The sequence below is a fragment of the Myxococcus sp. CA040A genome (assembly GCF_013336725.1).
Classification (GTDB): Bacteria; Myxococcota; Myxococcia; order Myxococcales; family Myxococcaceae; genus Myxococcus; species Myxococcus llanfairpwllgwyngyllgogerychwyrndrobwllllantysiliogogogochensis.
Genome location: NZ_JABUMR010000010.1, coordinates 57,672 through 115,103 on the forward strand (window position 1 = coordinate 57,672; position 57,432 = coordinate 115,103).

The 57,432-nt window shown below is 70.1% G+C and carries 49 protein-coding genes (2 of these 49 running past the window's edge); 21 read left to right on the plus strand and 28 right to left on the minus strand.

The genetic code is table 11. The features are described 5' to 3' along the window. The 9 genes from HUA75_RS37315 to HUA75_RS37355 form a co-directional block, all read right to left on the minus strand. A protein-coding gene (locus HUA75_RS37315; protein ID WP_141642621.1) for a sigma-54 dependent transcriptional regulator crosses the window boundary here: on the minus strand, positions 1–554 show its 5' portion. 886 nt of this gene lie to the left of the window's left edge; the window shows 554 of its 1,440 coding nt (coding positions 1–554); its start codon is at positions 552–554; the stop codon falls past the left edge of the window. Between the two features lie 32 nt (positions 555–586). Next, positions 587–2,992 carry an ABC transporter permease gene (locus HUA75_RS37320; RefSeq protein ID WP_174489146.1) on the minus strand — a complete coding sequence of 802 codons (2,406 nt, stop codon included), beginning with the start codon at positions 2,990–2,992 and terminating at the stop codon, positions 587–589. Positions 2,993–3,010: 18 nt separating this feature from the next. After that, positions 3,011–3,688 (minus strand): ABC transporter ATP-binding protein, encoded by a 678-nt coding sequence (locus tag HUA75_RS37325; protein ID WP_141642619.1) that lies wholly within the window; start codon positions 3,686–3,688, stop codon positions 3,011–3,013. Positions 3,689–3,705: 17 nt separating this feature from the next. Next, the gene (locus HUA75_RS37330; RefSeq protein ID WP_174489147.1) at positions 3,706–6,114 is read right to left on the minus strand and encodes an ABC transporter permease; all 2,409 of its coding nucleotides are present in this window, start codon (positions 6,112–6,114) and stop codon (positions 3,706–3,708) included. A 12-nt stretch (positions 6,115–6,126) separates the two neighbouring features. Next, positions 6,127–8,547: an ABC transporter permease gene (locus tag HUA75_RS37335; protein ID WP_174489148.1), complete on the minus strand. Its 2,421-nt coding sequence runs from the start codon at positions 8,545–8,547 to the stop codon at positions 6,127–6,129. A 12-nt stretch (positions 8,548–8,559) separates the two neighbouring features. Further along, positions 8,560–10,980, minus strand: coding sequence for an ABC transporter permease (locus HUA75_RS37340; RefSeq protein ID WP_141642616.1), 2,421 nt, complete (start codon positions 10,978–10,980; stop codon positions 8,560–8,562). A gap of 87 nt (positions 10,981–11,067) precedes the next feature. Then, on the minus strand, positions 11,068–11,838 hold the full coding sequence (locus HUA75_RS37345) for an ABC transporter ATP-binding protein (RefSeq protein ID WP_141642615.1): 771 nt from the start codon (positions 11,836–11,838) through the stop codon (positions 11,068–11,070). After that, positions 11,835–13,079, minus strand: a complete 1,245-nt coding sequence (locus HUA75_RS37350) for an HlyD family efflux transporter periplasmic adaptor subunit (RefSeq protein WP_174489149.1) — start codon at positions 13,077–13,079, stop codon at positions 11,835–11,837. Before HUA75_RS37350 ends, HUA75_RS37345 begins: the two co-directional genes overlap by 4 nt. A 166-nt stretch (positions 13,080–13,245) precedes the next feature. Continuing rightward, positions 13,246–14,814 carry a DUF5722 domain-containing protein gene (locus HUA75_RS37355; protein WP_254627981.1) on the minus strand — a complete coding sequence of 523 codons (1,569 nt, stop codon included), beginning with the start codon at positions 14,812–14,814 and terminating at the stop codon, positions 13,246–13,248. A 168-nt stretch (positions 14,815–14,982) separates the two neighbouring features. Here HUA75_RS37355 and HUA75_RS37360 point away from each other — a divergent pair, with 168 nt between their 5' ends. Together HUA75_RS37360 and HUA75_RS37365 are read left to right on the plus strand one after the other, a co-directional pair. Next, positions 14,983–16,527: an AMP-binding protein gene (locus HUA75_RS37360; RefSeq protein WP_174489150.1), complete on the plus strand. Its 1,545-nt coding sequence runs from the start codon at positions 14,983–14,985 to the stop codon at positions 16,525–16,527. 157 nt (positions 16,528–16,684) lie between these two features. Further along, positions 16,685–17,077 carry a response regulator gene (locus tag HUA75_RS37365; protein ID WP_141642612.1) on the plus strand — a complete coding sequence of 131 codons (393 nt, stop codon included), beginning with the start codon at positions 16,685–16,687 and terminating at the stop codon, positions 17,075–17,077. Between the two features lie 21 nt (positions 17,078–17,098). Here HUA75_RS37365 and orn read toward each other — a convergent pair whose 3' ends face one another. The 4 genes from orn to HUA75_RS37385 form a co-directional block, all read right to left on the minus strand. Further along, complete coding sequence (gene orn, locus HUA75_RS37370; protein WP_141642611.1) at positions 17,099–17,650, minus strand: oligoribonuclease; 552 nt, start codon at positions 17,648–17,650, stop codon at positions 17,099–17,101. Between the two features lie 51 nt (positions 17,651–17,701). After that, a complete protein-coding gene (locus HUA75_RS37375; protein WP_174489151.1) occupies positions 17,702–18,154 on the minus strand; it encodes an archease in 453 nt (150 codons plus the stop codon). Continuing rightward, the gene (locus HUA75_RS37380) at positions 18,151–18,843 is read right to left on the minus strand and encodes a dienelactone hydrolase family protein (RefSeq protein WP_174460598.1); all 693 of its coding nucleotides are present in this window, start codon (positions 18,841–18,843) and stop codon (positions 18,151–18,153) included. The genes HUA75_RS37375 and HUA75_RS37380 overlap by 4 nt, the downstream gene beginning before the upstream one ends. 71 nt (positions 18,844–18,914) lie before the next feature. Then, the gene (locus HUA75_RS37385; protein ID WP_254627982.1) at positions 18,915–19,604 is read right to left on the minus strand and encodes a phosphoribosyltransferase; all 690 of its coding nucleotides are present in this window, start codon (positions 19,602–19,604) and stop codon (positions 18,915–18,917) included. Between the two features lie 139 nt (positions 19,605–19,743). On the opposite strand from HUA75_RS37385, the gene HUA75_RS37390 reads away from it, so the two are divergent. Both HUA75_RS37390 and HUA75_RS37395 read left to right on the plus strand, forming a co-directional pair. After that, entirely contained in the window at positions 19,744–20,640 is an 897-nt protein-coding gene (locus HUA75_RS37390) for a ribose-phosphate pyrophosphokinase (protein WP_141642608.1), read from the plus strand. Positions 20,641–20,764: 124 nt separating this feature from the next. Continuing rightward, positions 20,765–21,520, plus strand: a complete 756-nt coding sequence (locus HUA75_RS37395) for an enoyl-CoA hydratase (protein ID WP_141642607.1) — start codon at positions 20,765–20,767, stop codon at positions 21,518–21,520. Positions 21,521–21,592: 72 nt separating this feature from the next. On the opposite strand, the gene HUA75_RS37400 is transcribed toward HUA75_RS37395, so the two are convergent. After that, entirely contained in the window at positions 21,593–24,349 is a 2,757-nt protein-coding gene (locus HUA75_RS37400; RefSeq protein ID WP_174489152.1) for a M1 family metallopeptidase, read from the minus strand. 92 nt (positions 24,350–24,441) lie between these two features. Between HUA75_RS37400 and HUA75_RS37405 the strand changes: the two genes are divergently transcribed. Continuing rightward, positions 24,442–25,440 (plus strand): lysophospholipid acyltransferase family protein, encoded by a 999-nt coding sequence (locus HUA75_RS37405; RefSeq protein WP_246137162.1) that lies wholly within the window; start codon positions 24,442–24,444, stop codon positions 25,438–25,440. Positions 25,441–25,446: 6 nt separating this feature from the next. Here HUA75_RS37405 and alr read toward each other — a convergent pair whose 3' ends face one another. Further along, entirely contained in the window at positions 25,447–26,667 is a 1,221-nt protein-coding gene (alr, locus tag HUA75_RS37410) for an alanine racemase (RefSeq protein WP_174489153.1), read from the minus strand. 226 nt (positions 26,668–26,893) lie between these two features. On the opposite strand from alr, the gene HUA75_RS37415 reads away from it, so the two are divergent. Further along, a complete protein-coding gene (locus tag HUA75_RS37415; RefSeq protein ID WP_371745640.1) occupies positions 26,894–27,793 on the plus strand; it encodes a transcriptional regulator in 900 nt (299 codons plus the stop codon). Between the two features lie 67 nt (positions 27,794–27,860). Next, the gene (locus tag HUA75_RS37420) at positions 27,861–28,529 is read left to right on the plus strand and encodes a metallophosphoesterase (RefSeq protein WP_174460595.1); all 669 of its coding nucleotides are present in this window, start codon (positions 27,861–27,863) and stop codon (positions 28,527–28,529) included. A 15-nt stretch (positions 28,530–28,544) separates the two neighbouring features. Here HUA75_RS37420 and HUA75_RS37425 read toward each other — a convergent pair whose 3' ends face one another. The 6 genes from HUA75_RS37425 to HUA75_RS37450 form a co-directional block, all read right to left on the minus strand. After that, the gene (locus HUA75_RS37425; protein WP_174489154.1) at positions 28,545–29,285 is read right to left on the minus strand and encodes an SDR family oxidoreductase; all 741 of its coding nucleotides are present in this window, start codon (positions 29,283–29,285) and stop codon (positions 28,545–28,547) included. A gap of 175 nt (positions 29,286–29,460) precedes the next feature. Next, on the minus strand, positions 29,461–30,534 hold the full coding sequence (locus HUA75_RS37430) for a hypothetical protein (protein WP_174489155.1): 1,074 nt from the start codon (positions 30,532–30,534) through the stop codon (positions 29,461–29,463). Positions 30,535–30,751: 217 nt separating this feature from the next. Next, positions 30,752–32,353, minus strand: a complete 1,602-nt coding sequence (locus HUA75_RS37435) for an LVIVD repeat-containing protein (protein ID WP_141642600.1) — start codon at positions 32,351–32,353, stop codon at positions 30,752–30,754. A gap of 36 nt (positions 32,354–32,389) precedes the next feature. Next, the gene (locus tag HUA75_RS37440) at positions 32,390–32,863 is read right to left on the minus strand and encodes a DUF2809 domain-containing protein (RefSeq protein WP_217439505.1); all 474 of its coding nucleotides are present in this window, start codon (positions 32,861–32,863) and stop codon (positions 32,390–32,392) included. 33 nt (positions 32,864–32,896) lie between these two features. Beyond that, complete coding sequence (locus HUA75_RS37445; protein WP_174489156.1) at positions 32,897–33,532, minus strand: CHRD domain-containing protein; 636 nt, start codon at positions 33,530–33,532, stop codon at positions 32,897–32,899. A 108-nt stretch (positions 33,533–33,640) separates the two neighbouring features. Further along, complete coding sequence (locus tag HUA75_RS37450) at positions 33,641–34,525, minus strand: LysR family transcriptional regulator (RefSeq protein WP_174489157.1); 885 nt, start codon at positions 34,523–34,525, stop codon at positions 33,641–33,643. Positions 34,526–34,816: 291 nt separating this feature from the next. Between HUA75_RS37450 and HUA75_RS37455 the strand changes: the two genes are divergently transcribed. Then, a complete protein-coding gene (locus tag HUA75_RS37455; RefSeq protein ID WP_141642597.1) occupies positions 34,817–35,812 on the plus strand; it encodes a hypothetical protein in 996 nt (331 codons plus the stop codon). A 97-nt stretch (positions 35,813–35,909) separates the two neighbouring features. Next, complete coding sequence (locus HUA75_RS37460; protein WP_141642596.1) at positions 35,910–36,299, plus strand: hypothetical protein; 390 nt, start codon at positions 35,910–35,912, stop codon at positions 36,297–36,299. Between the two features lie 66 nt (positions 36,300–36,365). Here HUA75_RS37460 and HUA75_RS37465 read toward each other — a convergent pair whose 3' ends face one another. Then, the gene (locus HUA75_RS37465; RefSeq protein ID WP_174489158.1) at positions 36,366–36,965 is read right to left on the minus strand and encodes a hypothetical protein; all 600 of its coding nucleotides are present in this window, start codon (positions 36,963–36,965) and stop codon (positions 36,366–36,368) included. Between the two features lie 461 nt (positions 36,966–37,426). Here HUA75_RS37465 and HUA75_RS37470 point away from each other — a divergent pair, with 461 nt between their 5' ends. The 4 genes from HUA75_RS37470 to HUA75_RS37485 all read left to right on the plus strand — a co-directional run bounded on the left by HUA75_RS37470 (position 37,427) and on the right by HUA75_RS37485 (position 43,276). After that, a complete protein-coding gene (locus HUA75_RS37470; RefSeq protein WP_174489159.1) occupies positions 37,427–40,465 on the plus strand; it encodes a sensor histidine kinase in 3,039 nt (1,012 codons plus the stop codon). 117 nt (positions 40,466–40,582) lie between these two features. Beyond that, positions 40,583–41,380 carry an alpha/beta hydrolase gene (locus tag HUA75_RS37475; RefSeq protein WP_141642593.1) on the plus strand — a complete coding sequence of 266 codons (798 nt, stop codon included), beginning with the start codon at positions 40,583–40,585 and terminating at the stop codon, positions 41,378–41,380. 54 nt (positions 41,381–41,434) lie between these two features. After that, entirely contained in the window at positions 41,435–42,490 is a 1,056-nt protein-coding gene (locus HUA75_RS37480; RefSeq protein ID WP_141642592.1) for an SMP-30/gluconolactonase/LRE family protein, read from the plus strand. A 129-nt stretch (positions 42,491–42,619) separates the two neighbouring features. Then, complete coding sequence (locus HUA75_RS37485) at positions 42,620–43,276, plus strand: hypothetical protein (RefSeq protein ID WP_141642591.1); 657 nt, start codon at positions 42,620–42,622, stop codon at positions 43,274–43,276. Positions 43,277–43,344: 68 nt separating this feature from the next. On the opposite strand, the gene HUA75_RS37490 is transcribed toward HUA75_RS37485, so the two are convergent. The 4 genes from HUA75_RS37490 to HUA75_RS37505 all read right to left on the minus strand — a co-directional run bounded on the left by HUA75_RS37490 (position 43,345) and on the right by HUA75_RS37505 (position 47,274). Further along, positions 43,345–43,929, minus strand: a complete 585-nt coding sequence (locus HUA75_RS37490; RefSeq protein ID WP_174467907.1) for a superoxide dismutase — start codon at positions 43,927–43,929, stop codon at positions 43,345–43,347. A gap of 193 nt (positions 43,930–44,122) precedes the next feature. Then, complete coding sequence (locus tag HUA75_RS37495; protein ID WP_174489282.1) at positions 44,123–44,692, minus strand: imm11 family protein; 570 nt, start codon at positions 44,690–44,692, stop codon at positions 44,123–44,125. Positions 44,693–44,866: 174 nt separating this feature from the next. After that, entirely contained in the window at positions 44,867–46,156 is a 1,290-nt protein-coding gene (locus tag HUA75_RS37500) for a universal stress protein (RefSeq protein WP_174489160.1), read from the minus strand. A 104-nt stretch (positions 46,157–46,260) separates the two neighbouring features. Further along, entirely contained in the window at positions 46,261–47,274 is a 1,014-nt protein-coding gene (locus HUA75_RS37505) for a 2-hydroxyacid dehydrogenase (RefSeq protein WP_141642586.1), read from the minus strand. Positions 47,275–47,530: 256 nt separating this feature from the next. Here HUA75_RS37505 and HUA75_RS37510 point away from each other — a divergent pair, with 256 nt between their 5' ends. Both HUA75_RS37510 and HUA75_RS37515 read left to right on the plus strand, forming a co-directional pair. Beyond that, on the plus strand, positions 47,531–47,983 hold the full coding sequence (locus HUA75_RS37510) for a co-chaperone YbbN (RefSeq protein ID WP_174477117.1): 453 nt from the start codon (positions 47,531–47,533) through the stop codon (positions 47,981–47,983). A gap of 40 nt (positions 47,984–48,023) precedes the next feature. Continuing rightward, positions 48,024–49,364 carry a nicotinate phosphoribosyltransferase gene (locus HUA75_RS37515; protein WP_141642584.1) on the plus strand — a complete coding sequence of 447 codons (1,341 nt, stop codon included), beginning with the start codon at positions 48,024–48,026 and terminating at the stop codon, positions 49,362–49,364. On the opposite strand, the gene HUA75_RS37520 is transcribed toward HUA75_RS37515, so the two are convergent. Together HUA75_RS37520 and HUA75_RS37525 are read right to left on the minus strand one after the other, a co-directional pair. Next, the gene (locus HUA75_RS37520; protein ID WP_174489161.1) at positions 49,331–49,786 is read right to left on the minus strand and encodes a DoxX family protein; all 456 of its coding nucleotides are present in this window, start codon (positions 49,784–49,786) and stop codon (positions 49,331–49,333) included. The two genes, HUA75_RS37515 and HUA75_RS37520, sit on opposite strands and share 34 nt — an antisense overlap. Before the next feature lie 629 nt (positions 49,787–50,415). Further along, positions 50,416–51,324, minus strand: a complete 909-nt coding sequence (locus tag HUA75_RS37525; protein WP_174453733.1) for a LysR family transcriptional regulator — start codon at positions 51,322–51,324, stop codon at positions 50,416–50,418. 207 nt (positions 51,325–51,531) lie between these two features. Between HUA75_RS37525 and HUA75_RS37530 the strand changes: the two genes are divergently transcribed. From HUA75_RS37530 to HUA75_RS47250, 6 genes are all read left to right on the plus strand, one after another. After that, positions 51,532–52,644, plus strand: a complete 1,113-nt coding sequence (locus HUA75_RS37530) for a kelch repeat-containing protein (RefSeq protein ID WP_174489162.1) — start codon at positions 51,532–51,534, stop codon at positions 52,642–52,644. 384 nt (positions 52,645–53,028) lie between these two features. Next, complete coding sequence (locus HUA75_RS37535) at positions 53,029–53,430, plus strand: hypothetical protein (protein ID WP_174489163.1); 402 nt, start codon at positions 53,029–53,031, stop codon at positions 53,428–53,430. 415 nt (positions 53,431–53,845) lie between these two features. Then, entirely contained in the window at positions 53,846–55,105 is a 1,260-nt protein-coding gene (locus tag HUA75_RS37540) for a TIGR02270 family protein (RefSeq protein ID WP_174489164.1), read from the plus strand. A 20-nt stretch (positions 55,106–55,125) separates the two neighbouring features. Further along, complete coding sequence (locus HUA75_RS37545; protein WP_174489165.1) at positions 55,126–56,148, plus strand: DUF2169 domain-containing protein; 1,023 nt, start codon at positions 55,126–55,128, stop codon at positions 56,146–56,148. After that, entirely contained in the window at positions 56,145–57,185 is a 1,041-nt protein-coding gene (locus HUA75_RS37550) for a 3-oxoacyl-ACP synthase (protein WP_174489166.1), read from the plus strand. The genes HUA75_RS37545 and HUA75_RS37550 overlap by 4 nt, the downstream gene beginning before the upstream one ends. 12 nt (positions 57,186–57,197) lie before the next feature. Next, positions 57,198–57,432 carry the 5' end (the start) of a DUF4150 domain-containing protein gene (locus HUA75_RS47250; RefSeq protein ID WP_254627983.1) on the plus strand. The gene runs 1,103 nt beyond the window's last position, so only the first 235 of its 1,338 coding nucleotides appear in the window; it begins with the start codon at positions 57,198–57,200; its stop codon lies off the right edge, out of view.

A 57,432-nucleotide genomic window follows, 5' to 3' on the forward strand; every position in this document is an offset into this window, starting at 1 on the left:
CGCACCGGCAACATGGCGCGCGACTCGGACACCATGGTGGGCAGGCCGCCCTGGCCGCGCCGCAGGTGCTGGTTCTCCTCCTCCAGCCGGCGGCTGCGCTTGAGCGCCCGGCCCAGCTCCAACTGCGTGCGCAGCGTGGCGAGCAGGCGCGTGTTGTCCCACGGCTTCTGCACGTAGTCGCGCGCGCCACCACGCATCGCCTCCACCGCGCCCTCCACGCTGCTCCACGCCGTCATCACCACGACGGGCAACGCCGCGTCCTGCGCGCGGATGCGGCCAAGCAGGTCCATGCCCTCTCGCCCGGACGTGGTGTCCCGCGCGTAGTTCAGGTCCATCAGCACCAGGTCCACGTCCTCGGCTTCCAGCGTGGCGAGCGCTCCAGCGGGCGACTGCGCGGTGACGATGGTGTGCCCGTCCCGCTTCAACAGCAGGCGCAGGGCCTCCAGCACGTCGGCCTGGTCATCCGCGATGAGGATGCGCGAGGGACGCGTGGCGATGGGAGCGGAGACAGGGGTGACGACGGAGACAGGGAGGGGTTCGGACACGGGGAACATCCAGGAAGAAAGAGTGCCAGAAACAAAGAGGCTCAGCCGCGACGCAAGACGGCGGCGGGGTCCGCGTTGGCGGCCTTGCGCGCCGGCAGCCAGCTCGCCAGCCAGGCCGTGCCCAATAGCAGCAGCGAGACAGAAGCCAAGACCGAAACATCCAGCGCCCCCATCCCGTAGAGCAGACCTTCCATGATGCGGTGGGCCGCCAGCGCCCCGAGCAGGCCCAGCACCAACCCCAGCCCCACTCGCCGCAGCGCCTGCCCCACCACCAGTCTCAGGACATCCGCCGCGCGTGCGCCCAGCGCCATGCGCACGCTCATCTCGTGTTCGCGCTGTGACACCGAGTAGGACATCACGCCGTAGATGCCCACCGCGGCCAGCACCAGCGCCAGCAAACCAAAGGCCCCCAGCAACACCGCCCGGAAGCGCGGCTGCCCCAGGTCCGAGGACAGCCGGTCCTCCAGCGTGCCCACGCGCGCGAGCGCCACCATGGAGTCCACCGCGCGCAGCTCCTCGCGCACCACCGACTCCAGCTTCCTCGGGTCCAGGCCCGGCGCCGCCCGCACCGCGAGCTGCCCGTCCGTCGTCGGCTCCTGCGCCATGGGGACGTACGCGGTGGGCTCGTGCCCCACTTCCACGCCCGCATACGCCACGTCCGCCACCACGCCCACCACCGTCGTCCACAGCGGGTTGCCCTCCGCGTCGTCGCCACCGAAGGAGACGCGGCGGCCCAGCGCGTCCTCGCCGGCGAAGACCTCGCGCGCGAAGCGCTCGCTCACCACCATGACCCTTGGCGCGTTCGCTCCGTCCGACTCCGTCAGCAGGCGCCCCGCGAGCAGCGGCACGCGCAGCGCCTCCAGGAAGCCCGGCGTGGTGACGTTGATGAGCGCGTCGGGCCGCACCGGCGGGTCCTCGGTTCCCTCCTTCCAGTAGCCCGAGCGCGAGAGGGAACCGCCCGCCGGGAGGCTGCCGCCCACGCCCACGCCAGCGACCTCCGGACGCGCGGCGAGCCGCGCCGTCAGCTCCCGGTGGAAGGCTTCCGTCCGCTCCGGCGTGTCATAGCGGCTCTGCGGCAGCGCCAGTCGGGCCACGAAGACGCCCACGGGGTCCAGGCCCGGGTCGGCCTGGTACATCCGCCAGAAGCTCTTCAGCATCAGCCCCGCCCCGGTGACGAGCATCAGCGCGAGCGCCACCTCCGCCACGACCAGCACCGCGTGCGTGCGGCCCCGCGACTTCTCCGTCGCCCCGCGCCCCAGCACCGTCGCCGGCGAGAGCTGCGAGCGCTGGAGCGCCGGCACCAGCCCCACGCCCACGCCCGTCGTCAGCGTCACCGCCAACGCGAAGAGCAGCACGCGGCCATGCACCGCCACCTCGCCCGCCCGGGGCAGCGTGTTGGCCCCCAGCATCATCAACAAATCGGTGGCCCACAGCGCCAGCAGCACGCCGCCCACGCCACCCAGCAGCGCCAGCAGCACGCTCTCCGTGAGGAGCTGACGCACCAGCCGGCCGCGCCCAGCGCCCAGCGCCACGCGGATGCCCAGCTCACGCTGCCGCGCCGCCGCCCGCGCGAGCTGCAGGTGCGCCACGTTGGCCGCCGCCAGCAGCAACACCAGGGACACCGCGCCCAGCAGCACCCACAGGAGCAGGCTGACGCCCTCGGTGAGGGAGTCGGCGTAGCGGACCACCCCCAGCTTCAGGGTGGCGTCGTCTCGTGAGAGGAGCTCCTCGTTCAGGCTCTTCAGCTCGTGGCGGACCGACTCGAGCGTCGCGCCTGGAACAAGCCTCGCCGCGACGGCGAAGGAGCGGAAGCCCCGCTCGGTGCGCTCCTCCGACGTGGCCGCGCCGGGCAGGCTGTCGAAGGGCACCCAGACCTCGGTGGTGTGGGCGGGCACGTCGAAGGACGGCGGCATCACCCCAATCACCGTGTAGGGCTGACCGCCCAGGGTCAGCGTGCGGCCCAGCACGCCCTCGCCGCCGCCCGCCTTCATCCAGCGCGAATGCGAGATGACGGCCAGCCGCGCGTCGCGCTCCTCGGGCGCGAAGGTCCTCCCCAGCATCGGCTTCATGCCGAACGCCCCGAAGAAGTCCCCCACCACCACCGCGCCGCGAAGCTGCTCGGCGTCCCCGTGGCCGGTGAGGTTCATCAACCGTTGGCCGTACGCGGTCATCGAGCGCAGCCGCGTGGAGAGCCGCGCGACGTCCTCGTAGTTGGGCAGGCTGTAGCGCGCCAGCAGCTTCCCGGGCTTATCGGTGGACATCACCACCAGCCGGTCCGGCTCCGGAAACGGCAGCGGACGCAGCAGCACCGCGTCCACCACGCTGAACAGCGCCGTCGTCACCCCGATGCCCAGCGTCAGCACCAGCACCGCCGCCAGGGTGAAGACAGGCGACTGGCGCATCGTCCGCAGGGTGTACCGCACATCCATCGACACATCGCTCAGCATGGTGGCCTCGTGCCCTGCTCAGGTCTTCTGGAGCCAGCCGTCCGCCAGCTGGATGATGCGGTGGCCGAAGGCCGCGTTGGCCTCCGAGTGCGTCACCTGGATGATGGTGGTGCCCGCCTTGTTGAGCGTCTGGAACACCTCCATGATGTGCTTCGCCTGCTGCGAGTGGAGGTTGCCCGTCGGCTCGTCCGCCAGCAGGATTTTCGGCGTGGCGATGAGCGCTCGGGCGATTCCCACCAACTGCTGCTGTCCACCGGAGAGCTGCGCGGGGAACAGGTCCTTCTTCCCCACCAGTTGGAAGCGGTCCAGCATGTCGCCCACCAGCGCCTCGCGCTCACCGCGCTTGAGGTTGCGGTAGGACAGCGGCACCTCCAGGTTCTCCGCCACCGTCAGGTTGTCCAGCAGGTGGTACTGCTGGAAGACGAAGCCGATGGTGCGCCGGGACAACTCGCCGCGCTCCTTCGGCTTCATCGCGTGCACGGCCTGCCCGTCCAGGACGTACTCACCCTTCCACTCGGCATCGAGCATGCCGAGCACGGCCAGCAGCGTGGACTTGCCCGCGCCGGACGGGCCCATCAGGGTGACGAACTCGCCGGGCTGGATGTCCAGGTCGATGTTGCGCAGCACCCAGGTGCGGCCCCCCGCCAACGGGTAGGACTTTTCGACCTGACGCAATGAGATGAGAGGTGAGGACATGGGAGGTGCTTTCGTGCTCACTCGGAGCGCAAGGAAACGATGGGGTCCACGCGAGAGGCCCGCCGCGCCGGCAGCCACGTCGCCAGGAGCGTCACGCCGCCCAGGAGCGCCGCCACCGCGGTGAAGGTCCACGGGTCATACGCCGTCACGCCGTACAGCATGCTGCCCAAGAGGTGGGCCAGGCCCAGCGACATCACCAGCCCCACCCCCACGCCCAGCCCCGCCAGCTTCAGCCCCTGCCGCAGCACCATCACCAACACGTCGGAGCTGGCCGCGCCCAGCGCCATGCGGATGCCCATCTCCCGCGTGCGCCGCGCCACCGAGTAGCCCACGACGCCAGCGATGCCCAGCGCCGCCAGCAACAGCGCCGTGCCGGCGAACAGTCCCATCAACAGGGCGGACAGGCTGCTGGAGCTGATGGACTCATCCACCAGTCGCGCCAGCGGCGCCACGCCGAACAGCGGCACGTCCGCGTCCACCGCGCGCAGCTCCGCCTCGATGGACGCGCGCAGCGCCTCCGGCTCCCCCGCCTTCACCCGGACCACGAGGCCCAGGTACGACGCGGGCGACGTCGGCAGCGACCAGTAGGCCGCGGGCCGCGCGGGCGAGGACAGCCCCCACTCGCGCAGGTCGTCCACGATGCCCACCACCGTCGCCCACTGCTTCCTCGGCTCGATTGACAGCCGCTGTCCCAGCGCGTTGCCCTGGGGCCAGTACACGTCCGCGAAGCGCTTGTTGATGACGACCTCCGGCACCGCGCCCACCTCGCCGATGCCCTGGTGCAGGCGGCCCTGAAGCAGCTTCACCCCCAGCGTGCTCAGGTATCCCGGGCTCGCCAGCCGGAAATCCACCGCGGGCAGCAGCTCGCCCTGCACCTCCGGCCGGCTCTCGAACTCGAGGCCGCTCGTGGAGATGCCACCCAACGGCAGCATGTTGGTGAGCCCCACGGACTCCACGCCCGGCAAGGCCTCCAGGCGCTCCAGCAGCTCGCGCTGGAAGGCCAGCTTGCGGGCGGGCTCCGCGAAGCGCGCCTCAGGCAGCGCGAGCCGACCGGTGAGCACACCCTCGGGCTTGAAGCCCGCGTCGACGCCGCGCAACGCGAGCAGGCTCTTCACGAACAGGCCCGCCCCCACCAGCAGCACCAGCGCGAAGGCCACCTGCGCCACCACCAGCCCCGAGCGCAACCGGCCCGAACGGCCACTTTCCGAGCCTCGCGAGCCCTCGCGCATCGTCGCATTCAGGTCCGCGCGACTCGCCTGGAGCGCCGGCACCAGTCCGAACACCAGGCCCGTGAGGACGGAGACGCCCATCGTGAAGCACACCGACGTCACATCCAGCTTCACGTGCGCCATGCGCGGCAGTCCATCTCCCATGAAGGCCAGGAGCGCATCCGTGCCCCACATCGCCAGGAGCAACCCCAGCGCGCCACCCGCCAGGGACAACACGAGGCTCTCCGTGAGGAACTGCGCCACCAGCCGGCCACGGCTCGCGCCCAGCGCCGCGCGGATGGACACCTCGCGCTCACGCGCCGCCGCACGAGCCAGGAGCAGATTCGCCACGCTGCTGCACGCCACCAGCAGCACGCAGCCCACCGCGCCCAGCAACAGCCACAGCGTGCCGCGCACGTCGCCCACCAGCTTGTCCTCCAACGAGGTGACGCGGATGGACCAGCCAATCCCCTGGTAGCGGGACTCCACCGCCTGCATGTCGAGGGCGACCCGAGCCATGTCCGCGCGCGCCTGCTCCAGCGTCACGCCCGGCTTCATCCGCGCCAGGCAGAAGAGGTAGCGCGTGGTGCGCTCCGAGACATGCTCCGGCAGCGGCACGAAGGGCACGTAGAGGTCGGCGCGCTCCGGGTGCACCACGCCGCGGGGCAACACGCCCACCACCGTGTAGGGCTTGCCGTCGAGCTGCATCGTCTTGCCCAGCACGTCGGGGTCCTCCGCGAAGTGCGCGCGCCACACCTTGTGCGTCAACACCACGACCTTCTCCCCACCCAGAGAGGCTTCCGCCTCGGTGAAGTTCCGGCCGAGCATCGGCGTCACGCCGAGCGTGGGGAGCAACGTGGCGGTGCCCTGCACCACGGCGAAGCGCTGCGCGGCGCCGCCTCCGGTCAGCGTCATGTCCCGCCAGTTGTAGGCGGCCACCGAGCTGAAGACTCGCGGCAGCGTGCGGAAGTCCTGGTACTCGGGCGTCGAGATGGAGATGCCCTCCAGGCCCACCGCCTGGATGTCGTTGGACACGGTGACCAGGCGCTCCGGCTCCGCGAGGGGCGGCGGCGTGAGCAGCACGCCGTTCACCACGCTGAACACCGCGCTGTTCGCGCCGATGCCCAGCGCGAGCGCCAGCACCGCCACCAGCGTGAAGCCGGGGCTCTTGCCCAGCGTGCGCAGCGCGTACCGCAGGTCTTGAACGAGGGTCTCCATCGACGCGCGCTCCTACTCCGCCTTCAAGGCGATGATGGGGTCCACCCGCGTCGCGCGGTGCGCCGGCAGCCACGTCGCCCCCAGGGCCACGCCGCTCAGCAACACGGCCACCCCGACGAAGGTCCACGGGTCATACGCCGTCACACCGAACAGCAGCGTGCTCAAGAGCCGCGCCAGCACCAGTGACAACACCAGCCCCAGGCCCACGCCCAACCCCGCCAGCGTCAAGCCCTGGCGCAGCACCAGCGACAGCACATCCGACTTCGTCGCGCCCAGCGCCATGCGGATGCCCATCTCCCGCGTGCGCCGCGCCACCGCGTAGCCGATGACTCCCGAGATTCCGAGCGCCGCGAGCAACAGCGCCGTGCTCGCGAACAAGCCCATCAGCACCGCCGTCAGCCTGCGAGAGCTGATGGACTCATCCACCCGCTGCACCATGGACGCCACGTTGAACCAGGGCAACTGGCCGTCGAGCGCGAGCACCTCCGCTTCGATGGCCGTGCGCAATGACTCCGGGTGGCCCGACTTCGCCCGCACCGCCAGGTGGAGATTGGAGAGCGGAGTCTGCGCCACGGAGTAGTACGCTGTCGGACGCGCGGGCGTATCCAGTCCCCACTCGCGCAGGTCGTCGACGATGCCCACCACCGTGGCCCACTTCGCATCCGGCCGGTGCAACTTCAGTCGCTGGCCCAGCGCGTTGCCCCGCGGCCAGTAGAGGTTCGCGAAGGTCTGGTTGATGACCAGCGCCCCCGCCGCGTCCGGTCCATCCGTCTCCTGGAGCATGCGCCCGTCGCGCAGCCGCACCCGCAGCGTGCGCAGGTAGTCCGCGCTGGCGAAGCGCGTCTCCACCGCCGGCCATATCTCCCCCGGCGCCCGCATCCGCCCCTCGATGTCGAAGCTGGTGTCCGTCCTTCCACCCAAAGGCAGCCTGTTCGTCACCCCCGCGGACTCCACGCCGGGCAGCACCTGCACGCGGCGGAGCAGCTCCTGCTGGAAGGCCCGCTGGTCCTCCGGCCTCGCATACCGGGCGGCCGGCAGCGAGAGCTGACCGGTGAGCACGCCCTCGGGAGTGAAGCCCGCCTCCACCTGGGTCAGCGCCTGGAAGCTCCGCAGGAAGAGACCCGCGCCCACCAGCAACACCAACGCCAGGGCCACCTGCGTCACCACCAGCCCCGAGCGCAGCCAGCCCGCGTTGCGTCCCTCCGTTCCTCGTGAGCCCTCGCGCATCGTCGCGCTCAGGTCCGCACGGCTCGCATGGAGCGCCGGCGCCAACCCGAAGACCAGGCCCGTGAGCAGCGACACCCCCAAGGTGAAGAAGACGGAGGCCGCATCCAGCCCCACCTTCTCCGCCCGAGGCAGCCCGTCTCCCACCATCGCCACCAGCGCGTCCGTGCCCCACACGGCCAGCAGCAGGCCCAGCGCGCCGCCCAACGCGGACAGCGCGAAGCTCTCCGTGAGGAACTGCGCCAACAACCTGCCGCGCCCAGCGCCCAGCGCCGCGCGGATGGACACCTCGCGGCCCCTCGCCGCCGCCCGAGCCAGCAGGAGGTTGGCCACGCTGCCGCACGCCACCAGCAGCACGAAGCCCACCGCGCCCAGCAACAGCCAGAGCGTGCCGCGCACCCGGCCCACCACCTCGTCCTCCAGCGACTTCACGCTGATGGCCCAGCCGTAGCCCCCGTAGCTGCTCGCGTACAGGGTCTCCATCTCCTGGCCCACCCGCGCCATGTCCGCCCTCGCCGCCTCCAGCGTCACGCCGGGCTTCAGCCGTCCCACCATGCTGAGGTAGTGGTTGCCGCGCACGTCTTCGGCCGCCTGCGCGGGCGTGGGCGCGAAGGGCGCGTACATGTCCGTGCCCGCCGGGTACTCCACGCCGGGCGGCAGCACCCCCACCACCGTGTACGCGTTGCCATCCAGTTGCAGCACTCGGCCCAGCACCCGCGGGTCCCTGGCGAAATGCGTGCGCCACAGTTTGTCCGTCAGCACCAGCACGCGCTCCCGGCCTGGCGTCTCCTCATCATGCGAGAAGGTGCGGCCCAGCGCCGGAGCCACGCCCAGGGTGGGGAACAGCGAGGCCGTGGAGAACATCACGGTGAGCCGCTCCGGCACGTCCCCTCCGGTGAGCGTGATGTCGCTCTCCACATAGGCCCCCACCGACGAGAAGGACTTGGGCATCGTGAGGTAGTCCCGGTACTCGGGCACCGACACCCAGATGTCCTTCAGGTCGGACCTGGCGTAGTTGCCCCAGACGTGGACCAGGCGCTCCGGCTCCGCGAACGGTGGAGGCCTGAGCAGCACGCCGTTCACCACGCTGAACACCGCGCTGTTCGCGCCGATGCCCAGCGCCAACGCCAGCACCGCCACCAGCGTGAAGCCGGGGCTCTTGCCCAGCGTGCGCAGCGCATACCGCAGGTCCTGGATGAAGGTCTCCATCGACGCGCGCTCCTACTCCGCCTTCAAGGCAATGATGGGGTCCACCCGCGTCGCGCGGTGCGCTGGCAGCCACGTCGCGCCCAGGGCCACGCCGCTCAACAACGCCGCCACACCCGCGAAGGTCCACGGGTCATACGCCGTCACGCCATACAGCAGCGTGCTCAACAGTCGCGCCAGCACCAGCGACAACACCAGCCCCAGCAACACGCCCAGCCCCGCCAGCTTCATGCCCTGGCGCAACACCAGTGCCAGCACATCCGACTTCGCCGCGCCCAGCGCCATGCGGATGCCCATCTCCCGCGTGCGCTGCGCCACCGAGTAGCCGATGACTCCCGAGATTCCGAGCGCGGCCAGCAGCAGCGCGGTGCCCGCGAACAGGCCCATCAACAGCGCCGTCAGCCTCTGCGAGCCGATGGACTCGTCCACCAGCCGCACCATGGACGTCACCTTGAACAGGGGCAGGTTGCCATCGAGCGCGCGCACCTCTGACTCGAGCGCCGTGCGCAGTGACTCCGGGTCGCCCGCCTTCACGCGCGCCACCAGGTGGAGGCTGGAGAGGGGCGTCTGTACCGCGGAGTAATACGCCGTCGGACGCGCGGGCTTGTCCAGGCCCCACTCGCGCAGGTCGTCGACGATGCCCACCACCGTGGCCCACCGGGCGTCGGACCGGTGCAGCTTCAGTCGCTGGCCCAGCGCGTCCCCCTTCGGCCAGTAGAGGTCCGCGAAGGTCTGGTTGATGACCACCGCTCCCGCCGCGTCCGGTCCGTCCGTCTCCTGGAGCATGCGCCCGTCGCGCAGCCGCACCCGCAGCGTGCGCAGATAGTCCGCGCTGGCGAAGCGCGTCTCCACCGCCGGCCACATCTCTCCCGGCGCCCGCGTCCGCCCCTCCACGTCGAAGCTGGTGTTCGTCTTGCCGCCCAAAGGCAGCATGTTCGCCACCGCCGCGGACTCCACGCCGGGCAGCGCCTGCACGCGACGGAGCAACTCCCGCTGGAAGGCCCGCTGGTCCTCCGGCTTCGCGTAGCTCGTGGCCGGCAACACGAGTTGACCGGTGAGCACGCCCTCGGGAGTGAAGCCGGCCTCGACCTGGGTCAGCGCCTGGAAGCTCCGGAGGAAGAGGCCCGCGCCCACCAGCAACACCAGCGCGAACGCCACCTGCCCCACCACCAACCCCGCGCGCAACCGGCCCGCCTTGCCACCCTCCGTCCCTCGCGAGCCCTCGCGCATCGTCGCGCTCAGGTCCACGCGGCTCGCCTGGAGCGCGGGCACCAGCCCGAAGCCGACGCCCGTGAGCACCGAGATGCCCACGGTGAAGAGCACCGAGGAGACATCCAGCCCCACCTCCGCCGCGCGAGGCAGCCCGTCCCCCACCATCGCCACCAGCGCGTCCGTGCCCCACACGGCCAGCAGCAGCCCCAGTCCGCCGCCCACCGCCGACAGCACCAGGCTCTCGGTGAGGAACTGCGCCACCAGTCGCCCACGGCTCGCGCCCAGCGCCGCGCGGATGGACACCTCGCGTGCACGCGCCGTCGCCCGGGCCAGGAGCAGGTTCGCCACGCTGCTGCACGCCACCAGCAACACGAAGCCCACCGCGCCCAGCAGGAGCCACAGCGTCCCGCGCACCTGGCCCACCACCTCGTCCTCCAGCGACTTCACGGTGATGGTCCAGCCGTAGTCCTTGTAGCTCTGCTCGTACAGGGTCTCCATCTCCCGCCCCACCCGGTCCATGTCCGCCTTCGCCGCCTCCAGCGTCATGCCTGGCTTCAGCCGCCCCACCACGCTGAGGAAGTGGTAGCCACGCGAAACCTCCGCCGCCTGCTCCTGCGTGGGCGCCAGGGGCGCGTACAGGTCCGTGTCCGCCGGGTACTCCACGCCGGGCGGCAGCACGCCCACCACCGTGTACGTGTCCCCGTCGAGCCGGAGCTCGCGGCCCAGCACGCTCGAGTCCGCCGCGAAGCGCGTGCGCCACGTTTTGTGCGTCAAGACCACCACCTTGTCGCGCCCCAGCGCCTCCTCCTCTTCGGAGAAGGCGCGGCCCAGCACCGGAGACACGCCCAGCGTGGGGAACAGCGAGGCCGTGGAGCGCGTCAACTGGAGCCGCTCCGGCGCGTCGCCTCCGGTGAGCGTGACGTTGTTCGCATCGAACGCCGCCAGCGAGCCGAAGGCCTTGGGCATCGTGAGGTAGTCCCGGTACTCGGGCACCGACACGACGATGTCCTTGATGTTCGCCTTGGCGTAGTTGCCCCAGATGTGGACCAGGCGCTCGGGCTGCGTGAAGGGCGGCGGATTCAACAGCACGCCGTTCACCACGCTGAAGACCGCGCTGTTCGCGCCGATGCCCAGCGCCAGCGCCAGCACCGCTATCAACGTGAAGCCCGGGCTCTTGCGCAATGAGCGCACCGCGTAGCGGACATTCTGGAGGAAGGTTCCCACGACGACTCCGAGTGATTCAGGACGCGGTCCTCCCGAGAGCCGCCCCGCCAGGAGCGACCCGGGCGAGGCCCACGAGAGGAGAAGAGGTCAGCGGCGCTGCTCGTCCTGCACGATGCGACCGTCGAAGAGGCTCACCGTGCGCGTCGCGGTGCGCGCGTGCGCCGGGTCGTGCGTCACCATGCAGATGGTGGCGCCCGCCTTGTGCAGGTCCGACAGCAACTGCATCACCGCCTCGCCGTTCTTCGAATCGAGGTTACCGGTGGGCTCGTCGGCCAGCAGGATGAGCGGGTCTCCGGCCACCGCGCGCGCCACGGCGATGCGCTGCTGCTGACCGCCGGAGAGCTGGCCCGGCATGTGCCGCGCGCGGTGCGCCATGCCCACCCGCTCCAGCGCCTTCTCCACCCGCTGCTTGCGCTCGGCGGCAGGCATGCCCCGGTACGTCAGCGGCAGCTCCACGTTCTCGAACACCGTCAGGTCGCCGATGAGGTTGAAGCTCTGGAAGATGAAGCCGATGTGCCGGTTGCGCACCAGCGCCCGGTCCGACGCCGACAAATCCAACACGCTCTTTCCATCCAGGAGATACGTGCCCCGCGTCGTCGTGTCGAGCAACCCCAGCACCGCCAGCAGCGTGGACTTGCCGGAGCCCGAGGGGCCGACAATCGCCACCCACTCACCCTGGCGGATGTTGAGGTGGATGTTGGAGAGCGCGTGTGTCTCCACTTCCTCCGTCTCGAAGACCTTCGTCAGCCCTTCCAGCGTGATGAGGGACTTGCCCGACTCCACCTTGGCCGCACCCGACAGCACCGCCGCGTCCTCGGAAGCAGGCGTCTCCGCATTGTTGTTCGTCGTCGTCATCATCGCAGCCTCACCCGCTCGACCGCATCCCACGCGGCCATGTCCGACAGCACCACCTGGTCACCTTCCGCGAGGCCCTGAAGCACCTCCACGGCATTCACCGAACCCCGGCCCAACTGCACCGGCACTCGAATCGCTTCGTCACTGCCCGGCATCAACCGGAACAGCGACATCGTCCCGTTGGGCTGAGCACCGGCCGGACGACCCACCGACAGCACGTTGCCCAGCCGCTCCAGCTCCACGGTGCCCTCCACCGTGAGGTCGGGCCGCGCGCCCTTGGGCAGCTCGTCCGGCAGCGACACCTCCACCCGCACCGTGCCCTGGCTCGCCGCCGGCGCCACGCGCGCCACCGTGCCCTCCACCACTCCGTTGCGCGTATCCACCAGCGCCTTCTGGCCCTGGACGATGTCGCGCGCCTGCGTCTCGGCGATTCTCAGCTCCGCCTTGAGCCGCTCCGGCTTGACGACCTTCGCGAGCAACACTCCCGGCGTCACCCACTGACCCAGCTCCAACGGCAGCTCCTGCAGCACTCCGTCCTCCCCGGCGAGCACCTTCATCGACTCCACCTGGGTACGACGGAAGCGGGCCACCGCTTTCAATCGTTCCACCTGTCCCTGCAGCGCGACCAACTGGTCCTTCATGCTGGAGGCGACGACGGACAGCTTCTTGCGCTCCAAATCCAGGCGGCGCGTCATCTCGCCCGCCTTCTCGCCCGCCTGCCGCGCGTCGAGCGCGGGGATGAGGTCCTTCTCGACGAGGATGGTGTTGGCGGTGGCGCGGCGCTCGGCGTCGGAGGACTCGGCGGTGAGGGTGGCCACCGCGGCCTCCTGCGCCAGCCGCTGCGTCTCCAGCGTCATGCGCATCTGGATGAACTCCGCCTCGGCGCTGGCGAGCTGCCGCTCCGCCTCCAGCATCTGGAGCTGCACGTCCGGGTTGGCCAGCTCCATCAGGAGCGTGTCCGCCTTCACCGTCGCGCCGGGCCGCACGTGGATGCGCTCCACGCGGCCCGCGGTGTCCGCCGTCAGCCAGCGGATGTACTCGGGCACCAGCGTGCCCGCGCCCTTCACCTGGCGCACCATGGGGCCGCGCTTCACCGTGTCCAGCCACACCGAGGCCCGGTCCACCGAGGGCGCCGCCGGCCGCAGCCGACCCAGACCCACCGTGACGAGGATGAGCGCGAACGCACCGCCGATGGCGAACAACCAGGGTTTACGGCGCGGCTTCTTGGCTTTGGGAATGTCCACGGGCCACCCCTAGAGCGAGCCGCGTGCCAACCGTTACACGCGACTCAACCCCAGGAAATTGCTCGGACCCCGCACGCCCTCTCCCGGGCCCGTGCCCGGTTCCGCGAAGTGCTGTCCCAGAAGCGAACAGCACCCCGCCCCGCCCGGCCTCCAGGCGGGTTCACCGTCAGGGGAAGGCGTAGCCCAGGAGCTGCTCGGTCACCTGCCCCTCGCAGTTCGACGCGGGGGAGATGAAGTGGTCCCTGCCCTGGCCCAGGTTGCAGCGGTAGAGCGGAACGGTGCCCGGCACCTGCTGCAGGTGGATGTAGCCCACCGGCCCCAGGGGCGGCAGGCCCTCGCAGCCCACGTCCGGGCTGAGCAGGTTGTGGTCGCCCACGCGGCACTCGTACAGCATCCGCATGCCCGGCATGCCGTCGCGCAGCAGCCGCCACGAGGACTCCTGCCGGAAGCCCGGAGGCAGGAGCCGCGACGACGCCCAGTGGCCGCGCGTGGCGTGGTAGCCCCGGCGCAGGCGCGTGTACGGCAGCTCCTCGAAGCCGCAGGAGAGCTGGGGCGGGTTCAAGTCACTGCGGTTGGCCAGCGCCCACGTGCTCCACGACGGCTTCGCGCTCCCGTCCACACGGCGCAGCCCAAGCGCCAGTCCACCCTCGGCCGCGTTGTCGTGCATGCGGTGGTAGATGTAGCTCTCGATGCCGGGCGTCCCCAGCACGTTGCGGAACGAGTCGCACACCGCCGTCTGCTGCGCGGCCTCCGACGACTGCGGCGAGCCGGAGTGGATGCCGCTCTCCGTGAGCTGGATTTCCCACGCGTGCTGCCGGGTGGGGAACGTCTTGCGCAGCCAGCCCGCCAGCACGCCCAGGTTGCCGTACGTCACGCGCGGGTAGTCATCCGCGGAGAACTGGGGACGGAACAGGTCCGGCGCGTACGGGTGATACGCCACGCGCCATGCCCGCGAGCCCACGCGCGCCGCGAAGCCATTCAAGAACGTCGTCGCGGACAGCAGCGGACTGCTCGCCCCCGGCGCATCCAGCTCCGGACCAAAGTGGTGCGTCAGCGAGATGAGCACCTTCGCCGCCGACTGCCACGTCATCACCTGGTCATAGGCGGCGTTGTAGCTGGCCGCGTACGTGTCCAGCCACGCCGTGGTGTTGCACGCGCCCGCGCCCTGACCGCAGCCGATGTCGAACCAGTCGTTGGAGTTGACCTCGTTGTGGATGACGAAGTCGGCGATGCGGCCGTGGCCGTTGAGCCCGTTGTAGCGCTGCGCGAGCAGGCCCACGAAGCGGCCGTAGTCCGCCGCGTTGTTGGGCGCGCAGAAGATGTCGAAGCCCGCCGCCGCGGGCGTACACGTGCGGCCCGCGCGCGCCCACGCGGGCACGCCGTACACCACCGCCGTCACCACCACGCCGCGCGCCGTCCACTCGCGGATGGCCGCGTCCACGTTGGCCGCCACCGCGAAGCAGTGCCCCGCGTACTCCACGCGCCCTCCGGTACACGGCGGCGCCTGCACCGACGGCTCCCACGAGGCCCACACCAGGTTCATCGCCACGCCGCCCGTGTTGTTGCCCGCGAGCTCGTCGTAGCCAGGCCAGAAGTCCGGCTGCACGCCCTTCAGGCGATACGCGGTGCGCGTCGGATACGGCAGGTTCGCCCCCGCCACCGCCGGCAGCAGTCCCACCACGGCCAGAGCCAGCGCCAGGCCCAGGGCCCGGCCTCCACACAGTCCTCGACGCAAGTGACACCTCCCGTGCGCGTCGAGCCCGCCGAGGACCCACTCCCTGTCTCGCGTCCTCAGGCCAACTCAACGAGATAATCAGACTATGCAGTTAAAACCACTCTATGTCGTCAAAATTGACTCACAGCTTGTCTTGATTGGAAGTGAGGGAAGTAGGCTGCGCGGCTCATGCCTTCGTCCCTCCTCGAAGTCTTCTTGGAACACGCCCACGACGCGCCGGGCCGGCCGCTGCTCACGTTCGAGCGCGAGTCGACTTCCCACGGCGAGCTCGCCGCGCACGTCGCGGCCTTCGCGAAGGGGCTGCGTCAGCGCGGCCTGCAGCCAGGCGAGCGCGTGGCGCTCTTCCTGGAGAACAGCCCTCGCTTCATCGTCGCCTACCTGGGTGTGCAGCACGCGGGCTGCGTGGTGGTGCTCGTCAACACGGCGTACCGCCAGGTGGAGCTGGCCCACATCCTCGCGGACGCGGAGGTGCACACCTGCGTCACCAGCGCCTCGGGAGTCGCCGAGCTCATCCCCCTGAGAGACCAGCTCCCGTCGCTGCAGTGGCTGGTCACCGTGGAGCCGACCACCGTCGCGCCTCCGGCCTCGCTGGAGGTCATCGACTTCGACACGCTGCTCGAGGAAGGCGCGACGTCACCGGTGGCGCTCGCGCTGCCGCGTCCGGAGGACCTGGCGGTGTTGGGCTACACGTCCGGCACCACCGGCCGCTCCAAGGGCGCCATGCTGCTGCACCGCAACCTGCTGGCCAACGTGAAGGCCGTCACCGAGGCGTGGCGCTGGACGGCGGCGGACCGGCTGCTGCTCGCCCTGCCGTTGTTCCACACGCATGGCCTCATGGTGGGCCTGCACGGCACGCTGTACACCGGAGCGAGCCTGGAGTTGCACCGGCGCTTCGTCGCCACGGAGGCGCTGGCCACGTTGCGCGATGACGCCTCGCTGACGATGTTCTTCGGCGTGCCCACCATGTACGGACGGCTGCTGGAGGAGTCACGGCGCACGGGCGTGAAGCCCCGCGAGCTGCGCCTGTGGGTCTCCGGCTCCGCGCCCTTGAGCCCCCAGCTCTTCCACGACATCGAGAAGGACTTCGGCGCGCGCATCCTGGAGCGCTACGGGATGACGGAAACCATCATGAACACCACCAACCCGTACGACGGCGAGCGCCGGCCGGGCACGGTGGGCTTCCCCTTCCCCGGCCAGCAGGCGCGCGTGGTGGACGTGCGCACGCGCCGGCACCTGCCCCCGGGGGAGATGGGGGAAATCGAAGTCCAGGGCCCCCACGTCTTCGCCGGCTACTGGCGCCGGCCGGATGCCACGTCGGAGTCCTTCGACTCGGAGGGCTGGTTCCGCACGGGCGATCTGGGCGAGCTGGACGCGGACGGCTACCTGCGCATCACCGGGCGGGCGCGGGAGCTCATCATCAGCGGCGGCTTCAACGTGTACCCGCGCGAGGTGGAGGAGGTGCTCGCCACGCACCCGGGCGTGGCCGAGGTCGCCGTGCTGGGCCTGCCGGACGCGGACTATGGCGAGCAGGTGGTGGCCGTCGTGGTTCCCCCCGCCGGCGTCCACGCCCCTGAAGCCCAGGCGCTGGTGGACTGGTGCAAGGACAGGCTGGCCAGCTTCAAGAAGCCCCGTCGCGTCGTCTTCATGGACTCGCTGCCTCGCAACGCGCTAGGCAAGGTCCAGAAACACCTGTTGCGAGCCCGACTGCGGTGAGACCCCTGGTCCGCAGCATTCCGAACACACCGCGCTCAAAACCATGGCTTGCGCCGCGCCGTGTCCTACCGTCCCGCCCTGGGGTGGCCGGAGCCGGGGTGGTTCCGCTGAACGAGGCCCCATGTGGTGACCGCGCGCGAAGGGAGGGTGTGCGTCGATGAAGCGGCTGCTCATCGTGGATGACGAGCTGGCCATCGTCGAGGCACTCCAGGACATCCTCTCCGTGGAGGGCTACGGCATCCTCACCGCCTTCAACGGCGCGGAGGGCCTGCAACGGATGGCGGAGGTGCGTCCGGACCTGGTGCTGCTGGACTTGATGATGCCGGTGATGGACGGCCGGGAGATGCTCCGTCGCATGCGCGACGACGCCTCGCTGCGCACCATTCCCGTGGTGGTGATGAGCGCGGGCCGCATCTCCGAGGAGGAGCGCCGCTCCAGCGCCCGCTTCCTGGCCAAGCCCTTCGAGCTCGACCTGCTGCTGGAGACCATCACCGAGCTGCTCGGCGGCCCCGACGGGCCCACGCCCGGCACTCCGGGGACGGCGGGCTGAGGCACGCCGTCCCGTCGTCGCTCAGCCCGGCGTCGCGCGGAACAGGATGTCGCGGTAGTACTGCAGCTCGTTGATGCTGGAGCGCAGGTCCGCGAGCGCGGTGTGGCCGCTGGGCGGCTTTCGCGGCTCCACCAGGTTCGGGTACCAGGCGCGCACGAGGACCTTGAGGCTCGTCACGTCCACCATGCGGTAGTGCAGGTAGCGCTCCAGGAGCGGCATGTACTGGAACAGGAAGCGGCGGTCGGTGTGGATGGAGTTGCCGGCCAGCACGCCCTCGCCCAGCGGGCAGTGTTCCGCCACCAGCGCCGTCACTTCCCGCTCCGCCACCCGCAGCGACGTGCTGGAGGCGCGCACCTTCTCGAGCAGGCCGTTGCGCGTGTGCATCTCACGCACCACGGGCTCCATGCGCAGGAGCACTTCCTCCGGCTGCCAGATGACGCGTTCGAACTCCGCGATGGGGCGCAAATCCGGCCCGGTGATGATGACGCCAATCTCGATGATGGCGCACGACTCGGGGTCCAACCCGGTCATCTCCAGGTCCAGCCAGACAAAGCGGGGTTCACGCGAGCGCATTCCGATGCCTATACCAGCCCCCGCGCCCATGCGGGGCCTCAATACTCCGCTTCAGACTTCCACCTCGCATTCGGCGGTCCACCGACCGTCCGCGCTCCGGCGCACGGTGGGTCCGCTCAGGGTGACGCCTCTCACGTCCCGAGAGGGACGATGCCTCACCGGGTCCAGGTGCTCACCGTAGCCACGGCCGAACAGGCGCGGCCCATCCAGGCGCACCGCGAAGCAGCGGAAGCGCAGTCGCCGCGAGCCCATGAGCTGGACGACGGAGCGCAGCCAGTCCATCAGCAGCCCCTCCCGGTCGACGGCGTCGCACACCACGTCCACCTCCTCGCGCACCTCCACGGTGGACGGGTCCGTCACGCGCGTGCACAGCGCGACCGCGACCTGCTCGAAGGCCACCTCGGGCGTGCGGCCCTCGCCTCGCACCGCGACCTCGCCGCCCCGGGAGAAGACCTCCCAGCGAGGGGGCGGGGACTCGTCTCCGGTCCATGGCTCCGTGCTCATTCACGCGCCTCCAGTCGAGGTGCATCCAGGTGTCGCGTGAACCAGTCCGCCGCGCGGCGCGCCACCTCCTCCAGCGTGCCGGGCTCCTCGAACAGGTGGGTGGCGCCGGGGATGACGATGAGGGACTTGGCGGCGGACAGCTCGTCGAACGCGTCCTGGTTCAGCTCCAGCACGTCCACGTCCAGGCTGCCCACCAGGAGCAGCGTGGGCGCGCGGACCCGGGCCAGCGCGGGCCCGGCCAGGTCCGGCCTGCCACCGCGAGACACCACCGACTGGACGAGCTCCGGGTGCAGCGCGGCCGCCACCAGCGCCGCGGCGGCGCCGGTGCTGGAGCCGAAGTAGCCCAGGCCCATCCCGGACAACTCCGGCTGGGCCTGCGCCCACCGCGTCACGGCGATGAGCCGCCGCGCGAGGAAGGGGATGTCGAAGCGCAGCTCGCCGGTGCCCGCGTCCATCGCCTCCTCGTCCGCGCCGAGCAGGTCGAACAGCAGCGTGGCCAGCCCCGCGTCGCGCAGGCTCCGCGCGACGGCGCGGTTGCGGGGGCTGAAGCGACTGCTACCGCTGCCGTGCGCGAAGACCACCAGCCCGCGCGCACCCGGAGGAAGCCCCAGACTGCCGCCCAGCTCCACCCGCCCGGAGCGCACCGCCACCTCGTGGACCTCCTGGTCCTTCGGGTCGTCCTGCCACATGGAGCCGCCCTCCTCGCGTCACGGGTTCACATCGTCACAAGCCCAAGGCTTCACGACTCACGGCGCACGGCTCACATCCAGGACCCACCCGGGTCCGTGGACTCCAGCACCGCCTGGGAGCGCCACGGCGGCTGGCGCGAGCGCTCGACCAGGTTCTGCAGCTCCACGTCCGGGAACGCGCGGAAGTCGTCGTACGCCTCGGCCACGGAGCGCATCCCCGCCTCCGTCGAAACGCACGCCACCGCGTCCGCCTCCCTTCGCAGCACGTCCAGCCCCTGGGGCGAGGCCACCGGGGTGCCCATCACCAGCCGGGCCGGATGCAGGAGCCGCAGGGCCCTCAGCGCGGCGGCGGCGGTGGCGCCCGTCAGCACGCCGTCATCCACCAGCAGCACCGTGCGGCCGCCCAGCTCCGGCGGAGGACGTCCGCGCAGCCGCCGCACCTGCTCCTCCACCACGCTGGCCTCTTCGCTCACCAGCGAGTCCACCTCGCTCCTGGGCAGGGGCGCCAGCCGCAGCGAATCCGAGAGCAGGTACTGGCCGCCTCCCTCGGACACCGCGCCCAGGGTCAGCGCCCGTCCGGGGATGCTCAGCCGCCTCGACACCCAGACGTCCAGCGGGACTTCCAGCGCGCGGGCCACCTCGTACGCCACCCGAAGCCCCCCGCGAGCCACCCCCAGCACGCGCGCGTCCGAGCCCCGGTAGGGCAGGAGCATCGTTGCCAGCCGTCGCCCGGCGTCCGCTCTGTCGCGAAAGCGCATCATCACTCTCCTTGTCCCTAGGAAAAGCACGCCCGGGCTCGCTGGCGGCGAAGGGGCGGACAACGGCTCTCCCGGAGGCACGTCGCCAGGGGAGGCAGCGAGCGCCGAGCCCCCGGGCCACCGGGCGCGCTAGGGTTGGGCCATGGACCCCATCCTCCTCATCGGCACCGCCAGTCCCCATCTGGGACGTGAGCTCGCCCTGGCCCTGGGCGTGGCGCCCGCTGACTGTCACTTCGAGCGGTTTCCCGATGGAGAGATGCACCTGGAGGTCCCCGCCGCCGTGCGAGGGCGCACCGTGGTGCTGGTGCAATCGCTGACGCCTCCGGCGGGAGAGCACCTGCTGGAACTGCTGCTGATGGCGGACGCGTGCTGGCGGGCCGGCGCGGCGCGGCTGGAGGCGGTGGTGCCGTACCTCGGTTACGCGCGGCAGGACCGACGCGCACGGCCGGGCGAGCCCCTGGGCGGTCGCCTGGTGGCGGACATGCTGTCCCAGGGCCGCTTCGCACGAGTGCTGGTGGTGGACCTGCACAGCCCCGCGCTGGAGGGGTGCTTCGGCGCGCCGCTGGAGCACCTCACCGCGCTGCCGGTGCTGGCGGAGGCGCTGCGGCCCCACGTCACGGACACCTCGGTGGTGGTGGCGCCGGACCTGGGCGCGGTGAAGCGCGCGGAGGCGCTGGCGCGGCTCCTGGGCCGTCCATGGGCGGTGATTCACAAGGTCCGGCTGAGCGGCGACGAGGTGCACGCCAGCGGCCTCATGGGCGAGGTGCGCGGCAAGCGGCCCATCCTGGTGGACGACATGGTGTCCACGGGCGGCACCCTGGTCGCGGCGGCGGGCACGCTGCGCGCCGCGGGCTGCGCGGATGACCTGACGGTGGTGACGACCCACGCGCTGCTGGTGGGCCCGGCGGTGGAGCGGCTGAGCGCGCTGCCGGTGACTCAGCTCGTGAGCACCGACAGCGTGGAGCCACCCTCGGGGCTGCCGTTCGGGCACCGGGTGGTGACGCTCGCTCCGCTGGTCGCCCGCGCGCTGCGGCCGTGAGCAGGCGGGAGGGGAGCGCGCGTGGGAGAAGTGGGCACACGAGGGCCCGGCGCTCGCGGGCCGGGCGCGGCGAGGGATGCAAGTTGAGCCCGCGCCGGGGATGGACTCGGTCTAGGCTTGCCCCATGTCCGACACGTTGCTGACGAAGCGGGAAGCGGGGGTCCTCACCCTCACCTTCAACCGACCCGAGAAGAAGAACGCCTTCACGCATGCGATGTACGAGGCGGCCACCGCCGCGCTCAAGCAGGCGGCGACGGACGACGAAGTCCGCGTGGTGCTGCTCACCGGCGCGGGCAGCGTCTTCACCGCGGGCAATGACATCGGCGACTTCATGGAGCACCCGCCCGCGGGCGAGGACAGCGCGGTGTTCCTCTTCCTCAAGGCGCTGGTGGACGCGCCCAAGCCCGTGCTGGCGGCCGTGGACGGCCCCGCGGTGGGCATCGGCACGACGATGCTGCTGCACTGTGACTACGTCGTCGCGAGCGAGCGCGTGCGCTTCCACATGCCCTTCGTCCAGCTCGGTCTGTGCGCGGAAGGCGCCAGCAGCCTGCTGATTCCGCGAATGGCCGGCTACGCGCTGGCCAGCGAGCTGCTGCTGTTCGGCGAGCCCTTCGACGCGGCGACCGCGCTGCGCGCCGGCATCATCAACAAGGTGGTGCCCGCCGAGAGCCTCCAGGAAGTGGCCGCCGAGCGCGCCCGCACCCTGGCCTCCCGTCCCGCCGAAGCCGTGCGCGTGACGAAGGAGCTGATTCGGGGACCGCGCCGCGAGGAGACGCACGCCACGCTGGCGCGCGAGGGCGCGAAGTTCATCGAGCGCCTGGGCTCCACGGAGGCGCAGGAAGCCTTCATGGCCTTCATGTCGCGCGGCAGCAAGAAGTAGCCACCCTCGGGGACCGCATGAGCCCGGAGCCAGCGCTGGCCCCGGGCTCGAACTCCGGACTCCGAACGTGGGTCAGCGCGTCGTCGGAGCCTGCGGCGGACGAGGCGTGCCACGCCCGGTGAGGAAGGACTCGATGCTGGCCGCCTGCACCGACTTCAGTGCGACGCACTGGTCCACCGACTCCAGAATCTGCGCCAGCATGCGAGGCCCGCCCGGCGCGTTCGCGTTGCGCGTCGTGAAGAAGTCCGAAATCTCCTGCCGCCGCTCCGGACTGCAGAAGCCGCCGGCCACGAAGACCATCCGGCCAGCCGCGTCCTTCGGCAGGAGCGCGTCGGGCGAGTCCCCCACCAGCCGGTCGTAGTTCTCCTTCACGAAGTCGAGCGCCACGCCCTGCGTGCCCGCGTGCTGCGTGGCCCCGAACACCATCCACATCGTCTCACGCGGGTCCAACGCCTTGTCGAACACCAGCGACAGGCCCTGCTTCACCAGCACCGGGTCCCTGAAGCCGCTCAGCGCGCCCAGCAGGTGCTGACGCGTGGAGCGGTCCTTCTCCGCGCGCACCGCCGTGAGGAGCTTCTGCTGGAAGGCCGCGTCCCCGTGAGCCGCGGCGACCGCGAGCACCGCGTCCACCATCTCCGGTTCAATCGCGCGCTTGTCGGTGAGCCACTTGTCCGAGAGCGCCCGAGCCTCCGCGACAATCTTCGGGTCCGCGCCGTCGCGGCCCGCCACCCGCACCAGGCGCGGACGCAACAGGCGCGTGTCCTCGCTCTCGCCCTTGCGCGAGACGAAGCCCAGCTGGCGGGCCCGCGGGCCGTACGTCTCACGCAGGAAGCGCGCGCGGTCCGGAAGCCGCGCCTCCGGCAACAGCCGCGCGCTCGACAGGTCCAGCATGTCCATCGTGCTCTCGACGATGACGCGGTCCGGGTCCTGGGCCATGCGGGCCGCCAGCGCCAGCGCCTCGGAGGCCGGCAGCGCCCCGGACAGGGCCAGCGCCTTCACGTCCCCCAGCAGCGCCACGCGCTCCGAGCGCGACAGCTTCGCCACGCCCGTCTTCAGGAGCTTCGTCGCCGCGTCCCCCGCCAGCTGCATGCGGAAGAAGCCCGCGCCCTCCGCGTTGGGGAACACCCAGGCCGGGCACGTCTTCGCCTCCGGCAGGACGACCTCGGCGCGCTCTCCCTCCAGCACCGTGCAGGCGCGCGCGTCCTTGTTGCCCGCCGCGTACTCCACGCACACGGGCACCTTCCACGTCTGCGGCCCCGGCGCCTGCGAGCCCAGCCGCAGGTAGCGCTGCTGGGTGAGGACCACCTTCGGCTGACCCGCGCCACACTCCAGCGACGCGGTGACGAGCGGCGCGCCGCCCTGGTCCAGGAACGTCCCCAGCACGCCCGTCACGTCCTTGCCCGCCTCGGCGGACAGCGCGTCCAGGAAGTCCTTCGCCGTGGCGTTGTCGTGCGCGTGCTTGCGCAGGTAGCGCTGGATGCCCTTGCGGAACACCTCACGCCCCAGCCACTCTTCCGTCATGGTGAGGACCGCGGAGCCCTTGCCATAGGTGATGCCGTCGAACGCGTTGTGGATGTCATTGGCCGTGTCGATGGGCTGACGGATGCGGCGCGCGGACAGGAGGCTGTCGGAGTCCAGCGAGCGGCTGCGGTCCTGCACACGCTCCACCGGCGCATCCCACGACGGCTGCCACGTCTCGATGATGCGCGGGGTCACCCAGGTCGCGAAGGATTCGTTGAGCCACAGGTCGTCCCACCACGCCAGCGTGACGAGGTTGCCGAACCACTGGTGCCCCAGCTCGTGCACCTGCGTGTCCGAGAAACCGCGCTGCCGGCTGAGCGAGTCCTCTTCCGGCTTCGCCAGCATCATCCGCGAGTTGAACGTCACCAGGCCCGGGTGCTCCATGGCGCCACCGAGCAGCGGCACCGCGATGACGTCCAGCTTCTCGTACGCGTAGGGGATGCCGAAGTAGTCCTCCAGCGCGGCGAGGATTTCGGGCGTCACCTTGGCGGCGTAGGTGCCTTCGACGGCGCGGCCCTTCGGGGTGATGATGCGCGTCTTCACCTTCTTCTGGCCGGAGTCCGCGGCGGCGAGGAAGTCGAACGGGCCCACGCCGAAGGCGATGAGGTAGGAGGGCAGGGGCTGGGTGCGCGCGAAGCGGTAGGTGCGGCCACCGTCCGGGCGGGCCTCCTCGGCGAGCTGCGGCGTGTTGGTGACGGCCACGTTGCCCGCGGGCACATGGAACGTCAGCTGCCAGGGCACCTTGAACTCGGGCTCGTCGAAGCACGGGAACACGCGCCGCGCGTCGATGGGCTCGAACTGCGTATAGACGTACCAGTCGCCGCCCTCGTTGACGCGGAAGGCACCGTCCGTCTCCTTCTCGGAGGCTGCGCCCTCGTACACCACGCGCAGCTTCGCGGTGCCGATGGCCAGCGGCTTCGCCAGCGAGAAGCCGAGGAAGTCACCCTTCTCGCTCTTCAGCGGCGTCACGTCGATGGTGGCGCCCGCCTGCATCAGCGAGGCCTCCTTCACCGTGAGGTTCTTTCCGTGCAGCCACACGATGGAGGTGGGCTGGGCCACGTCGAGCCCGATGCTCGCCGTGCCCTGGAAGGCGGAGACCTTCGGGTCCAGCGTGAGCTCCACCGCATAGCCATTGGGACGCACGTCCTTGGGCAGACGCAGCGTGGGCGGCGTGGGAGCGGCCGAGGCCGCGGAGGATGAAGCGGGAGCAGTCGCTGCGGGCTCGGCGGCCGGAGGGTTCTGCCGGGCACCGCACGCGCACAACAGGGCAACGGTGGACAGAACCACCGCTCGGAGCAGGTTGGGCATGGCGCGCATAGTGTCCCATGCCGGGCAGCCAGGGTAGCGCCGCGCATGAGTGTGTTCTTGCCGTAATCTTCACTTCGGGGTGGAGTGCCTCCGTGTCCTCGCCCGCTCCCATTTCCGACCAGACAGTCCCGCCAGCGAACGCCGCGAAGGTGCCCTCCGAGCATCTGCGCCGTGTCATCGGCACGCCTCCGGGCCCGGTGGTGAAGTTCGTGACGCGCTTCGTCTTCGCGTTCCTCACGTGGCTGTCGTTCGCGTCACGCGACGCAATCGCCCGCTTCGTGGGCAACCTGGCGTACACGCTGGGCATCCGCCGCCGCGTCGCGCTGGACAACCTGGCGCACGCGCTGCCGGAGAAGACCGACGCGGAGCGACGGGACATCGCGCGGGGCGCGTACATCAACATGTCGCGCGTGGTGCTGGAGTCGGTGCCCTCGGGAGACCGGCTGACGTCGGACTGGGCCGAGCAGGGCGTCGAGGGCACGGAGGCCTGGGAGGCGCTGAAGGCGCGCGTGGCCACGGGCAAGGGCGCGCTGATGGTGACGGCGCACTTCGGCAACTGGGAGCTTTTGGGAGACATGCTGGTGCGCCTGGGCGTGCCACTGGTTGCGCTGGTGCGTCCGCTGAAGGGCGCGCTCAACACGCGCATCGCGGAGAACCGGGTGCGCCTTCCCGCGGGGCTCATCTATCCGCGCGGCGCCATCCAGGAGCTTTCGGAAGCGGTGGAGCGCGGCGAGTCGCCCTTCATGCTGCTGGACCAGGCGCTGCCGGCGAAGGCGGCGGTGTTCGTTCCGTTCTTCGGGAGGCTCGCCTCCACGACGCCCGCCATGGCGGTGGCCGCACAGCGCACGGGCGCGCCGGTGTTCGTGGTGATGGGCGTGCGCAACGGCAAGCTGGGCCCCCGGCTGCGGCTGGAAGTGGAAGGGCCCATCCTCCCGCCCGCGCCTGGCGAGTGCGAGGACCCGATTGCGGAGCACACCGCGCGCGTCACCGCGGCGCTGGAGCGCTGCATCCGCAAGTACCCGCACCAGTGGATGTGGCTGCACCGCCGCTGGAAGGTGCAGCCTCCCAGCGCGACGGACGCGAAGCGCTGAGCGGCGCTACTCCACCACCACGCGCCGCAGGTGCGCGCCCAGGCGCGCGACAATCTCGTAGTGCAGCGTCTGTGCCCAGCCGGCGAGCGACTCGGCGCTGATGGACTCGTCGCCTTCGCGCCCCAGCAACGTCGCCGTCACGGGGCGCTCGTCATGCGCGGCGCGCGTCACGTCGACGATGAGGTGGTTCATCATCACCCGGCCCAGCACCGCGCACCGCCGCCCGTTCACCAGCACGTGCGCCTTGCCCGAGGCCAGCCGTGGATAGCCGTCGTAGTAGCCCACGGGCAGCACCGCGATGCGCGTGGGCTCCGATGTCCGGTATGTACAGCCGTAGCCCACATAGCTGTCCGCGGGCAGCCACTTCACCACCTGGCTTCGGCACCGCCACGACAACACCGGCTTGAGCACCGGCACCTCGCCCAACACCAGCCGCGCCGACAGCCGCGTCTCCGCCGAAGGCCACAGCCCATACAGCGAAATTCCCACCCGCTGCGCCTCGTAGCGCGCCCGGGGCAACACCAGCGCCGCGGCGCTCGCGGCGATGTGCCGCTGCAGCACCCGCCCCTCGCCCAGCTGTCCCGACAAGAGCCGCAGCCCCGTCTCGAACGCGTCCACCTGCGCCAGCGCGTAGCCCTGCTCCGTCACGTCCTCCGTGTTGGCGAAGTGGCTCAGCCCGCCCACCACCTCCAGCACGTCCCGCGCGTCGACCAGGAACTGTGTCTCGCGCGGAATCTGCTCCAGCGTGAAGCCCTCGCGTCCCAGGCCCGTGTCGATGTGGACGTGGACCCGCAGCGGCCGCTCCAGCTTCGCCGCGCGCAGCACCGGCACCGCGTCTTCCCAGCCACGGTCCGCCACCACCACCTCCACCCCCTCGCGCGCCAGCACCACCGCCTCGTGCGGCCCCACCGCGCCCAGCACCACCACCTGCCGGGGAGACAGGCCCTGGGCCCGCTCGTACTCACGCACCTTCAGCGCGTCCTGCGGCGCGATGAAATACAGGAGGTCCACCAGCCCGTGGACCAGCGGCAGCACCTGCGCCAGCCCGTGCCCGTAGGCGTTGCCCTTGAGCACCACGCCCAGCGACTGCGACGTCCCTCCCCGCCCCTCCAGCGCCCGGAACACCTCCACGTTGTGCTTGAGCGCCCCCGCGCTCAGCTCCAACCACGAGGTATGGGCCGCATCCCCGGGCCCGCCGCCAATTGACTCCACGTTCACCTCCACCACGTCGACTCCCGCCCCATACCAGCAATGGACGGGCCATGGGCTTCGCGGCCCCTGGGACACAGGCGCCCGCGTATGGAGCAGGCGCACCGGGGGACCGTCCGGGCCCACCCCTTGTCATACCTGTTGTCCCGGAGCCCTCCTCCATCAGCGAACCCAGGCAAACAAGAGTTCACTTCGGAAATGGTTGAATCCGGATTACGCGAGGGGGGTGCTATCGTCCCACGGCGTGTCCCCCCCGGACGTTTCCCTGGCCCAGGCCTTCATCGCCGCGCGTGGTGTTTCCTCCGCGCCGGAGCCGTCGCTGCCCCTGCTGCAGGAGCGGCTGACGCGTGCATTGTCCACCGCGCGCGCGGCCTGGCCCGGGGTGGAGCTGGAAGGCGTGCGCTTCGTCAGTCATCTGGCGCGGCTACTCCCCACACAGGCACCCTCCGAGGACGTGGAGAAGTTCCACCTCCCGGACGTGTACCTGGCTCGCGCCGCCGCGGACCGGCTGCCCTCCGCGCTGAACGCCTTCGAGTCGAGCTTCCTGCCCGAGGTGAACGCGGCCGTCGCGCGGCTGAAGCTGCCGCCCACGGGGCTCGACGAGGTCCGCCAGTTGCTGCGCCAGCGCATGCTCGTGGGCAGCGCCGACTCTCCCGCGCGGCTGGCCGCCTACCCGGGGACGGGTCCGCTCAGCGGGTGGGTGCGGGCCGCGGCGCTGTGGCTCGCGCTCGACTGGCAGCGCCAGCGCAGCGGACATCCCCAGGCGGATGATGGTGACTTGTCGCTGCTCGTGGCGCCGGGGGACGACCCGGAGCTGCTCTATCTCAAGAACACGTACCGCGCGGAGTTCAGCACCTCGTTCTCCGCGGCGCTCGGAATCCTGGAGCCCCGTCAGCGCAACTTCCTGCGCCTGAAGTACCTGGACGGGCTGAGCATCGACCAGCTCGGCGCGCTCTACGGCGTGCATCGCTCCACCGCGGCGCGGTGGGTGGTGGCCGCGCAGGACGCGCTGCTCCAGGAGACCCGACGGTTGCTCACCGAGCGGCTGCGCCTCACCGGCTCCCAGCTCGACAGCGTGTTGCGCCTCATCTCCAGCCAGCTCGACGTGAATCTCAGCCGCCTGCTGCGCTCGAAAGCGGACTGACGCCGCGGACCCCGCACCTCCCGGGAGGGTTCCCCGGGGCGTCGAAGCGAATTAAAGAAGAGGCGGGATGCGAACGCTCTTCATCGGAGACGTCCATGGCTGCGCGGAGGAGCTGAACGCGCTGCTGGCCGCGTGTGGCTGGCGGCCGGACGACCGCGTGGTGCTGGTGGGCGACCTGGTGGCGAAGGGGCCGGACTCCGCGGGCGTGGTGCGGTGCGCTCGCGAGCGCGGGCTGCTCGCGGTGCGAGGCAACCACGACGCGCACGTGCTGCGCTGGCACACGGGACGCGCCCCCGAGGGCAAGAAGCTGGGCAAGGAGCACCGCCAGGTCCTGGAGACGCTGACGGCCGAGGACTGGACGTACCTGGAGGCCCAGCCGCTGTACCGCCGCTTCCCGGACCTGAATGTCCTCGCGGTGCACGGAGGGCTGGTGCCAGGAGTCCCGCTGGAAGCGCAGCGCGCGGATGAGCTGCTCAACCTGCGCAGCATCGCCCCGGATGGGACGCCGTCGAAGCGCGTGGATGGCGGCGTGCCCTGGGCCAGCTGCTGGAAGGGCCCGGAGCTGGTCATCTTCGGCCACGACGCCATGCGCGGCGTGCAGCAGCACTCGCATGCGGTGGGCCTGGACTCGGGCTGCGTGTACGGCGGGCGCCTCACGGCCTACGTGATGCCGGAAGGACGCCTCGTCTCCGTGCCAGCCCGCCGCGCCTACGTGGACGTGAACGGCTCGCCGTGAGCCCGCGCCCCGCGCTCAGATGATTCCGCCGTTGGCGCGCAGCACCTGCCCGTTGACCCAGCCGGCGTCGGGGCCAGCGAGGAAGGCGACGGTGGCGGCGATGTCCGTGGGCTGGCCCAGCCGCTCCAGCGGCGCGAGCTTCGCCAGGCGGTCGACGAGGTCCTGGGGCTTGCCCTTGAGGAACAGGTCCGTGGCGGTGGGACCCGGGGCCACGGCGTTGACGGTGATGTTCCGTCCGCGCAGCTCCTTGGCCAGCACGCTCGTCATCGCCTCCACCGCCGCCTTGGTGCCCGCGTACACGCCGTAGGTCGGCTGCAGCAGGCCCACCACGCTGGAGGAGAAGTTGATGATGCGCCCGCCGTCGCGCAGCCGCCGCGCCGCTTCCCTCAGGGTGTTGAAGGTGCCCTGGAGGTTGACCGCGATTTGCCGCTCGAACACGGCGTCGTCGGTGTCCGCCAGCGTGGAGAGGCTCATGATGCCCGCGTTGTTGACGAGCACATCCACGCCGCCGAAGGCCGTCTGGGCCGCGTCGAACAGGCGCCGCACATCCGCGCTCTTGCTGACATCCGCCTGGGCGGCCAGGGCCTTGCCGCCCGCCTGCTCAATCTCGCGGACCAACGCCTCCGCGGGCGCGGCGGACTCCGCGTAGTTGACGATGACGGTGAAGCCATCCTGGGCCAGCCGCCTCGCGACGGCGGCGCCGATGCCTCGGGAAGCGCCGGTGACGAGGGCCACCTTCGGGGTCAGTGCATTCATGTCGTTTCTCCTGTCCGGCGTTTCGTCGCCGGCATGGGAGAAACAATGGGCCTTCGCCTCCGCGAAATAATGCCCTGGGAACCGGCATCACAGTTCCGCCGGGGCGAACAATCGGGCCAGGCGGAGGCCCTGCGGTGCCCCTCTCATTCCAGACGAGGGGCACCTGGGGGCGCGGCTAGAAGTCCCGGGCCCTGGAGCGGCGCTGCTGCCTCTGGAGGTGCTCCAGTCCATCGCGAATCGCCTCCGCGTACTCGGGGCTCTCGTAGTGGAGCGTGAGCAGCCGCTCCCGGGAGAACTGGTAGCCCACGAGGCGCACGGTCGTCTCCCACGCCTTCCAGTTGGCGACGACCACGAAGCCACGGCGGGAGATGCTCACCTCGGGCTCCGAGATGGGACCGAACAGCTCGGGCGCCTCCGACTCGGAGGCGGCGCTCTCTTCAGGCGCCGAGGCCACGGCCGTGTCCCGTGAGTCCTCCTCGTCCAGCGAGTCCCCCGCCGTCGTCGCCTCGACCAGCGGAGGCTGTCCCTCGGACACCCGCGCTCCCGACTCCGTGGGCGCGGGGAAGTTCGTGGGTGCGCCGTCGGGCGGAGCTCCCGCGACCTGCGCTCCCGACTCCGTGGGCGCGGGGAAGTTCGCGAGCGCCCCGTCGGGCGGAGCTCCCGCGACCTGCGTTCCCGACTCCGTGGGCGCGGGGAAGTTGATGGGTGCGCCATCAGGCGGAGCCCCCGCGACCTGCGCTCCCGACTCCGTGGCGGCGGGGAAGTTCGAGGGTACGGGCGGAGCGCTCTGGGAGAGCAGCCACGCGAGGTCGAGCGACTCGCGGTACCTCTGCACGCGTCGCGATGAGCCGCGCTTGGCGGCGCGGCCGTACTTGGAGGTCAGCAACTCCACCACCTCCTGGTGGTCATTGCGCACGTCCGAGGGGGTCGCGAAGCGCACGAAGACGGAGCCCAGGCGCCCGTCCGCGAAGAGGAAGAACACCTGGGCGGGGTGCTCCGCCAGTGCCGTGGTGAGGACCAGGTCTCCGCGCGAGGTCTCCTGCGTGCCCGGGTACATCGCCCGGACCTGGTCGCGCGTCATGCCCCAGGACGTGGACTGGAAGCCGTCACTCGAACCGTACTTCTGCGCATGTACGGCGCGAATGGCGGCACGGCGCTCATGCACCGTCGGACCGTGGTGTCGTGAGCCGCAGCCGACGAGCACGAACAACAACAACGACAAACACCCATTGCGAAGCATCGAGGCCATCTTTCCGTTTCCCCGAAAGGACGGCGTCCGGAGCATCAGCCCGCGACCCTCCCCCCGAGGAATCCATGTTCGACCACCGGCACCCTGGGCGAAGCGTATGGCAGATGGCCCGCCAAGGGCTACGTGCCCGAGCAGTCTGGTACCCGCGCCCGGTCCATTCGTTCAACACCGGAGGCCCGCCGTCGCCAGCCTCCAGTGAAGGACTTCCGCCTACCGGCTACAGCTCGTCGAAGATGAGCAGGCCGCGCGAGGTGTCGATGACATAGACATGGCCATCGCCCGGGATGCGCATGCCGATGGCGCCGTCATAGAACAGGGTGCCGCGAGCCCGGTCAGTCCCCCGCCAGGTATTGAAGTAGGCGACCTCCCGCATCTCCGAGGGACGCGACACGTCCAGCACCCGCACCCCGTGCTGATAGTGGGCGAGGTAGAGCAGGTTGCCCTTCAGCTCCATGTTGTGGATGGAGACGCCCGGAGAGAGGCGGTACTCACCAATGAGCACGGGCTTGTCCAGGTCGGTCATGTCGAGCGCCCGGACATGCGCGCCCCAGTCCTCACCGCCCTCGAAGACGATGAGCCGGTTGTTCACGTAGTGCCAGCGGTTCGTGTGGCTGGTGGCGCGCGGATAGACATACTCCCCCCGCTTCACCACGTTCGTCGGGTCGCTCACGTCGAGCACCAGCAACCCCGCGGACCAGTGATTGACGAAGAGGCGATCTCCCCACGACGTGGCGTCATGGGGGAACGAAGCAACCAGGGGGTTCACGCTCGGGTCCGCGTAGCGGCCGAGCAGCACGGGCTCTCTCGCGTTCTTCACGTCGAAGATGAGCGTCTCCGGCGTGGGCGATGCGGACATGACATAGAGCCGGTTGAGGTCGCCATGAATGGTGTGCGCATCGATGGGGCGACCGTCGGGCAGCGAGCGCAGCAGCTTCGGGTTCGCCGGCTCGGCGATGTCGAAGACGAGCAGGCCCCGGGCCGCGCTGGCGACGTAGAGCGCATCGTCCTTGGCCCAGACGGCGTTCCAGTAGCTGTCGCCCGGGTACGTGATGGTGCTCACGAGCCGGGGCGCGGAGCGGTCACTCAAATCATAGACGAAGAGCCCGCCGGGCCCCGCGAGGGCGCTCTCCAACGAGACGACATACGCGTGCCCCTTGGTGACGAAGACGTCCGCGACGATGCCCTGATTCACCACGCCCTCACCCACCAGGGTGAGCTTCGAGGCCTCCGCCTCGCCCGCGCGCCACCGGACCTTCTCCGCCTCGAAGGTGGCCTGGAAGGAGGGAACGCCGGCGAGGCAGACCGCGTAGCACCCCGTCACCCGGCTCGGGTTCGGCGCCTTGCAGCCCACGAAGGAGGACCGGAAGGCCCTGCCGTCCGGGAGCGTGCCGTGGTTGGAGAGGAAGAACGCGTTCCCGTCCACCCGGGCTTCGCGCATGGGATATCCGCCGTAGCTCACCACGCCCCCCGGCCGGAAGTTCATCGACCCGGTGAACTGGCTGTTGGCGTTCTCTCGGATGTCGTTGCCAATGCCATGCACGGTGAAGTGGCCGTTGGCCTCCAACCTTGTTAGCGAGTCTCGCTCACACGCGGACAGGTCGAAGGACTCCAGCGTGCCGCACTCGGCGGCGGCGCCGTCGCGAGGCAGCAATGGACAGACGGCCAGGGGCTCCGGGGCCCAGTCCCCGTGGTCCTCGAGGACCTGCGAGGGGCCCAGATTGACAGGCACTCCCTCGACGGGGACGACCTCCTGCGCACAACCCCCACCGACGCTCAGGCACAGCGCGGCCACGAGCGCACCTCTCACGACATTCGTCATGATTCTCCATCCATGATGTCGGCCCCGGCCCTGACATCAACGCGATGAAGGTCTGCCCATATCGACGGAAGGTGCGGCTTTCTCCGGCGCCCTGCGGGTCAGCAGCGCCACGTCGAGCCCCACGCCCAGCAGCACGCCGACCGAATAACAGACGAGGTCGCTCCAGAGGAACCCCGCCCCCAACACCAGTCGTCCCGGCAGCGTGCGGCGCGCGGCATCCAGCCAGGGCGCGTGATAGCCCTGGCTGAACTCGATGCCGAAGGAGAACGCGAGCGCGACGGCGGCCACGGTGAGCGCGGCGCGGCGTGGGGCGAGGAAGCGCAGCAGCAGGAACACCAGGAGCGCCCACAGCGTGTCGCCCGCATAGGTGGCGAAGAAAGAGGGCCACGGCAGCGACTTCCTACGCGACGCCAGCCCCAGCGGAATCACCAGCACCGCCAGCCCCAGCGAGAGCAGGCGGGTGCGCGACGGGGAGGACGGGACAGGCGAAGGGCTCGGAGCGGACGTCACGCGCCCAAGACTACCCGAGCCGCGACGCGCGCCTCAGGGTTCGGCGGGATAGAGCTGCCCGCGCATCTCGCCGTAGTAGGTATGCGCCTTGGTGTGCAGGTTGAAGTAGAGCACGCCCTTGCGCGCGAGCGACTCCAGGCTGGCCAGCGTCTTCGTCTGCGCCAGGAAGCCCAGCTCGGCGGGACAGCTCTCCGGCAGCCCGGGCTTCATGCCCTTCATGTCCTTGATGAAGACGACATTCGCGTGGGTGAGCTCCACCGTCAGGCGTCCCTCCGCGAGCGTCTTCGACAGGTTGCCCAGCTCCCCGAAGTCCACCACCACCGGCCCGAGCACGCCGGGCGGACCGCAGTGGATGTGGAACATGAGGATGTCGGCGGGGTTGACGCCCTTCATCTCGAACTCGACGTAGGCGCGCGTCAGGTCCTTGGAGAACTTCAGCACGCCATGGCCCCGGGACTTGCGAGCCTCGCGAGGCGTCGAGGGCGCCGTGGCCCCCAGGCTCTTCTCCAGGAGCTTCGGCGTCTCGGACTCCTCGCCGGGCTCCTGCGCGGGGCTGAGGAAGGCCTCGTAGACGGTGAAGGTCGTCGCGCCGAGCGCCGGGTCCTTCGCGTGCGCGGACAGCGTCAGCAACGTGGTGATGGCGAGGGTGAAGAGCAGTGGCGTTCGCATGGCGGGCTCCGGCACGAAAGGACGCCCTCATCCGTAGCGTGGATGTCCGAAGCCGGGGATGGCCGAAGATGGACACCCGATGGCCGGATTCGCCCCACGAGCCTCACCTCACAGGGGTTCGAGGAAGCGGCGGATGTGTGAGAGCACCTGCTTGATTTTGGGAATCTCAGAGAGCGCCTCCGGGACACTGAGGCGCAGGGGCCGCTCGCGGCCCACCACGTCCGCGAGCACGGGCACCAGCGCACCCTCCCCTTCGCCCGGGTCCGCGAACGCCACGCTGGGAATCAGGCCAATGCCCTGCCCGGCCAGACAACACACCCGGATGAAGTGGATGTCCGACGAGACGAGGGCGGGCTCCACCTGGAACGAAGGCCCTCGGAGCTGGGGCCACAGGCACGCGTCGTCGCCCGGTGCCTGCCAGGACAACAGCTCATGGCCCTCCAACTCCTCCACCGTGCCAGGGATACCGCGCCGACGCAGGTAGTCCTCGCTGGCCAGGAGCCCCTCGCGCACCCGCAGCACCACCTGGGACATCCAGGGCCCCCGGGGCAGCTCCTCTCCGAAGTGCGCCGCCAGGTCCACGTTGTCGAGCGGCTCCGCCAGCGGATCATCACTGAAGCTCGCATGCACGCGCAGCAGCGGATACGTGGCCCGCAGCAGCGCGAAGAGGGGCGCGAGCAGGTGCGGCGGCAAGCCCACCGGCAACACCACCCGCAGAACGCCGGAGGGCGCCTGGCCCACCTCGCGCAGCGAGGCCACCAGCGCGCTCGTCTCCTGCATCATCAGCCGGCCACGACGGGCGAGCATCTCCCCCGCCTCCGTCAGGACGATGCCCGTCCGGGTGCTCTTCAGCAGCGGCACCCCGGCGCGAGCCTCCAGCGCCTCCACGCGCCGCCGCAAGGTCGTCCGCGACACCGCGAGGGAGTCCGCGGCGGCCAGGAACGAACCCGTCTCCGCGACACCGACAAAGGCACGCAACTCTTCCAGGTCCATGCTCTCGCCCCGCCGGTGCGGGCTCGCCGGCCCCCACCATGACGCCTCCCGGGGACGAGCATCCTCGGGCCCCTCCAGGACCGCAAGGCGGGGAGTGATGCCTGGAGGACACTCCCACCACCCTCCGGGGCAGCCCCGCAATGACATCCACGACATACCGCTGAAGCCACGCAACCTGGAACCGATGTGGGCCGATAACCCAGACAAGCGCAGTTCTCACACCCCTTCCATTCCGGGCCTTCACAAGCCAACGCCACGCGCGCGGGATGGACTCCGTCGAGGTCTCGTCACATGGGCACTCCTCCCATCTCCGGAAGCACCCCGAAGAAGGTCTACCTCCCGCCTCCCGAGGAGAAGCCCACGCCGAAGCCCGTCGTGGACAAGAAGGCCCAGGTCAACGCACCCAAGGACGAGTTCGAGACGGCGGACGCCGCGGCCAAGAGCAAGCCCGTGGAGCTTCTGGCCGGCTCGCCTCCCGCGGGCGGAACCAACCCGGTGGTGCCCACCAACGGCACCACCTCCGCGAAGTACCAGGTGGGTCCGGCCACGCGCCCGCCCATCCACCACGACAATGGCTTCCTGCAGAACCCCGCGGACCCGAAGGACACCAAGCCCATCGCCACGAAGGACCCGTCCTTCTCCGACTACGCCGCCAAGGCGAAGTGGGAGCTGAAGCTGGAGGCCGCGAAGACCTTCCGGCCGGACCTTCGGGACGGCACCGCCGCCTATGACCACTTCCTGCACGGCAACGGGAAGGACCGGACGTTCAACTACGAGCGCTTCGTCACCCAGGATGAGTCCGGCAAGCAGGTCCTGAAGAGCGCCACCCAGGACACCCAGAAGGCCGCCGAGGCCCAATACGCGGCCATGGTCGCCAAGGACCCCTCCCTGGCTGGCAAGCCCGTGACGTTCCAGCTCACCGGCGGCCCCATCGGCGTGGGTGGCAACGACGGCAAGTTCCCGTATCCCCAGTCGGAGAACTGGCAGAAGGCCATTGGCGGGCACAGCATCTGGAACAGCGCCACCGTCACCGTCACGCCGCCGGCCAAGCCGGGTGACAAGCCCTCGTTCTCCATGGACATGACGGTCCACGCCGAGGACCGGTATAACTTCAATCCCAATCAGAAGGACATCGCCACCGGCATCCCGGACTCGGACAACGGGCGCTTCGAGCAGACCGGACTGGCGCACCAGTACACCCAGACAGGCACCGTGCAGCGCAAGGTGACCTGGGGACAGGGCGACATCGAGAATGCCACGTCGACTCCCATCGAGACCGGCCGCTGAACCCACGACGTTCCGACATATCCTCGGGGGAGTCCTGGTCCTGGCGTGTGCCGCCTCGGGCTGCAAGGACTCGGACTCCCCACCCACGAGCGTCCCCATGAGCCAAGTTGCGACCTCACCCGCCAAGACGGGCACCGACCTCGCTTCACTCGAGCAGGTGGTGAACCTTCCCCGGCGCCCCGTGTCCGTCCAATGGCGCAAGGCCATCCGGGGCAAGGTGGGCATGGGCCCCACCGACTGGGAAGTGATTGCCGTGCTGGAGTACTCGGAGGCGGATGCCCAGGCGCTCCTGGCCACGCTGACGCCCACGGAGCTCGCCCCGCCCACGCTGAACGACGGGGGCTGGCTGTCGGCCACCACGCGCAAGTCCCTGGAGCGCGCCCGGGCCTACGACGCCTCCGCCTTCTACCGGCCCCCGCTGCAGAACGGGACGGTGCTCCACGTGCCGAGCACGAACACCTTCGTGCTCTCGCTCTTCACGCTGTAGTCCGAAGGCCCGCGCGGCGGCGGCGCTCGTCGAGCCGCGCGGTGCCTTCCAGCGTCGGATGGCGGCTCAGTACGCCGCGTCCGTGGCCGCAGCGCTGTCGCTGGCCTTCTTGTCGCTGCCGCCCTTGTCCTGCTCGGTGAAGAAGTCGGCGCTGATCTGCTCGTACAGGGACTCCACCGCGTTCGCCGCCAGGACCGTGGCCGCGCGGTGTAACCCCGCCGAGCGCTTGGACATCACCGTCCCGCTCGAACGCTTGAGCACCTGGCCCTGGGCGTCCACCAGCCGCGCCTTGTAACGAATCTGCGCCTGGACGGCCGCCACGCTGGCGTCCGTGACGGCGAAACTCAGCTCCGCCTCGAGCACCTGGAGCTTCAAGTCCGCCGGCGTGGCATCCAGCCGGAAGGCCGAGCCGAACCCGACGCGAAAGCCATCCTCGAGCGTGCCGCGCCACTGGTCCACGTCCAGCTTGCTAGCCGCCTCATTGGAGACGACGAAGTGGTCCCGCACCGCCGACTCCAGCACCAGCCCCAGGGTCGCCTGCTGCTCCGCGAGGTCGATGTTGGGACGAGGGGCTCCGCGTTTGACATACACGGTGCAACCACTGACGAACAGCAGCGCCGCGAGGGCAACCACGATACGGAACCCGGATACGGAACAGGCTGACATGCGACGACCCCCACGAGCACAGGAGGCGTCTGCCTAACAGCCCCCGCCCGCGCATGGCAAGCCGCCCATCCTTCATCCGTATTTGCAACATTATTACTAAAGTATTTAATTGGCGTTTTCACCGGACAGATTCGCGCCCGTGGGACGCTTCAATTCGATGTTCGGTGGCGGCACCGGTACCGGGTTGGCAATCTCGCGGACGGGAGACACCGTGACGGGGGGCGAGACGCGGGCCCCCTGAACCCTCCCCGGGAGCGGCCGGGCCATACCCGGCGGCGCTGCTCGCCGCTGGTGCGCGGGTGCTAGCATCCCGGCACTCCCCTGTCGGGAATCGCCATGGCCCCCGCTCCTGCTGGAAGAACTTCGTCGAACGGGCGCGGGCGCTTGAAGACGTCCACCCCGCCGAAGTAGCGATGCGCGCGACGATGCCAGGGCTGTCCACACATCGCGGGAGCACGGGGATGCGCGCCGCCGGGGGCATGCTGGCCCTGCTCGTGCTCTTGCTTGGCACGGTCGCCGTCGCGCAGGTGAACGGGCGCGAGCGCCGCATCGGGCAGTTCTACCACTCGCGCTGGACGGTGAAGGACGGCGCGCCGGGACAGGTCTCCGCCCTGGCGCAGACGCCGGACGGCTTCCTGTGGATGGCCTCCGCGGCGGCGCTGTACAGCTTCGACGGCGTCCACTTCCGGCGCTTCGAGCCGCCCGATGGCCAGCCCTTCAGCAGCATCCAGACGCTCTATGTCGCCCCCGACGGCGCGCTGTGGATTGGCTTCATCCATGGCACCGTGGCGCGCCTGAAGGACGGCCAGGTCACCCGGCATGGCGAAGCCCAGGGCCTGCCCTTGTCCCAGGTGACGTCGTTCGCCACCGATGCACGGGGAGCGCTCTGGGCCTCCACCAGCCTTCGCGGCGTGTACCGCCTGAACGGGAGTCAGTGGGAGCGCATCGCCGAGCCCTGGGGCCTGCCCGCGGCGGAGCAACGGGGCCGCGCGATGTTCGTCGACCGGGACGGCGCGCTCTGGCTCGCGCTCGCCGACAAGGTCTACCACCTGGAGAAACACGGCCGCGCGTTCCGCGACACGGGCATCACCGTGAAGTGGGTGAGCCTGATGTCCCAGGCACCCGACGGCACGCTCTGGGTCGCCGAGCCCACCGGCGCGGTGCGCCCCATCGGACTGCCGGGCGGCAAGCCCTACCCTGGCGCGGGGAGGCTGGAGGTCCAGTCCGCGGGCGTGCTGTTCGACCGCGAGGGGAGCCTGTGGGCCACGTCGCTCGGTGACGGCGTGCGCCGCATCGCGCATCCCGAGCAGTGGGGTGAGCGACGCATCACCCGGCTCGACGAGGCCGGCGAGCCCTTCACCGAGAGGGACGGCCTCAGCTCCGACTACACCTGGCCCATCATCGAGGACCGGGAGGGCAACCTCTGGGTGGGCACCAGCGGCGGGCTGGACCGCTTCCGTCACAGCACCCTGGTGCTGGCCGAGTTCCCTCGCGGCTCGCATGACTTCGCCATCGCGGCGGGAAACGACGGCGCCCTCTGGGCGGGCACCACCAACCGGCCGCTGATGCGGCTGCGCGACAGGACAGTGGACACCTTCGACGTCGGCGCCCCCATCCTCTCCGCCCTCAGGGACCGGGATGACCAGGTGTGGCTGGCCGCGGAGAACGGCCTCTGGCGCATCCAGGACGACAAACCCCTGCGCGTCGCGGACCTCCCGGCACCTCCTCCCGCGTACATCCACGCGATGACGAAGGACGCGCAAGGCACGCTCTGGGCCGCGCTCGTCGGAGGGGGCCTGTACCAGCTGCGGGATGGGACCTGGACGTCGCTGGAGGCGCGCACGGAGCTGAGGGCCCGGGAGCGCATCATGGCCGCGGCCACCGACCCCCAGGGCCGTGTCTGGCTGGGGCAGACGCAGGAACTCCTCCGCGTCGAGGGGACGGACGTGCGTCGCTTTGGCCGCGCGGACGGCCTGGAGCTGGGCATCGTCACCTCGCTGAGCGCGGGCCAGCGGCTGTGGGTGGGTGGGCAGTTCGGCCTGGCGCACTTCGACGGGCAGCGCTTCCACACGCTCGACGTGGAGGACGAGGAGCCCCTGCGCGGCGTCTCCGCCATCGTCGAGCTGCCAGACGGAGGCCTGTGGGTCCACGCGATTCCCGGCATCCTGCACCTGCGCGCGGACGAACTGGCGCGCGTCGTCGCCGAGCCCGGCCGTGCGGCGCGGTGCGAGCGCTTCGACTTCCTGGACGGCCTTCCGGCGCGGCCCACCCTGCTGCGCCCGCTGCCCACGGCGGTGCGCGGAACGGATGGACGGCTGTGGTTCGCCACCAGCAACGGCGTGGTGTGGATAGACCCGACGCGCATCTTCCGCAATCCGTTGCCGCCGCCCGTGGCCATCCATGCGGTGCGCGTGGACGGACAGTGGCTCACCCCGGGCCCTGGCGCGCTCAGCCTGCATGAGCAGGCGACGAACATCGAAATCGACTACACGGCGCTGAGCCTCTCCATCCCCGAGCGCGTGCGGTTCCGCTACCGGCTGGAAGGCGTGGACACGGCGTGGCAGGACGTGGGCGGCCGGCGCGAGGCGTACTATTCGCACCTGTCCCCGGGGCGCTACCGCTTCCAGGTGCTCGCCACGAACAACGACGGCGTCTGGAACGAGACGGGGGCGACGCTCGAGTTCGTCCTCCCGCCCGCCTTCTTCCAGACGTGGTGGTTCCGCGCGGTGTGTGGCGCCGCCGTCGCGGTGGGGCTGTGGCTCTTGTACCTGCTGCGGCTCCGGCAGGTGCGGGCCCGCCTGCGACGACTGCTGGAGGAGCGCCATCTGGAACGGGAGCGCATCGCGCGCGAGCTGCACGACACGCTGCTGCAGGGCATCCACGGGCTGGTGCTGCGCTTCCAGGCGGCGGCGGAGATGGTGCCCACGGGACACCCGGCTCGCGTGGCCATGGAGAAGTCCCTGGAGCGCGCCGACCAGGTGCTCGTCGAGGGGCGCGACAGGGTGATGGACCTGCGCGCCACGACGGTGGACGCAGGGGAGCTGTCCACGGCCTTCACCCAGTTGGGAGAGGAATGGGGGCACGAGCGGCGCTCCGCGCTCCACGTGGTGGTGGAAGGCACGCCCGTCGCGTTGGACCCCGTGGTGCGTGACGAGGTCTTCCGCATCGGTCGCGAAGCCCTGGCGAACGCGTTCCAGCACGCCGGCGCCCGGCGCATCGAGGTGGTGTTGACGTATGACTTCGCCCAGCTGCGCCTGCGCGTGCGCGACGACGGGCGCGGAGTCGAGGAGGCCTTCCTCCAGGCGGGCGGCAAGCCCGGACACTGGGGCCTGTCGGGCATGCGCGAGCGGGCCGTGAAGCTGGGCGCGCGGTTGGACATCTGGGGCCGGGAGAACGCGGGGACGGAGGTCGAGCTGCGCGTCCCCGCGGCGACGGCGTATCAGGACTTCCCGAAAGGCACCTGGCAGCGGCTGCGGCGGCTCGTGGGCGGCCTGCGCTGAGGACCTGCCTCGTCGCGAAGGCCCGGTGAGCGCGGCCTCCCTCCATCAGGGGAGGTGCGCGAGGTGGCGCGGGAGCACAGTGGAAGCGAGCTTCCCTCCTCCTGACTCGAGAGCGCGATGAGCACGACGTCCCCCGATACGATTGTCTTGATTCACGGCCTCTGGATGACGCCCCGGAGCTGGGAGCACTGGGTGGAGCGCTACAAGGCGCGGGGCTACAAGGTGCTCGCGCCCGCCTATCCAGGCCTGGAAGTGGAGGTCGAGGCGCTGCGCGAGGACCCGTCCCCCATCGAGAAGCTCACGATTGAAGAGACGGCCCACCACCTGGAGACGGTCATCCGGGGGCTTCCGCGTCCGCCCATCCTCATCGGCCACTCGTTCGGTGGCGCCATGGTGCAAATCCTGTTGGACCGGGGGCTCGGGGCCGCGGGCGTGGCCATCGACTCCGTGCAGGTGAAGGGCGTGCTGCGGCTGCCGTTCACCACGCTCAGGGCCACCTTCCCCATCCTCGCCAATCCCGCCAACCGTCACCGCGCGGTGCCCTTCACCCACGAGCAGTTCCGCTACGCCTTCACCAACACGCTCACGGAGGCGCAGTCCCAGGCCGTCTACGAGCGCTACCACGTCCCCGCGCCGGGCCGCTTCCTGTTCGACGGAGCGCTGGCCAACTTCAACCCGCATGCGGCGACGAAGGTGGACTTCGACAAGGAGGACCGCGCGCCGCTGCTGTTCATCGCGGGGAGCGAGGACAACATCATGCCGGCGTCGCTCAACAAGTCGAACGCGCGGCACTACAACAGCGGAGTCGTGGCCTACAAGGAGTTCCCCGGCCGCTCGCACTACATCTGCGGCCAGGAGGGCTGGGAGGAGGTCGCCGACCACGCGCTCTCCTGGGCCCTGAATCCCACGGTGTGACGCCACACGCGCCCTGCTAGCCTCGCCGCGTCTATTTCTTCCCGGCGAGGCACCATGAAGAAGCTCCTCATCATCGCGGGTGTGCTGTTCGTGGCGGTTGGCGGACTCGTCCTCAAGACGTTCTCGGACGCCGGGCAGTTCAAGAGCCTCTCTCCCCACGCCCCCGGAAAGTGCAAGCCCGTGTCGGGCATGCCGGGCGCGGAGGACATCACGTTCCATCCGAGCCTGGGCTACGCCTACGTCTCCTCGGACGACCGGCGCGCGACGATGGCGGGAAGCCCCGTGACGGGCGGCATCTACCGCTACGAGCTTTCGGGCACCGCGCCCCCGGTGCTGCTGACGGGCGGCTTCTCCCCCGACTTCCATCCGCACGGCATCAGCCTGCACGTGGACCCGTCCGGCGCGCAGACGCTGTTCGTGGTGAACCACACCCAGGCCGAAGGCAACCGCATCGAGCGCTTCGAGGTCGGCGAGGACGGCCTGCTGGTCCACCGGGCCACGTTTCGCGACGCGCTGCTCGTGTCGCCCAACGACGTGGTCGCCATGGACGCCCAGCGCTTCTACGTGACGAACGACCACGGCAACCCGCCGGGCATGAAGCAGCGGGTGGAGGACTACCTCCAGCTCGCCCAGGGCAACGTCCTCTACTTCGACGGCCAGCGCTTCCAGGAGGTCATCCAGGGCACGAAGTACGCCAACGGCATCAACCGCTCCCTGGACGGGAGCACGGTGTACGTGGCGCAGTCCGTGGGCCGCTCGCTGAGCAGCTACGCGCGCGACCCGAAGACGGGCGCGCTGACGCTGCTCAAGACGCTCGACCTGGACTCCGGCCCGGACAACATCGAGCTGGATGCCGAGGGCAACCTCTGGATTGCCTCCCATCCCAAGCTGCTCGACTTCGCCTCCCATGCGGGCGACCCGACGGGAAAGACCCGGTCACCCGCGCAGGTGCTGCGCCTGACGGGCAAGGGCGCGGACCTGAAGGCCTCGGAGGTGTTCCTGGACAATGGAACCCAGACGTCCGGAACGGCCACCGCCGCTGTCTTCGGCAAGCGGATGCTCCTGGGCCCCGTGTTCGAGAAGGACTTCCTCGACTGCGAGCTGCCCTGAGCCGCGCGTCAGAATCCAACGAGCCATCACCCCCGAGTCCCAGCCGGCTTGTCCTGACTTGAGAGCCTCCCCACCCTCCTGGCTGCCAGGACAGGGGGCGGAGGCTTTCGCCCGGGGGAGAACGGCGACATGGGCGGTGGGCTGAGTTGGAAGGGGAAGGTCGGAGTGGGTGGGCTCTTCGCGGCGCTCGCGGCGTTCGCTCCTGGGAGCGCGGAGGCGGACGCGGGCGACCTGGCCCTGGGCCATCACCACAAGGAGAAGCACGACAAGAAGAAGAAGGGGGAGGCGGCTGGCACCGGTGGCTCGGGTGCGGCGGCGATGATGGGGCCTCGCGTGGGCGGGCACGTCGCCGCGGTGATTCCCTTCCTGAGCGTCACCGACGAGGACACCTCCGTCATCTTCGGGGACTTCTTCGACCTGGGTCTGGCGCCGGGCATCACCCTGCACCTGAACGAGCGCTGGGCGCTCGACTTCGAGTTCATCGCCTACAGTCGCTGGCGGTTCGAGGATGGCGGCAGGCCCGCGAGCGTCAGCACCAGCATCGTGCTGGACCCGGGCGTCATCTACGACTTCGGGCAGTTCAAGGGCGGCCTGCGGCTCGCCATGCAGGTGGGCGCGGGCGTGCCGTTCAACATGGGCGTGGTGCCCATCATCATCAAGGGCTTCCCCATCACCGAGCACCTGAAGTGGTTCGTGGAGCTGGACCTGCCCTTCTTCGTCACCGGAGCACCGGGCGACGGGGGCTTCAGCTTCTCACCGCAAATCCAGACGGGCATCGCCTTCTGACGGCGCCCGTCCCAACACGCATCCAGAGCCGCTTCACGGTGCTCGATGAAGCGGCGCTGGGTGTGGAATCAGCGCGCCTTGAGGTTCTGGGCGACGAAGTCCCAGTTGACCAGGTGCGTGAGGAAGGTCTCGATGTACTTGGGCCGCTGGTTGCGGAAGTCGATGTAGTACGCGTGCTCCCACACGTCGATGGTGAGCAGCGCCTTCTGGCCGTGCTTCATCGGCAGGTCCGCGTTGCCCGTCTTGGTGATGGCGAGCTTTTCCTTGTCCAGCACCAGCCACGCCCAGCCGGAGCCGAACTGCGTCGCGGCGGCCTGGGAGAACTCCTCCTTGAACTTCTCGAAGGAGCCGAAGTCGCGGGTGATGGCCGCGGCGAGGTCACCCGTCGGCAGGCCTCCACCGCTCGGCTTCATGCAGTGCCAGTAGAACGTGTGGTTCCAGACCTGGGCCGCGTTGTTGAACACGCCGCCATCGCTGGAGAGGATGACCTCCTCCAGGGACTTGCTCTCCTCGGGCTTGCCGGCGAGCAGCTTGTTCAGGTTCGTCACGTACGCCTGGTGGTGCTTGCCGTAGTGGTACTCCAGCGTCTCCTCGCTGATGTGAGGGGCGAGCGCGTCCTTGCGGTACGGAAGTTCAGGCAGCGTGAAGGCCATGAGTCGGGTCCTTTCCAGGGTAAAGGGATGCGGAGAACTATCACCCTCCTACCCGCGAAAGGGGCACGACTCCAATGCATTGGCGGCCCGCCAAAGCACTGGACGCCCGGGATACCGACGGGTCAACACTCCGCGCGGGCACCCGGGGCGGCGATGTTTCAGGTGACCCGGGCACATTACGGAACTGGACACCTTAGACTTCCTCGAAGTCCGCTCCCGTCACCCTGGCGCGCTCCAGGACCAACTTGATGTGCTCCGAGACGATGAGCGCCTCGGACCAACCCCAGGTGCGAAACACCTGGAAGCCTCCGACCTTCATCGGGTCAATCCGCATCCCGATGACGCCGCGGTAATGGTCAGCCTTGTCCGGTCGCGCGTCCTCTGGTTTCCAGACCTGTATCTCCTTCGAGGCCTTGTCATCGATGCACCGGATGAGCCTCGTGGCCACGAGGACATGGTACTCACCTGAGCCGCCCTTGACGTTCACGGGCAGCAGCTGAACTTCCTGGGGGGCATACTCCGCGAAGAGACTCGACATCCTGAGGTGGACCACGGGAGTCCTGCCGGCGCCCACCACGTTGAAGTCGCGCCGACGCCCCTGCTCTCGAACACGAAGCTTCAGGGTGGCAGGGGCACTGACGGGCCGGCCCGAGGTGAACTCCGTCGTGTCCTCCAGTTCCTGGCCCTGTCCGTCCAGCAGGGCTCCCAGGGACCAATGACCGGCCTGCACGGCTTCGTTGAGCCTGAAGTATCGAGTCGGCATCGTGGACATCCCTACGACCTCATTCGCCTTGAGTCAGAAGCTTCTGGAGCTGCGTCGCCGGAGTCTGGGTTCCTCGGGCGCGTCTGTGAAGCGCTCGTGATGACACCGGGGCCCTTCATGCCCTCCAGCGCCGCTATCGTGACATGTGTTTGAGGCTGTCACACGCGCGGCCCCTCACACCGTGGGTGGACGCACCAGCAGCACGGGCCGCTCGGTGCGAGCGAGGACGGCCTGCGTCACCGAGCCGAGCACCGCGCGCTTCAGCCCCGTGCGCCCATGCGTCCCGAGCACGAGCGCGTCCACGCAGAGCCGCTCCGCCGCCTGGGCCAGCGCCGTCACCACGTCCTTGCTCCCGGTGACGACCTCCACCCGCGCGTGACGGCCCGTGGCCTCGGCCTCGCGAGGCACCAGCGCCTCCAGTCGCCGCCGCTCGGTCTCCACCGACTGTCCCGCCTCCGCGACGTGGAGCAGATGCACCGTGCCACCCGGAGCCACCAGGCCGAAGGCGTGCGCCACCGCGCGGTTGCCCGTCTCCGAGAAGTCGGTGGCCACCAACACGTCGCGGAACGAGGGCAGCGGCGCGTCCACGCCCGTCGGCACCGCGCGCGAGGACACACACGCCACGGAGATTCGCGCCAGCCGAAGCGCGTGATGCGACACGCTCCACATCTTCCCGAGCGCACGCCGGTGATGGGTCCCCACCACCAGCAGGTCCGCGCGCTCCCGCTCGGCCAGCTCCACCAGGTGGTCGGCGATGCGCCCCAGCGAGGGCTCCAGCACGGTGCGCGGCGGCGCGCCTCCCGAGGCCAGCGGCGCCATCAACGCCTCGGTCTCCCTGTCCAGCACCGCGCGCAGCTCCGGCGTCATCTCCGCGAGCTCCAGCGGGCGCGACAACCCCAGGCGCCGGTACTCCTCATCCGGCCACACCACGCGCGCGCCCACCACCTCCACCGGTCCCCACGCACGCAGCCCGCGCACCCACTCCCGCGCGGCCTCGAAGGGAATCGAGCGGTCCACGCCGAGCACCACGCGCAGGGCGCGCTTGCCCTGGACCCACGCCTCCATCACCTCCGCGTCGCGGACCGCCAGCAGCGGCACCTCCAGCGACTGCGCCAGCCGGTCCACCGTCCCGCCGACGCCCAGGAACGGCGCTTCCTGCGTCGGGGGCGCCGTCACCACCAGCGTGGCCGCGCGCTGGCGAGCCACCTCCGCCACCTCCGCCGACGCCTCGCCGGTGCGCAGCTCCTGCTCCACCCGGGCGCCTGACTTCGTCAGTCGGCGGACCTCATCTCCCAGCGCGGCCTCGGCCGCCTGGAGCAGCGCCTTGCCGAAGGCACGCGCGGAGTTGGGATTGAGCACGTGCACCAGGTACAACGGCACGTCCGCCTTCCGAGCCAGCTCGGCGGCGAGGTCACTGGCGCGGCGCGCGGCGTCGGAGAAGTTGGTGGCGCAGACGATGGACATGCGTGGTTCCTCCCCGAGTCGGACACGGCTCGGCGGCTCCCTTGGGAGCCCTGTCGGACGGGCGTCATGCCCATCCGCCCTGCTCATGCGCTCCGCCTTCATCCTCAGGCGGGCCGCACCTGCTCGACGCGCACCTCGTGCACCAGGGGCTCGCCATGCTCGAAGGCCCGGACGCTCGAAAGCGTGGTGCGGGCAATGCTCACCAGCGCCTCCCGCGTGAGGAAGGCCTGGTGCGACGTCACGAGGACATTGGGAAAGGTGAGCAGGCGCGCCAGCACGTCGTCCTGGAGCACCTGGCCGGAGAGGTCCTGGAAGAAGATGCCTTCCTCCTCCTCGTACACGTCCAGGCCCGCCGCGCCGATGTGGCCGGACTTGAGCGCGTCGATGAGCGCTCGGCTGTCGATGAGCGCGCCCCGGCCCGTGTTGACGAGCACCACGCCGCGCTTCATCCGCGTCAGCGCCTTCGCGTCGACCATGTGCCGCGTGCCCGGCGTGAGCGGCACGTGGAGCGAGATGACATCGGAGGCCGAGTACAGCTCCTCCAGCGACACGTAGCGCGCGCCCACGTCCCGGGCGAACTCCTCATCGGGCGCGGCGTCGAAACAGACGATGTCGCAGCCGAAGCCCCGGAAGATGCGCGCGGCCACGCGGCCGATACGGCCCGTGCCCACCACGCCCACCGTCTTGCCCGCGAGGTCGAAGCCCACCAGCCCATCCAGCGAGAAGTTCCAGTCGCGCACGCGCGCGAAGGCCCGGGGGATGTGGCGGTTGAGGGAGAGCACCAGCGTCACGGCATGTTCGGCCACCGCGTGCGGCGAGTACTCCGGCACGCGAGTCACCCGCACGTCCAGCCGCCGCGCGGCCTCCAGGTCGATGTGGTTGTAGCCCGCGGAGCGCGTGGCCACGAGGCGCACGCCGCCCGCTCGCAGCACCTCCAGCGTGGGCGCATCCAGGCGGTCGTTGACGAACGAGCACACCGCATGGAAGCCCTCCGCCAGGCGCGCCGTCTGCAGCGTCAGCCGGGGCTCCAGGAACGTCAGCGAATGGCCGAACTCCGCGTTGGCGTCCTCCAACGCGCTCCGGTCATAGCGATGGGTGTCGAAGACGGCCAGCCGCATGCCTGCTCTCCCGCCGACAGGCCGTGTGCCCGCCGCGTCCGGTCGGTTGCCATTGCAACGCTCACACCACGCGCCCTCGGGTGAGCGAGGCGGAGGGACCGCGCAAAAGCTGCACACGTCCTGGGGTGAGCGCAAAAGCCACGGATGCCCCAGGAGCTGGCGACCAGGCGGGTGCGCCGTTAGAAGCACGTCGCGCGAGCCGCGTCCGGAGCCGACACGGCCTACCTTTTCGAACGAGAGGCTCCGAGGAGGCGTCATGTTCCGATGTGCAGCCTGTGGTGCGTTCAATCGCGTACGAGAGCCCCGTCCTTCCGGGGCACCGGAGTGTGGTCGCTGCCACAAGGCGCTGGACCTGTCGGGCGCGCCGCAGGAGGTGGATGGCGAGGGCCTGGACCGCGCCGTGCTCGGCTCTCCCGTGCCCATCCTCCTGGACCTGTGGGCGCCGTGGTGCGCGCCCTGTCGCGTGGCGGGCCCCATCCTGGATGAGGTGGGCCGCGCGAAGGCGGGACAGTGGCTGGTGCTCAAGCTGAACACGGAGCAGCACCCGCGTCCCGCGAGCGCCCTCGGCGTGCAAGGCATCCCGACCTTCATCGTCTTCTCCGGTGGGCGCGAGGTGGCGCGGCGCAGTGGCGTGTTGCCCAGGCCGGAGATGGAGCGGTGGGTGTCGAGCGCCACGGTGGGCCCGCCGGGCACGGGGGCCACGGCCTGAGTCCCGCGCACAGCGCGCTCGCGGAAGGAGGAGACCAGCCATGGAGCCCGAGGCCGCGCTGCTGACGGACCTCTACCAGCTCACGATGACGGAGGCGTATCTCGCCGAGGGCCAGTGGGACGAGGCGGTCTTCAGCCTCTTCGTGCGTGGGCTTCCGGCGAGGCGCAACTACCTGCTGGCGGCGGGCCTGGAGGACGTGCTCGACACGTTGGAGCACCTGCGCTTCCGCGCGGAGGACCTGGAGTGGTTGGCATCACAGGGGCGCTTCTCGGACCGGCTGCTCGGGTGGCTGGAGCGCTTCCGTTTCAGTGGCGACGTGGACGCGATGCCGGAAGGAACTCCGGTCTTCGGCCAGGAGCCGTTGCTGGAGGTGCGCGCGCCGCTGCCGGAGGCCCAGTTGGTGGAGACGTACCTGCTCAACCAGGTGCACCTCCAGACGCTCGCGGCCTCCAAGGCGTCGCGCGTGGTGACGGCGGCGGCGGGACGCCCGGTGATGGAGTTCGGGCTGCGGCGCATCCACGGAACGGATGCGGGGATGAAGGTCGCTCGCGCGACGTACCTGGCGGGCGTGGACTCCACGTCCAATGTGCTCGCGGGGAAGCGGTATGGGATTCCGCTGTCGGGCACGATGGCGCACAGCTACGTGCAGTCGCATGAGGACGAACTGGAGGCCTTCCGAGCCTTCACCCGCGTCTATCCCGACGCGACCCTGTTGGTGGACACCTACGACACGCTGCGCGGCGTGCAGCACGCGATTCGACTGGCGAGGGAGCTGGGCGAGGACTTCCGCGTGCGGGCGTTGCGCCTGGACTCGGGCGACCTGCTGGCGTTGTCGCTGGCGGCGCGCGAGCTGTTGGACGAAGCGGGTCTGGAGCGCGTGCGACTGATTGGAAGTGGCGGGCTGGATGAGGACGCGGTGGCGGGCCTGCTCGCGCGGGGTGCGCCGCTGGATGGGTTCGGCGTGGGCACGGCGATGGGGGTGTCCGCGGACGCGCCCTCACTGGACATGGCCTACAAGCTGGTGGAGTACGCGGGCAAGGGCCGCGTGAAGCTGTCCGCGGGCAAGGTGCTGCTGCCTGGGGCGAAGCAGGTGTATCGCCAGGAGGAGGACGGCGTGGCGAGAAGGGACCTGCTCGTGCGGCGCGGAGACGTCGCGCGTGGACATCCCCTGCTGCGTCCGGTGATGCGAGCGGGGCAGCGCCTGCCCGGAGCCACACCGTCGCTGGAGGAGGTCCGCCAGCACGCGCGGCGGGAGCTGGCCCGACTCCCCGCCGAGGTGCGCGCCCTGGAGCCCGCGAGACCGCCCTACTCCGTCGTCATCGGCGACGGGCTTGCGAGGGCACGGGCTCACGAAGTCGAGGTCTGGGCGGCCGAGCCCTGAGCGGCGCTCTTGCGCGACAGGAGGCCGTCCACCGCGAACGCACCATTGCCCAGCAGGGCCTGGGCGATGAGTGACAGGATGAGGAACGCGACGTACTCCCAGCCTCCGCCCTCGTTGGTGAACATCCAACCCTGGGAGAGGTGAGACTTGAGCGCGCCGAGCATCACCGGGAGCAGCGCGAGCGCCACCCATCGGACGCGAAGCCCCGCGAGCAACGCGAGGCCGCCGAGCAGCTCCGCCGCGAACACGGGCCCGGCCGTCCAGCCAGGGAAGCCATGGGCCTCGAAGAAGCGGGCGGTGCCGTCGAGCGTGAAGATGAACGCCTTGGCTCCCGCGTGCGCGAGGAAGACGGCGCCCAGTGCTACACGGAGCACGGTGGCGGCCAGTTCGGAAGAGGAAGGAAGCGAATCGCTGCGACGCATGAAGGCGGCTCCTGGAGTGGTGGAGGTACGCCGCATGAAATGCGCGCCTCGCGGGCGCGGCGGAAGGTCAGCCTCGCGAACGAATTGTTCTGGTGGCAGGACAATCCGCGCGGGGGGAGTTCAGCTTCAACGAGCGGAGCGGAACCAGGAGGCGGCGCGTCGAGGTCCAAGCGCGGGGCGCGCTCACTCCCTGCGGGCGGAGCGGAGCTCGGAGGCCAGCGCGTCGAGGTCCACGCGCTGGTCGAGTTCAGTCCCAACGAGAGGAGCGGAACTCGGAGGCCAGCGCGTCGGTATCCGCGCCGGGGTCGACTTCAGTCCCATCGGGAGGAGCAGAACTCGGAAGTCAGCGCGTCGATATCCGCGCGGGGTCGACTTCAGTCCAGCGGGCAGCACGGAACTCGGAGGCCAGCGCGTCGAGGTCCACGCGCGGGTCGCGCTCACTCCCTGCGGGCGAAGCGGAACTCGGAGGCCAGCGCGTCGAGGTTCGCGCGCGGGTTCGACTTCAGTCCCAATGAGAGGAGCGGAACTCGGAGGCCAGCGCGTCGAGGTTCGCGCGCGGTTCGACTTCAGTCCCAGCGGAGGAGCGAAACTCTGAGGCCAGCGCGTCAAGGTCCACGCGCGGGTCGAGTTCACTCCCACCGAGCGGAGCGGAACTCGGAGGCCAGCACGTCGAGCAGGGCCCTGACGAGCGGTGGCGGGGAGCGGCCCGCCGCGTGGACTGCGTGGATGCCGACGGGCCTGGGAGCGAAGCGGTCCAGGACGGTGACGAGCCGGCCGGAGCGCAGGTCCTCGTCCACCATGAAGCGAGGTAGCACGGCGAGACCGATACCGTGAGCCACGGCCTCGCGCAGCAGCGTCCCGTTGGCGGCGGACAGCGGGCCCGACACGGGGACAGGCACGGGGATGCGTCCTTTGGGGCCGTAGAAGCGCCACTCGTCCTCGGCGCGCAGGTGCAGGTAGCGCAGACAGTCGTGGCGCAGCAGGTCCTCGGGATGCTCGGGGGTGCCCCGGCGCTTCAGGTAGGCAGGTGAAGCGCAGACGCACAGCGCGGTGGTGGCGAGCTTCCGCGCCACGAGACTGGAGTCGCGCAAGCGCGTGATTCGCAGGGCGACATCCACCCGGTCCTCGACGAGGTCGACGAGCCTGTCGCTCAGCATGACCTCCACCGACGTGCCCGGATGCGCGGCGAGGAAACGGGCCAGCGGGCCGGCGAGGTACATCTGCGCGAAGCTGATGGGCGCGTTGATGCGCAGCGTGCCTCGGCCCGCGTCCGAGGCCCCGCGCGTGGCGGCACTCGCCTCCTGGAGCAGTCGCGCGCAATGGGCGTACACACCCAGGCCCGCGTCGGTGACGGAGAGCTTTCGGGTGGTGCGGATGAGCAACCGCTGCCCCACCCGGGACTCCAGCCGTGAGACGCGCGCGCTCACCACGGACTTCGACACACCGAGCACGGCCGCCGCCCGGGTGAACGAGCGGTGCTCCACCACGCGCGCGAAGCACGCGAGGCCCAGCAGGTCATCAAACAGAGGCTCCGTCACCCGCCGCAGGCTGCCATGGGGGCCCGTGTAGGACCAGCGGGGAGAGCAGGAGCACGCAGTCCCAGGACTGGGACCAGAGACTGTATTTCCAGTGCAATCCAGTGGCTGTTAAGTCGCGTCGTCACGCGATGTTGACGAGGAAGGTCGGGCGGAGCGTCGGCCCCTCTCGTCACAATGCGGACCTCACCCCATCACCACGAGGAACGGATGACACGAGTAACCACAGCGAAGACGTGGCTCAGCCTGGGACTGTGTGGAGCACTGGCGACGGTGGCCGGAGCCTCCACGGCGTTCGCGGAAGCGCCGCGCGCCGAGACGCGCACGGCATTGGTTTCACCCTGGTCTCAAGCGGCGTCGATGAGTCAGATTCGCGCGTTTCACACGGCGACGCGACTGCCGTCGGGCAAGGTGCTCGTCACGGGCGGCAATGGCTGGGGCACTGTGTCGGCGTCGACCGAGACGTATGACACGGCCACCAACACGTGGAGCGCGGCGGCTGCGATGAGCCAGACGCGAGCACACCACACGGCGACGTTGCTGGCGTCGGGCCAGGTGCTCGTCGTCGGCGGACTGGGCGCGGGAACGTTGGCGAGCGCGGAGCTGTACAACCCCACCGCGAACACGTGGAGCGCCACGGGCAGCCTGGGCACGGCGCGCAGGGCCCATCAGGCGGTGCTGCTGGCGTCGGGCAAGGTGCTGGTGTTCGGCGGCTTCGGGCCGGCGGCGCTGAAGAGCGCGGAGCTGTACGACCCGGCGACGGGGACGTGGACGGCGACGGGCTCCACGTCGGTCGTCGCGGGGAAGGTCAGCGCCACGCTGCTGCCTTCGGGCGATGTGCTGGTCATCAATGACGACGGCGTCACTGGCGCGGCGGAGGTGTACGACGTGAGCACGGGTGCATGGAGCCGCGTGTCGGACCCGCCGGCTTTCTATGGGCACGCGGCGCTCCTGTTGAATCAGGGCGCGGTGCTGGCCACGGGACAGGAGACGGGGCAGTACGCGAGCGGCGCGTGGCTGTTCTGGCCGGAGGACAACGAGTGGGAGTACGTCTCGTACGCCACCGAGGAGCGGCGGCGGAACCACTCGATGACGCTGCTTCCGTCGGGCAAGGTGCTCGTCGCGCGCGGGACGCGCAACCAGATTGGCGGCACCACGGAGCTGTTCAACCCGGCCACATGGCAGTTGTCCGTCGTGGGCAATGACACGCCCACGCAGGGACATACGGCCACGCTGTTGACCAACGGCAAGGTGCTCGTCGTGGGAGGCTCCAGCCAGGAGGAGCCGGAGCTGTACTCGTCCGGCGAGCTGTTCACCGAGTAGCTCGCGGTCCATGCTTTCAGGCCCGCCTGTCTCCCAAGCCGAGACAGGCGGAGCCTGGGGCTGTTCACCGAATCGCGCGCGACTCATGCTTCCCGGCCCGCCTGTCTCCCAAGCCGAGACAGGCGGAGCCTGGGACTGTTCACCGAATCGCGCGCGACTCACGCTTCCCGGCCCGCCCACCTCCCAAGTCGAGACAGGCGGAGCCTGGGACTGTTCACCGAATCGCGCGCGACTCATGCTTCCCGGCCCGCCCGCCTCCCAAGCCGAGACAGGCGGAGCCTGGGGCTGTTCACCGAATCGCGCGCGACTCACGCTTCCCGGCCCGCCCACCTCCCGAGTCGAGGCAGGCGGCGCCAGGGTGGGCTGTGCTACGCAGGGCGGGCGATGGCGACCAACGTCCCCACTCTTCTCATCGAGGGCTACTCCGCCGACGAGCTGCTGCGGATGCCCGCGGAGGAGATTGAGGCCTTCGCGTTCACCGGCGAAGCGTTGATCCTCCGGGTGGGCAGCGGCGAGTTGCTGGGCCGCTTCCGGCGCCTTCCGGACCGACTCGAGGTGGAGCTCGCCCAGGTCGACCGTGGTGGCGAGGGGATTCTGCTCGCCCTGTGGCGACTGGCGCGTCAGTTGGCAAGCGCGCGCGGGCTGACCCATGTCGAGTGGATTGTCCACGCGGTGCATTGCGCCAGGCCCAACCTCAAGCTGCGCCGCGTGCTCGAACGCCGTGGCTTCGTGGTGCGTGAGCTGCCTGGACGCGGCTCCGCCTACCACTTCATCGACACAGTGTAGGCCCCGGCATCCACTGTGTTCGCCAGGCCCACCGGTCCGCGTCACGGGCCGACCGTCCTGTCTCGCGGACAAGGCGTGTGACGGGCGACGTGTGTGTCCCTGGCTCGCGGCGTGGGTGACAGAGGGGAAGACACGTCGACCGTGTCCCCTCGTGATTGGCCAGCGAATTGAAACCAGGGCCCCCGGGGCTCACGTCGACCGTGAGCCCGCATTCGCTCACGAGTGGACAGAAGCACCCTTCCGGACACGTGGACCACGCGACCTCAAGTCCTGACTACTTCACAAGTCACCCTCACTTCAAACAACCTGCAAAGGCACAACCGTATCCCGGCGACCCGTGTGGACGCATCCAGGTCCGCACTCGATGTCAGAGCGCAACGCCAGGATTTGGGTGCTTGGCTGGGGGGAGGCATCAATGATGTTGGTGGATGTCTGGGAAGAGCACCTCGATGAGGCCTCTTTCCGGTGGGAGCAATGGGAGCAGGCGCTCGTGGCTCCTGATGCGACGCTATTGGCGACAGCGGAGCGGGAGGAACGCCTGCTGGGTCATCTGGAGGGACTGGCGGAGCAGGAAGCACTCGAGGCGGTGGTGCGGCCGGCGTTCGACTCGGAGGAAGCGGCTCGCGTCTCCGTCGCCACCCATGTGCTGCTGAGTCAGGGCGCCGTGGACGAAGTGCTGTCGCGACTGCGTGGGTCGGAGGTCGAACCCCGTGTCGCCATGTGCCGCGCCCTGGAAGTCAGCGAGGTCGCGGGGTTGAGCACGGCGCTCGAGTTACTGTTGAAGCTGGGCGACGTGGACCTTCAGGCTCGCGTGTTGGAGACGCTGGCCGGCAGACAAGGCACGTCGCCCGAGGTGCTCGCGCGGTACTTCCCGCATGACGAACCGAGGGCGCGAATCGCCGCACTCCATGGCGCAAGGCCACTGCCCGAGGAGCTTGCGCGGCGGATGTTGCCCGCACTGCTCGCCTCCGCGCATCCCGACATCCGGCTGGCGGCCGTGGAGGCGGGGCTGACCGCGGGGCTGCGTCTGGCGTGGGAGGCATGTGGAAGGGAGGCACGGGCGCTCACACCGGAAGCCATGGTGCTGCTCGCGATAGGGGGCGGTGAAGAGGACACGGACTTCCTGGTGGGACTGGCGAAGGACGACGAGTTTCGTCCCGAAGTCGTGTGGGCGCTGGGGTTCAGCGGTCGGCTCGCGGCGATGGACTTCTGTGCGGAGTTGCTCAACGTGTGCGGTGTGGCCCGGCTCGCGGGGGAGGCGTTCTCGGCCATGACGGGACTCCAGTTGGAGGGGCCGTACGCCCTGCTCGAGGAAGAGGAGCCCGACGAGTCCGAGGACCCCGAAGCGGACCTCACGGTGCGCCCCGAAGATGATTTGCCGTGGCCGAACGTGTCGGCTGTCCGGGGTTGGTGGGCGGAGTCACGGAGTCGCTTCGTGGAGGGACAGCGCTATCTGCTGGGGCAGCCCTTCAGCGGGGTGGTGCTGATGGAGGCCCTGGAGTCGAGCTCGATGCGACGTCGGCACGTGCTGGCACGCGAGCTGGCCATCCGCACGCGCGGGCAGCACGTCATTCCCACCCGAGCCTTCACCCATCGCCAGCGCGAAGCCCTCGCGCGGGCCCGAGGGGCGAGACTGGTGCTGGGAAGCGGGCCCCTCGTTTCCACGCTTCGCTGAGCGCGCCGAGGACTCACACCATGCCCGCGCTCGAGAACCTCACTCCGTTCGCAGCCACTGATTTCCTGACGCAGACAAAGGAAGGAGAGGACGGCCTCATCCTGATCGTGGCTGGCAGCTTCACCCTCCCCGCGCCTGGACGAGCCTCGGTGGCCCCGCTGGCGTTGAGCGGCATCCAATCCGCGCCACCGAGGACGGACGCGTACTGGGGACCACCGGAGACGTCGAGCCTCCGTCATGAAGCACCATCGTCCTATGCGCGGCGTGCGACGGACGTGTTGTTGGACGGGCGAGCGTGGGCACCGCGCGGCCGCAAGGTGGCGGGGACTCAAGTGCGATTACGCGTGGGGCCCGTGGAGAAGCGGGCACAGGTCTGGGGCACGCGCGTCTGGTATCGGGGGTTGGTCGGGCTGAGCGCCTCGGCCCCGCTGCCGTTCGAGTCCCTGCCGCTGCGGTACGAGTACAGCTTCGGAGGCACACGAGCGTCTGGGTACGAGCCGCGCAATCCGGTGGGACGCGGCTTCTACACGAGTGCGAAGGAGGCGCTGGAGCAGCCGTTGCCATCCATCGAGATGCCGGAGGCACCGGTACGCGGGTGGTCGGACAGACCTCCTCCGTGTGGCTTTGGACCGGTGGCTCGGCACTGGCATCCACGAGTGGGTTGGGCAGGGACCTACGACTCCTCATGGGTGGAGAAGCGAGCGCCCCTGTGGCCCGCGGACTTCGACGAGCGCTTCTTCCAGGTGGCACCCGAAACGATGCGCGCCTCATCTCACTTGCGAGGAGGTGAACCCGTGGTGCTGGAGGGAGTGTCCCCGGACGGACCGCTGGCGTTCCATCTACCTGAGTACAGGTTGCTGGCGCGCTGCATGTTCGCTGGGAAGCGGGAGAAGCGCTGCATGACGTTGGACGAGGTGCGGTTGGAGCCCGAGGAGCGCCGGGTGGTGCTCACCTGGCGGGCGACGTTTCCGGCGCATCGGAGGTTGGCGACACATGAGGTGAGCACGGTGCGCCTGCTGGAGTCGTGGGAGGACGTGTCATGAGCGGAGCGAGGGTGGTGGGGCTGGGGTTGTGCACGCCCATCGGGACGACGACCCACCTGACGCTCGCGTCACTGCGAGCGGGCCTCGTGCGCTTCGCGGAGACGCAAGTCGAGGACGACCTGGGTGAACCGGTGAGGGCATCTCGGCTGAGTCTCCTGGACGCGGCGATGACACGGACGGAGCGCATGTCCGCGTTGGCGCGACAGGCCCTGGCCGGGGTGCGGCCCGTGCTGGAGCGATTGCCACCGAGGGGACACGTGCCTGTGTATCTCGGGCTCCCGGAGGCTGGGTTGGGGGCGGAGGTGAAGCGGGCGGCACTGGTGTCCGCGTTGCTGGCGGAAGCTGATGGGCGACTGGAGCTGGTGAAGGTTCACGAAGGAGGCAGAGCGGCCTTCTTCGAGGCGCTGGCCACGGCCACGAGAGACCTGCAGTCCGGTCGAGCCGGGGCAGTCGCCCTGGTGGGGGCGGTGGACTCGTTGGGGGATACGGCATCGCTGGAGGGGCTGTCGAAGGCGCGGCTCCATCTGGGGCGGCAGAACCCGGACGGACGGATTCCTGGCGAGGCCGCGGGCTTCGTCGTGCTCACTCGGCCAGGGGCGGCGAAGTCACTCGGGTTGGAAGAGACAGGAGTCGTGCTGGGGACGGCGCTGGCGGTCGAGCCTCGGCCCTTTGCGCGGACGGCGCCCAGTCTGGCGGAAGGGCTGACGGAGGTGCTCCAGAGCGTGCGGGGCGACGGGGTGATGGGCGGGCGGCGTGTGGATGGCGTGTTGGCCTGTCAGCCGGGGGAGTCCTTCTGGGGGACGGAGTTCTCGCGGGCGTACCTGCGAAACGCGGGGCTGATGCCCGAGCCGCTGCGGGTCCACTTGTCGGGAGAGGGGCTGGGGGATGCGGGGGCTGGGGCGGGGCCTGTGATGCTGGGCGTGGCCTTGCACCGAGCGAGGTGGAGGGAGCCAGCGGCGCGGAGGACGCTCATCTATGGGAGTGGGGACGGGGGGCGTGTGGGGGCGTGCGTGGTGGAGATGATTCCGAAGTCGTGAAGAGGAGGAACCATGGGTCGCGTCTACGCGAATGGCCGTTCGATTCTCCACAAGGGTGACGGCAACACGCACACCTCGGCGGCGCCCGATGTTTGTAAGGTGCCGACACCGGGAGGACCTGTGCCGACGCCCTTCGTCAACTCAGCGCAGGACTCGATGCTCACGAAGGGGAGCACGAGCGTCACGATTGAGGGCCACCCCGTGGCGCTGACGAGCTCGGAGTTGAGCACGAGTTCGGGTGACGAGC

Coding starts and splice junctions, on each gene's coding strand:
- HUA75_RS37500 (WP_174489160.1), bottom strand. CDS start 46,156: ATGTCCATCGTCTGCGCCACCAACTTCTCCGACGCCGCGCGCCGCGCC.
- HUA75_RS37505 (WP_141642586.1), bottom strand. CDS start 47,274: ATGCGGCTGGCCGTCTTCGACACCCATCGCTATGACCGGAGCGCGTTG.
- HUA75_RS37470 (WP_174489159.1), top strand. CDS start 37,427: ATGCGCGCCGCCGGGGGCATGCTGGCCCTGCTCGTGCTCTTGCTTGGC.
- HUA75_RS37390 (WP_141642608.1), top strand. CDS start 19,744: ATGGACCCCATCCTCCTCATCGGCACCGCCAGTCCCCATCTGGGACGT.
- HUA75_RS37425 (WP_174489154.1), bottom strand. CDS start 29,285: ATGAATGCACTGACCCCGAAGGTGGCCCTCGTCACCGGCGCTTCCCGA.
- HUA75_RS37465 (WP_174489158.1), bottom strand. CDS start 36,965: ATGTCAGCCTGTTCCGTATCCGGGTTCCGTATCGTGGTTGCCCTCGCG.
- HUA75_RS37485 (WP_141642591.1), top strand. CDS start 42,620: ATGGGCGGTGGGCTGAGTTGGAAGGGGAAGGTCGGAGTGGGTGGGCTC.
- HUA75_RS37460 (WP_141642596.1), top strand. CDS start 35,910: ATGAGCCAAGTTGCGACCTCACCCGCCAAGACGGGCACCGACCTCGCT.
- HUA75_RS37535 (WP_174489163.1), top strand. CDS start 53,029: ATGGCGACCAACGTCCCCACTCTTCTCATCGAGGGCTACTCCGCCGAC.
- HUA75_RS37495 (WP_174489282.1), bottom strand. CDS start 44,692: ATGCCGACTCGATACTTCAGGCTCAACGAAGCCGTGCAGGCCGGTCAT.
- HUA75_RS37490 (WP_174467907.1), bottom strand. CDS start 43,929: ATGGCCTTCACGCTGCCTGAACTTCCGTACCGCAAGGACGCGCTCGCC.
- HUA75_RS37430 (WP_174489155.1), bottom strand. CDS start 30,534: ATGGCCTCGATGCTTCGCAATGGGTGTTTGTCGTTGTTGTTGTTCGTG.
- HUA75_RS37325 (WP_141642619.1), bottom strand. CDS start 3,688: ATGTCCTCACCTCTCATCTCATTGCGTCAGGTCGAAAAGTCCTACCCG.
- HUA75_RS37550 (WP_174489166.1), top strand. CDS start 56,145: ATGAGCGGAGCGAGGGTGGTGGGGCTGGGGTTGTGCACGCCCATCGGG.
- HUA75_RS37330 (WP_174489147.1), bottom strand. CDS start 6,114: ATGGAGACCCTCGTTCAAGACCTGCGGTACGCGCTGCGCACGCTGGGC.
- HUA75_RS37455 (WP_141642597.1), top strand. CDS start 34,817: ATGGGCACTCCTCCCATCTCCGGAAGCACCCCGAAGAAGGTCTACCTC.
- HUA75_RS37320 (WP_174489146.1), bottom strand. CDS start 2,992: ATGCTGAGCGATGTGTCGATGGATGTGCGGTACACCCTGCGGACGATG.
- HUA75_RS37345 (WP_141642615.1), bottom strand. CDS start 11,838: ATGATGACGACGACGAACAACAATGCGGAGACGCCTGCTTCCGAGGAC.
- HUA75_RS37435 (WP_141642600.1), bottom strand. CDS start 32,353: ATGACGAATGTCGTGAGAGGTGCGCTCGTGGCCGCGCTGTGCCTGAGC.
- HUA75_RS37445 (WP_174489156.1), bottom strand. CDS start 33,532: ATGCGAACGCCACTGCTCTTCACCCTCGCCATCACCACGTTGCTGACG.
- HUA75_RS37385 (WP_254627982.1), bottom strand. CDS start 19,604: ATGATGCGCTTTCGCGACAGAGCGGACGCCGGGCGACGGCTGGCAACG.
- HUA75_RS37395 (WP_141642607.1), top strand. CDS start 20,765: ATGTCCGACACGTTGCTGACGAAGCGGGAAGCGGGGGTCCTCACCCTC.
- HUA75_RS37475 (WP_141642593.1), top strand. CDS start 40,583: ATGAGCACGACGTCCCCCGATACGATTGTCTTGATTCACGGCCTCTGG.
- HUA75_RS37335 (WP_174489148.1), bottom strand. CDS start 8,547: ATGGAGACCTTCATCCAGGACCTGCGGTATGCGCTGCGCACGCTGGGC.
- HUA75_RS37520 (WP_174489161.1), bottom strand. CDS start 49,786: ATGCGTCGCAGCGATTCGCTTCCTTCCTCTTCCGAACTGGCCGCCACC.
- HUA75_RS37510 (WP_174477117.1), top strand. CDS start 47,531: ATGTTCCGATGTGCAGCCTGTGGTGCGTTCAATCGCGTACGAGAGCCC.
- HUA75_RS37545 (WP_174489165.1), top strand. CDS start 55,126: ATGCCCGCGCTCGAGAACCTCACTCCGTTCGCAGCCACTGATTTCCTG.
- HUA75_RS37515 (WP_141642584.1), top strand. CDS start 48,024: ATGGAGCCCGAGGCCGCGCTGCTGACGGACCTCTACCAGCTCACGATG.
- HUA75_RS37480 (WP_141642592.1), top strand. CDS start 41,435: ATGAAGAAGCTCCTCATCATCGCGGGTGTGCTGTTCGTGGCGGTTGGC.
- orn (WP_141642611.1), bottom strand. CDS start 17,650: ATGCGCTCGCGTGAACCCCGCTTTGTCTGGCTGGACCTGGAGATGACC.
- HUA75_RS37420 (WP_174460595.1), top strand. CDS start 27,861: ATGCGAACGCTCTTCATCGGAGACGTCCATGGCTGCGCGGAGGAGCTG.
- HUA75_RS37365 (WP_141642612.1), top strand. CDS start 16,685: ATGAAGCGGCTGCTCATCGTGGATGACGAGCTGGCCATCGTCGAGGCA.
- HUA75_RS37450 (WP_174489157.1), bottom strand. CDS start 34,525: ATGGACCTGGAAGAGTTGCGTGCCTTTGTCGGTGTCGCGGAGACGGGT.
- HUA75_RS37540 (WP_174489164.1), top strand. CDS start 53,846: ATGATGTTGGTGGATGTCTGGGAAGAGCACCTCGATGAGGCCTCTTTC.
- HUA75_RS37530 (WP_174489162.1), top strand. CDS start 51,532: ATGACACGAGTAACCACAGCGAAGACGTGGCTCAGCCTGGGACTGTGT.
- HUA75_RS37375 (WP_174489151.1), bottom strand. CDS start 18,154: ATGAGCACGGAGCCATGGACCGGAGACGAGTCCCCGCCCCCTCGCTGG.
- HUA75_RS37380 (WP_174460598.1), bottom strand. CDS start 18,843: ATGTGGCAGGACGACCCGAAGGACCAGGAGGTCCACGAGGTGGCGGTG.
- HUA75_RS37400 (WP_174489152.1), bottom strand. CDS start 24,349: ATGCCCAACCTGCTCCGAGCGGTGGTTCTGTCCACCGTTGCCCTGTTG.
- HUA75_RS37360 (WP_174489150.1), top strand. CDS start 14,983: ATGCCTTCGTCCCTCCTCGAAGTCTTCTTGGAACACGCCCACGACGCG.